A 54,232-nucleotide genomic window follows, 5' to 3' on the forward strand; every position below is an offset into this window, starting at 1 on the left:
ACCGCCCTGTCCCAGCGGGCTATAGGCCTCCACTGCGATGCCAAGGCCCCGGCACTTGGCCGCAAGGTCTGCCTGCTGGTAGCTGGGGTGCAGTTCGATCTGGTTCACGGCCGGGACGATCTCCGAGGACTCCAGCAGGTTGTCCAGGTGCTCGGCGAGGAAATTGGAAACGCCGATGGCGCGGATCTGGTTGTTCTCGTAGAGCCGTTCCATCTCCTTCCAGGCCTGGACGTACAAGTCCTGCGACGGGACGGGCCAGTGGATGAGGTAGAGGTCAACGTAGTCGAGGCCAAGGGCTTTGCGGCTGTTCTGGAATGCTTCCTGCGCGCGGTCCTGCTCGCCGTTCCGGAGCTTGGTGGTGACAAAGATGTCCTCGCGCGGAATGCCGGTGGCCGCGATGGCGGCACCCACGCCCGCCTCGTTCCGGTAGGCGGCGGCCGTGTCTATGTGGCGGTATCCGGCCTCGAAGGCGTCCTCCACGGTCCGCTGCGTGTCCTCCGGCGGTACCTGGAAGACGCCGAAACCAAGCTGGGGGACAGTGACGCCGTTGTTCAGTGTCAGCTCTGACATTGGGGCTCCTTGAAACATGCGGGGGTTGGGTGCCGTTGACTCGACGGGAGAAAGCGGTTTCCGCTGGCTCGCTTTCGAGCCTATGCACTTTTGGCCGGGAAGTCAGCAGGAGAACCTGATTCTGTTTTTCCTAGGACTCCCAGTCCTACCTTCGTTGTAGGCGGGGCCCACCATGCCGGGCACAATGGTCTGCATGGGTCAAAGCGCCGAGTTCGGAAAATTCCTCAAAGCCATGCGGTCCCGCCTGAGCCCTGAGGACGCCGGTGCGGGACCCACCTCCGGTGCGCGCAGGGTTCCCGGCCTCCGCCGCGAAGAAGTCGCCAGGCTGGCAGGGGTCAGCACCGATTACTACGTCAGGCTGGAGCAGGGCCGGAACATCCATCCTTCGCGGACCGTCCTGGAGGCAGTGTCCAGGGCCTTGAGGCTGGACAGCAGCGAGCATGCGCACATGATGGACCTCCTGGAAAACTGTGCCGGGGCCTCAAGGTCCAGCACATCGGCCGCCCAGGCGGTCCGTCCGGCGTTGCGCCAGCTCCTTGAGGCGATGGGCGATGTGCCGGCCATGGTGCTGGGCCGGCGCAGTGACATCCTCGGCGGCAACAGGATGGCCTTCCTGCTGTTCGCGGATTTCCCCGCCCTGCCGGCCGCTGAACGTAACCTGACCCGCTGGCTCATTCTTGATCCGTCTGCCCGCGAGCTCTTCCGTGACTGGAAAACCGTGGCGGCGGAAGCAGCCGGGGCGTTGAGGCTGGACGTGGGCCGCCACCCCAACGACGCCCAGGCCAACCAGTTGGTGGGCGAACTCGCCGTCCAGAGCGAGCACTTCCGCCAATGGTGGGCCGGGCACCGGGTGGCCACGAGGTCCGCGGGAAGCGTACGCCTGCACCATCCCGCCGTCGGGGACCTGGAGCTGAACTTTGAAAACCTCGTCCTCCCGGACGATCCCGACCAGACGCTTCGGATGTATTCGGCCCGGCCGGGTTCGCCGTCGGCCGACGCCCTTGCGCTGCTCGGCAGCCTGGGAGCACCCCACCCGGCGGCCGAACGTGAAACCGGCCGCATCGATGCTCCGGCCACGGCGGAACGCAGGGAATGACGGCGGCCGGAGCCGTTGTACTTTTGGCCAGTTGGGACGGGTGTTTCTGGCCACGAGCCCATTGGGGAAAGATTGCACTTTTCCTAGGCTGGAGGAACAAGGATTCCCCACCAAGGATGGTCTCAATGATGAAACGCATCGCACTGCTCAAGGAACGCCAGGCGGCCGCCGCGGGCGCCCCCTCCACTGCCACCGGCTCGCACTGCCCGGCGTCGGGCCTGTGGAGCCCGGACCACGATCCGCACACCGTCCTGTCCTTCTTCGAAGGGCACGTTTTTCCCGCGTTCGACGGCGTTCCAACCGTTTGGCGGCGTCGCTCGGCGGGTGCCGTCTCGGCCAACTAAGCCCCGCTTAAACGCCAACTGACCCGCAGCAGACGTCGTCAAAAACGCGGTTTCGCGACGTCTGCTGCGAGTCAGTTGTTGCGGGAACTAGTGCTCTTCCAGCCGGAAGCCGATCTTGATGGTGACCTGCCAGTCGGCGATCTTGCCTTCTTCGAGGTGGCCCCGGATTTCCTTGACCTCGAACCAGTCAAGGTTGCGGAGGGTCTGGGAGGCCTTGGCAACCCCGTTGCGGACGGCGTCGTCCACTCCCTGGTCCGACGTGCCGACGATTTCAGAAATGCTGTACGTGTGATTGGCCAACTTCGCTCCTCGTGATCAACGGTGCTCCCGGTTGCGGGCGGTTCTTGAAGACTAGTAGCACTCGCGGAGCGTTGACCAGCCCTCATCCGGATGTTCCGCACCGCCGTCAGGCTGAGCCGGCTGCCTACTTCGCCTCGAGCACCAGATTCCTGAGGTCGTCCAGGGTCTGCTCCATGTGTGCGTCCATGGCCTGCCGCGAACGGGTGGCATCCCGGGACTCCAGCGCCTCGGCAATGTTCTGGTGGTGATGAATCGCGTGCTCCTGGATGTCGCGGACAGCCGAGGTTTCAGTGCGCCGCTTTTCCAGCACCCGATGCAGCGGCTCGAACAGCACAGCCACGAAGACGTTCTCCGAGGCACGCAGGATCAGGTCGTGGAAGGCCAAATCCGCGTCAACGAACGCGGCCACGTCGTTGACTTCGTGGGCGGCACGCATGGCTGCCACATAGCCGTACAGGGTTTGGATATCAGCGTCGCTGATCCTTCCCGCCGCCAGTTCACATGCGCCGGCTTCCAGCATGCGCCGGAGTTCGATGAGCTGGATGGAGGCGTCCGCCTCGTTCTTGCCCTCGGAAGCGGCGCGCAACACGGCCTCCAGCGATGCCCAGCGGTTGAGGGGGTTTACGAACGTTCCCCGGCCTCGCTCGACGCTCAGGATCCGCTGCGCCTGAAGCGTTTTCATGGCCTCGCGGACCGTCATCCGGCTGACCTCATGCCGGGCGCTAAGCTCATGTTCTCCGGGAACGGTGGCGCCGGGCGGGAACTCACCGGCGATGATGCGGTCCAGGAGCTCGTCCGCCACCTGGCCCACCAGTGATTGCCTCGCCATGCTGCCCCCGATATTCCCTCATTGGATATGTCTGACAAGTCTACTTGCGCGCCGTTATGTCCTGTGCCACACTAGCAACCAAATGCAAGATGTCTGACATCTTACACCTACCTTTACATCAGGATCCATTCATCGGGTCCATACACAACGGAGTGCACTGTGACGCTTGAAGCAGACGTCCTGGCCGCGTATCCGGCCGAGGTCCGGATTCCCGCCGAACTGGTAGCCAGCACCCTGGCTGCCTCCAACGCGGAGACCCCGCGTGTCCTGGTCGTGCTCGACGACGACCCCACCGGAACGCAGTCCGTGGCAGACCTGCCCGTGCTCACCCGCTGGGAGGTGGAAGACTTCATCTGGGCTTTCAGCCAGTCGAAGCCCGCTGTCTACGTCCTCACGAACACCCGCAGCCTGGACCCTGCCGAGGCTGCCGCCCGCAATGAAGAAGTGGTCCGCAACGCCCTCGCAGCAGCTGGGTCCCCGGAAGAACTGCGCCTTGGCTTCGTCAGCCGCAGCGACTCCACCCTGCGCGGCCACTATCCCCTGGAGCCGGACGTCATCGCGGCCACCGTGTCAGGCGTCAGCGGGGAAAAGACCGACGGCGTTGTGCTGGTACCGGCCTTCCCCGACGCCGGGCGGGTCACCATTGGCGGCGTCCACTACATGCGCGGCACCGGAGAAGCGGCCGGCACCCTCATCCCGGTGTCCGACACAGAGTTCGCCAAGGACGCCACCTTCGGCTTTTCCACCTCCGTGATGGCCGACTACGTCGAGGAGAAGTCCAAGGGCCGCTTCGCCGCGGACAGGGTCATCGTCCTGGACCTGAACATCATCCGCGCCGGCGCGGCAGCCCAGGACCCTGCCATCTCTGCCAACGCCATCGCCGACGCACTCGAGCGGGCCACGGATTCCACCCCCATCGTGGCTGACATCGTGACCGAAAACGACCTCCGTGCCCTGTCCCTCGGCCTGGAAGAAGCCGAACGGCGCGGCAAGAAGCTCCTTTACCGCGTTGGGCCGCCGTTTGGCCGTGCCCGGATCGGCCAGGAAATCCGCAGCGCACTCAGCGGTGCGGAAGCCTACGCCGGAAACACCCCGTCGGAAGCGGGCGGCCTGATCGTCGTCGGCTCCCATGTTGGCGTCACCACCCGCCAGCTCAAGGCCCTGACCGAACAGCACAGCGCGGCCCGCATCGTGGAGATCGACGTCGAAAAGCTCCTCGGCCCGGAAGCCGCCAGCCACCTGGATCAGACGGTGGACGCGGTTGTCGAGGCCCTCCGCGGCGGGGACGTCATTGTCCACACCAGCCGCCTGCTCATCAAGACAGACGATCCCGCCGAAAGCCTGCGGATCGCACGCACCGTGTCCGCCGCCGTCGTCGCCGTGGTCAACCGGACCCTGAAGACCTTCCCGCCGCGGTTCGTCATCGCCAAGGGCGGCATCACCTCCTCCGACGTTGCCGCCCACGGCCTGGAAATCCGGCACGCCATTGTCCGCGGCCCCATGCTTCCCGGCATCGTCTCGCTCTGGGAACCGGTGGATGGCCCCGCCAAGGGCATCCCGTACATCGTCTTCGCCGGCAACGTGGGCGACGACCAGTCACTGGCCGACGTCACCCGCAAGCTCAGCAACACCTTTTAGGAATCCAAGGAAGAACACCATGACCAGTAACTACACCGTCACAGTCCTGGGCCTCGGCGCCATGGGCCTGCCCATGGCCACCCGCCTGGCTTCCCGGCTGTCAGTCCACGGCTTCGACATCGCCGAACCGCGCCTGAAGCTTGCCGAAGAAGCCGGCATTGCCACCTTCGCCTCGGCCCGCGAAGCCGCCAAGGGCGCCGACGCCGTGCTCCTGGCCGTCCGCAACGGCGAGCAGCTCAACGAGGTCCTCTTCGGCGAGGACGGCGTGGCCTCCGTGCTTGAGCCCGGCGCCGTCGTCATCCTCGGCAGCACGGTGGGCACTGAAGCCATCCCCGCAACCGTCGCCAAGCTTGCCGAATACGGCGTGGACCTCGTGGACGCGCCGTTGTCCGGCGGCCCCAAGCGCGCCGGCGAAGGCGACCTGCTGATCGTCGTCGGCGCTTCCCCCGAAGCCCGCGAAAAGGCAGCCCCCGCGTTGGACCTGCTGGCCTCCACCCTGACCGTGGTGGGCGACAAGCCCGGCGACGGCCAGGCCCTCAAGACCGTCAACCAGCTCCTCTGCGGCGTGCACATCGCCGCAGCGGCCGAAGCCATGGCCCTCGCGGACGCCCTCGGCCTGGACCAGGCCAAGACCCTCGCCGCCCTTGAGGCAGGCGCCGCCGGGTCCTTCATGCTCTCCAACCGCGGCCCGCGCATCCTTGAGGCCTACAACGAGGAAGGCGCCGAGGTCCTCTCCCGCCTGGACATCTTCGTCAAGGACATGGGCATCGTGGGCAAGGCCACCCGTGCCGCCGGCCTGGCAGCGCCCGTTGCCGCTGCAGCCGAGCAGCTTTACCTGCTGGGCCAGGCCCAGGGCCTCGCCGCCGCCGACGACTCCGCCGTCATCAAGGTTGTTGCCCCCGCCAAGCGCACCGCGTAGGCACCTGCCTCCAGCACTTCCCTGAAAGGCACGACGACGGCGGTCCCCTTTCGCCGTCGTCGTACCCCTGCGGTTCCCCGACTAAGAAACAACCAGCGCCTGATGGCCCGTCTTCTGGAAGACCGGCCTGTCGAAGGAGACACCCCGTAATGAACCACCTGATGTACCCGCTGATCGCGCGGGCGGCTGAAACTCCAGCCATCAAACCCGCAGTGGAGCTTGGTACTCCGCTGCTCCTGACCGGCTTTGTCCTGGCCTTCGTGGCCTGGATCCCGGTGGGAGGCCTGGGCATCTGATGCGCACACGACTCGATCACCTGGTAACCTCCGCCCTCCAGCAGGGTTCCGCCGTGCCGGCCTTCACCTGCTACGACTTTACGACGGCGCTGGCCGTGGTGGCGGCGGCGGAGGAATCCGGCCGCGGCGTCATCCTGCTGGTTGCCCCCAGGACTGCCGCCACCTCCAACGGCCTGCGCCTCATCGGTGCACTCCGTGGCCTCGCCGACGCTGCGTCCGTCCCGGTTGCGGTGCAGCTTGACCACGCAACGGACCTTCGGGTGATGGCCGACGCCGTTGCGGCAGGGGCGGATTCCGTCCTCGCCGACGGTTCCTCCCTTCCTTACGAGGACAACATTGGGCTGGTCCGGGCGACCCGTGCGTTGCTGGGGCCGGACGTGGTACTGGAAGCCGAGCTTGGCGGGCTCGCCGGCGACGAGGACCGCGCCTTCAGCGCGGACCAGGCCGGAGTCGCCGTGGCCGGCCTCACCGACTCCGCGCTGGTGGAGGACTTTGTGGCCCGGACCGGCGCCGAACTGCTGGCTGTCGCCGTCGGAAACGTCCACGGTAAATACAAGGGCGAGCCGCAGCTGCGCTGGGACGTGCTGCAGGACATTGCGGTGCGCACGCACATTCCGCTGGTCCTGCACGGGGCCTCCGGAATCCCGGCGGGGGAGCTGGTGAAGGCGGCCTCCATGAACGTTGGCAAGGTCAATTTCAACACGGAGCTCCGCACCGGCGTGCTGGCCACGCTTGAGGAGCAGCTTCCGGGACACCGCGCCGACGGCGAGAACCTGCAGGCGCTCCTGGGCCACTGGAACAGCTCCGCCCGCCACTTCGCAACCACCACGCTGGCGACGCTCACGCGCTGAGTTTTCCTCAGGGAGGCCAGGATCAACCATGATCCTGGCCTTCCTCCTTTTGTGATCCTGGTGTCCTCTTCAAGCTCACCCTTAACCTGAGCCTGCTTCCGGGCGCACAATGGAGCTGTAACGAGCAGTTTCCGTAAAGGATTGAACGTGGGCGGCGCACAGGAGCAGGGGACATCCCAGCAGCCCGGTACGGCAGCCAGCCGTGACGAGGTGCTCGACCTTGTCCGGTTCATTTGCCTGGCACTGGTGGTGGTTGGCCACTCCATGATGGGCAGCCCCGTCCTGCATCCGGACGGAACGGTCACCACCCACAACACCCTGGCCGAGCAGGACTGGTTTGAACCCGTGATCTGGGTGTTCATGGTCATGCCGCTGTTCTTTGTTGCCGGCGGCGCCACGGGCCTGCAGTCCTGGCAGCGGCTCAAGGCCCAGGGCGGCACCGCCGCTGAGTTCCTCCAGGCACGCCTGCTGCGGATGGTGCGGCCCGCCGCTGCCCTGCTGGCGGTAATGTTCCTTGGGCTCTGGACGGCCGGGCTGCTCGGCGTGCATCCGCAGGTGGTGGAGCTGATGGCAGCCGGGGCCGGGATGCCGCTCTGGTTCCTCGCGGCGTACCTGGCGGCGCAGCTTTCCATTCCGCTCCTGGCAGCCTTCCATGCGCGGAGCCCCTGGCTGGCAATGGGGGTCCTTGCTGCCCTGGTGGTGGCCGTGGACTGCCTCCGCGGAACGCTGCCCCTGCTCGCATATGCCAACCTGGTGTTCCTCTGGTGTGCGGTGCAGCAGCTGGGGTTCCTGGCCGCCGACGGCCGCTTCGCCAGGCTGTCCAAGTCCGGCCTGCTCGCGCTCATCCTCGCCGCGAACCTCCTGCTCGGCCTCGTCGCTGCCCTGGGCCTGTACTCCGGGAACATGCTGGTCAACCTCAACCCGCCGAACCTGACCCTCTTCCTCCTGGGCATTTCGCAGGCCGCACTGATCGAACTGGTCCGGCCTGCGCTGGCGCCGCTCTGCTCCCTCGGATGGATGCGGACACTGCTGCGGGTGGCCGGCGGACGCTCGCTGACCGTGTACCTGTGGCACCTTCCCCTGCTGGTGGGAATGTCAGGCCTGCTCCTCCTCACCCCCGTCCCCAAGCCCGCCGCCGGAACTGCGGAGTGGTGGTGGGCAAGGCCACTGGTCCTGCTGTCGTTGCTCCTGCTGCTGCTTCCGGCGGTGGCGGCGTTCGGCCGCCTGGAGGATCGGCCGACGGCGGCACTTCAGGGCCGCCGTCCGCCGGCCATGGCGGTGGCGGCCGCCGTCGTGGTGGTCTTCACCCCCGCCGCGGTAGGGGCCGCAATCAACGGGCTGACGCTGGGACTGCTGGGGGCCGGGGCAGCCTGCTTCCTCCTGGCACTGGTGCTGCTGCACGGGGTGCGGCGCCCGCTGCGGACCGGATCCGCTCCCACGGCAACGGAAATGTCCCGCTAGCCAAACTACTTGGCTGGCTGCCCGGTTCGGCGGTGTACGCGATCAGGTGAGCCCTTCGCCGGGAAGCTCCAATGCGTCGCCGGTAAGTTCGATCTCGCTGACGAGCGGATTGCGCATGGTCTTGCGGGCCAGGTTCATGGGCAACGTGGCCGGGAGCCTTTCGATGCTGGGGCGCACCTCGGCTGGGTAGGAGAGCGCGCGAGGAGGCATTGCCAGCGGAGTGAAGTAGTGCCAGTGTCGAACCATGACCGAGAACACGATGTCCAGCGAGGATAAGTTCGCCCCCGATGTTTCTGTGCGGCGCAACGATACGCAGCACCGTTATGAGCTACACGTGGGTGGTGTCCTCGCCGTCCAGTCCTTCTACCGGGACTTGCCGGGCCACATAGACTTCTCCCACACGGAGACCGGCGAGGAATTCGAGGGGCAGGGACTCGGACGCGTCCTGGCCCATTTCGCGCTCGACGATGTTGTGGCGTCAGGAAAGCGGATCATCCCGCATTGCCCCTTCATCGCCGGCTACCTCCGTCAGCATGAGGGGTACGAGCAGTGCGTGGATTGGCCGGACAGCTGATCCGCTTCCGAACACTTGAGCCGGACGGCTGAGGGCGACCCGCCGATCCAGGACCGTCACGGGTTCCGCACGAGGGGCGTTTCCGCGCACTCAGCTGGCGAGTGCGTGCCCGCTGAGGACCGGGACGTCGATGGTGAAGCCGCAGGCGCAGCGGTACGTCTCCACGTGCTCGGAAACCGCACCCACGCCCACCGGGGCCGCTGTGGTCCCGTCCACATACACGGGCATCCGAACGGGGAGTGCCTCCGGATCCACCAGCTCCATCGGAGTGCGGCAGTGCATCCGCGAATTGAGTGTGACCAGCAATCCCACGTCCGCGGGCCGGGTGGAGGTCAACGGAGTTTCTGCTCCTGCGTAACGTTCCCCGGGCACCGTAAGCTGGCCTTCAATAACGCTGGTCATGATGTTCATCCTTGGGCTTCTTTCACGAAGCTGCCGGCGTTGGCAGCCCCGCCGCGAACTGCTTGCGGAGGTTCATTTACCCCATAAGCAAAGCATGCTTACTAATTCCTTGCCAAATTGAGGGTCGCCCCTCAGGGCGTCTTGCCCGGTTCCGGTCAGCCGGATATTTTGCAGCAAGGCGGCGCCGCCCGCCAGTCAATGACGTCAAAAAGCGGCCGCGCGTGGCCGTTTCGGGACCTCTTCGCCAAATACATCACAAAAGTTTGATTAAAAGGGTTACCTAAGTAAGGCTTGCCTTTGTTCGATGGAATGCCGACCAAAGGAAGACCAGTGCCGCTTATGCCCCGCCTTGACGAGCTGGATATGGATGATCCGCCCCACACCAAAGAAGCGACGAGCCAGGACCGGCCAAGCCATGACCAGCCCGGGCATGACCAGCCAAACCATCAGCGCCCCGTCCAGGAACATGGCGGCCAGGACTTCGGCTCTCGCGTTGAACTCGCGCTGGCGGCCAGCAACCACCTCCTCAACGCACGCAACTCGCCGCGCTACGTGGCCCACGTGCTGCAGGGCGTAACGGCTGTTGCCACCAAACTTGAGCGGACCGCCCGGCCGTTCACCGGCGTCGGACCTTCCGAACTGGAGGCCCGCGTAGGTGCCGTGGACCTCGAAACACCGCTGCCGGACACGGCCGCCGCCCTCCAGGAACTCGAGGATGTGTACCTGCGCGATGCCGTGTACTTCCACGACGCCAAGTATGCCGCCCACCTCAACTGCCCCGTGGTCATCCCGGCGCTGGTGGGCGAGGCCGTCCTGTCCGCGGTGAACTCCTCCATGGACACGTGGGACCAGAGCGCAGGCGCCACCATGATCGAACGGCGGCTTATTGACTGGACCGCAGAAAGGCTGGACCTCGGTGATGCCGCGGACGGAATCTTCACCTCCGGCGGCAGCCAGTCCAACCTGCAGGCCCTTCTGATCGCCCGCAACCACGCCGTCGCCGGCCTGCGGCAGGACCCTGCCCGCAGCGGACTCCGGCTTCCGGCGCTGCTGGACACGCTGCGGATCTTCACGTCCGAGGACAGCCACTTCAGTATCCAGAAGTCGTCATCAATGCTGGGCCTGGGGTTCGACGCCGTCGTTACCGTCCCTTGCACGCCGGACCACCGGATGGATCCTGCCGCCCTCGCACAGGCCATGGCCGAGGCGCGGGACGCCGGTTTGACTCCGATGGCGGTGGTGGCCACCGCGGGCACCACGGACTTCGGCGCTGTCGATCCGCTCCCGGAGCTCGCCGCACTGGCCCGGGACCACGGGGCATGGTTCCACGTGGACGCTGCCTACGGCGGCGGGCTCATTGTCTCCGGCCGCTACCGGCACCTCCTCGACGGCACGGGGCTTGCCGACTCAGTCACCGTGGACTTCCACAAGACCTTCTTCCAGCCGGTCAGCTCCAGCGCCCTGCTGGTGCGCGAACGGGCCATGCTGCGCCACGTCACCTACTACGCGGACTACCTGAACCCGCAGAGCGCAGCGCTGGCGGCCATCCCCAACCAGGTGGACAAGAGCATCCAAACCACCCGCCGGTTCGACGCCCTGAAGCTGTGGCTCACCCTGCGGATCATGGGCGCGGACGCCGTTGGCGCCCTGTTTGACGAAGCCATAGACCTCGCTGCGCGCGTGGGCACGCTCCTCGCCGCCGAAGACGACTTCGAACTCGCCGCCCCGCCCCAGCTCAGCACCCTGGTCTTCCGGTATCGGCCCCGCCTGGACAGCGGCGGCCGGCTCAGCGAGGACGCGGCAGATGCCCTCAACCCGGCCATCCGGGCGGCGGTCTTCGCGTCCGGGGAAGCGGTGGTCGCCGGAACCACGGTGGGCGGCCGGCACTACCTGAAGTTCACGCTCCTCAACGCCGAGGCCACACTCGAGGATATTTCCGGCATCATCAACCTCCTGCGCCGCACGGGCGCCGGGCTGCTGCACAACGAGGCGGGCGCATGAGCACCACCGCCGCCCAAAAGGCAGGCACGCGCAGGATCTACGACTTTGCCGCGGTCGGCGTCGGGCCCTTCAACCTGGGCCTCGCCGCACTGGCTGAACCGGTGGAAGGGCTGGACGGCATCTTCCTGGAACGCAGGGAATCCTTTGACTGGCACCCGGGGATGATGCTGGAGCCGGCCCACCTGCAAGTGCCCTTCATGGCTGACCTCGTCACGCTGGCCGATCCCACCTCGCCATACTCATTCCTGAACTTCCTCAAGCAGACCGGGAGGCTCTACCGGTTCTACATCCGGGAAAACTTCTACCCGCTGCGGGCCGAGTACAACCAGTACTGCCAGTGGGTGGCCGGGCAGTTGCCCTGCGTCCGTTTTGGCACAGCCGTGCTGGATGCAACGCACGACGACGGCGTGTACCGGCTCTCCGTCTCCGGTCCGGGAGGGCCTGAGGTGCTGCTGGCGCGGCGGCTGGTGCTGGGCACCGGCACCTCCCCGTACGTGCCGGGGGCTGCGGCAGGGATAGTGGCCGATTCACTCGCGGGAGCCGGGGGAGTGGTCCTCCACAATGCCGACTACCTGGCGCGGAAGGCAGAACTGCAGCAGCAGCGCAGCATCACCATCCTGGGCAGCGGCCAGAGCGCCGCCGAGATCTACTACGAACTGCTCCAGGAGTCGGACGCCCACGGCTACCAGCTGAACTGGGTGACCCGTTCCGGCCGGTTCTTCCCGCTCGAATACACCAAGCTGACCCTGGAGATGACCTCGCCCGAGTATGTGGACTACTTCCACGCCCTCCCGCAGCACCAGCGCGATTATCTGAACAAGGCCCAGAAGAACCTCTACAAAGGCATCAACCCGGACCTGATCGACGCCATCTACGACCTGCTCTACACCAAAAGCATCTCCGGAATGGTGGACACCCGGCTGCTGACGCACTCGAGCCTGACCGCGGCCCAGTGGAACGCTGAGGCCGGGACCCACACCCTTCACCTGGAACATGCGGAGCAGGGCGCGTCCTACACACTGGACAGCGAAGCGGTGGTGCTCGCCACAGGCTACGGCTACCAGGAACCAGGTTTCCTCGCCGGCATCCGGGACCGCATCGCCCGGGACAGCGCGGGCAGGTTCGCCGTGGACCGGAACTACAGCGCCGGCGTCCATCCCGGCGAGATCTTCGTCCAGAATGCCGAGCTGCACACCCACGGGTTCGCCACCCCGGACCTGGGCATGGGCGCCTACCGCAATTCCTGCATCCTGCGCGAAATCACCGGCCGCGAGGTGTACCCCGTGGAGCGCAGTATTGCGTTCCAGCAGTTCGGGGCGCCGGCTGCGGTTGGCTCTCCGCTGGATTTTGGACCGGTGCCGGCATGACTTTCACCTTCCGCTGCCTCGACGCCGAAGCCGACGCGCCGCTCCTCCACAGTTGGGTGATCCAGCCCTATGCATCGTTCTGGGGCATGCTGTCCGCCAGCGTGGAGGACGTGGCGCTGGAATACAGGAACATCCAAACCAGCGGCCACCACCACGCGGTGCTCGGGCTCGACGGCGGCGTCCCCTCCTTCCTGATGGAGGAGTACCTTCCCGCGTCCTCGCCGCTGGCCGCTGTGTACCCCGTCCATCCCGGGGACGTGGGGATGCACCTGCTGGTGGCCCCGCCGTCGGCCGCTCCCGTGCGCGGGTACACCGCCGCCGTGATGGACGCCGTCCTGGCACGCCTCTTCAGCAAGCCGGGCGTGGACCGCATCGTGGTGGAGCCGGATATCCGGAACACCAGGATCCACGCCCTGAATCAACGCCTGGGCTTCCAGCCCGCCAGGGTGGTCGCGTTGCCGGACAAGGACGCGCTGCTGAGTTTCTGCAGCCGCGACGATTACCTGGCCGCCCGAATGTCCCTTCTGCCCGCCCTTACGCCCGTAACCCAGGGAGCACCACTATGACTATCGAACTCGATTCCGCCACCACCACCCCCGGGCAGGCCTCCGCCGGCCCTGCACCGCATCCCAGCCCCGTACCGCATCTCACCGGCGAGAGGTGGGACAACGCCAACCGGCACGTGCTCCGCAAGGCACTCGCTGAGTTCTCCCACGAACGGATCCTCACGCCGGAACCGATAGGGGATGATCCTGAAGGGGCCGGGGCGGGCAGGAGCGGCCGCTACCGCCTCCGCAGCGATGACGGCGCCTCCGAGTACCAGTTCCACGCCCGGATCCTGTACATGGACCACTGGTCCATCGATCCCGCCTCCATCCGGCACGTCCGGGGCGGCACCGAGGCGCCGCTGGACGTGCTGGAGTTCATCACGGAGTTCCACGGGATGCTGGGCATAAACCTCCAGATGCTCCCCGTCTACCTCGAGGAGGTCAGCAGCACCCTGGCGAGCCACGCCTACAAGCAGTGGGCCGGCCGGCCGCCAGCGGCTGAACTCGCTGCCGGAACCACCGGGGGCCAGGACCCGGCCGCCGACTTCCAGGCCATTGAGCGCAGCATGACCGAGGGCCACCCCTGCTTTGTTGCCAATAACGGGCGCCTTGGCTTCGGCATCAGCGACTACCACGCCTTCGCGCCGGAAACGGGTGCGCCGGTGCAGCTGGAGTGGATCGCCGTGCAGCGCAGCCACGCCGTCTTCACTGCATCGGAAGGTCTGGACTACGGGGCGCACCTGCAGGCCGAACTCGGATCCCTGCTGGGCACCTTCACCGCCGAACTGCAGCTGCAGGGACTCGACCCGGACCAGTACTTCCTCATGCCGGTACATCCCTGGCAGTGGGAGAACAAGCTCGCGGTGACGTTCGCGGCGGAGATTGCCCGGCAACGCATCGTCCACTTGGGCACCGGGACGGACACCTACCAGGCGCAGCAGTCGATCCGGACGTTCTTCAATACCAGCGACCCCGCCCGGCACTACGTCAAGACGGCCATGTCCGTGTTGAACATGGGCTTCATGCGCGGGCTGTCGCCGGAATACATGAAGGCCACCCCGGCCATCAACGACTGGCTGCGGAACCTGGTCGAGGCGGACGATGCACTTCAGCGCCGCGGATTCACCTTGATCGGCGAGGTCGCCGCCATCGGCTACCACAACGGCTATTACGAGGCAGGCGCTCCGGGCGGTTCGCCCTACCGGAAGATGCTCTCCGCCCTGTGGCGCGAAAGCCCGCTGCCGCTGCTGCAGGACGGGCAGCAGCTGGCCACCATGGCCTCGCTCCTGCACGTTGACGCGAGCGGCAGGCCGATGGTTTCGGCGCTCATCGAGCGCTCAGGACTGGCCGCGGGGGACTGGCTGCGGCGTTATTTCGAGGCCTACCTGGTTCCGCTGGTGCATTGCCTCTTCCGGTATGAGCTGGCGTTCATGCCGCACGGCGAGAACGTGATCCTGGTGCTGGACAACGGCGTGCCGGCCAGGGCCGTCATGAAGGACATCGCCGAGGAAATCGTGGTGATGGGGGACCGGCTGGACCTGCCGGATGACGTATCCCGGATCCGGGCGGAGATTCCGGACGGCCAGAAGGTGCTGGCCATCTTCACGGACATCTTCGACTGCATCTTCCGTTTCCTCGCCGCCATCCTGGACGGGGACGGAAAGCTGGGCCAGGACGACTTCTGGCGGATCGCCGCCGCTGCCATCAAGGACTACCAGGGGCAGCATCCGGAACTTGCCGGCCAGTTCTCCCGGCATGACCTCTTTGCCGCCGACTTCGAGCTGTCCTGCCTGAACCGGCTCCAACTGCGCAACAACCAGCAGATGCTGGACCTGGCAGACCCGTCCGGCGGGCTCCAAATGGCAGGGCGCCTGGCCAATCCGCTGGCGAGGTTCGCCTGAGGACCGCGCCCGGCATTCCACGGGCAGGGCGCCGGGACAGGAGACCGGCGCCTCGCTAGGCTTTCAGCATGACCACGCCGCACCCCCAGCAGGAACTGTCCGGGACAACAGCCCTCATCACCGGAGCCAGTGCGGGGCTGGGGTCCGAGTTCGCGCGCCAGCTCGCCGCCCAGGGCTGCAACCTTGTGCTGGTGGCGCGGAACCGGGCCCGCCTCGAGGAAGCAGCGGCAGGCCTGGAACGGCGCTACGGAACCACGGCTGAGGTGCTTCCCGCGGACCTGGCGGACGACGACGGCGTGGCCGCCGTCGTCGAACGCCTCTCCGATGCGCGGCGGCCGGTGGGGATCCTTGTCAACAACGCCGGGATCGGCCTGCTGCACAACTTCGAGGACAATCACATCTCGGAAGAGAAGAAACACCTCAAGCTGCACGGGGAAACCGCCATGGAGCTCACCCACGCCGCACTGAAGGGCATGCTGGAGCGGGGCGAGGGCAGGATCATCAACGTGGCAAGCATCGCCGCGTTCCTGCCGCGCGGCACCTACTCCGCGGCGAAGGCCTGGCTGGTGAGTTTCAGCCGCTGGGCCAACCTGGCCTACGGCAAACAGGGCATCAAGGTCACCGCGGTGTGCCCGGGCTTCACCCACACGGAGTTCCACGACCGGATGGGCATGGACAAGTCCGTGGCGCCGTCGTGGGCCTGGCTCGACGCCGGGCGGGTGGTGCGGGAAGGCCTGGCGGACAACGCCCGTGGCAAGGCGGTCTCCATCCCCTCCAAGCGGTACAAGGTAGTGGCGGCCGTTGCCCGGGTGGCGCCTGCGAGGCTAGTGGCGGGGCCGCCGCGGAAGCCGAAACAGGGGCTGAAGCCCGAGTAAAGCCGACGGTGAGCGCGACCCCGCCCGCCGGACAGCCACCACCACGCCGATTCCCACCAGAGCCCCCACCAGGGTCTCCACGCCGCGCTCCTGGATCAGGACCGCCGGATCGGCGGGGGCTGCGAGTTGGGTCATCAGCAAAATGACCGGCGTGAAGGAAACCATGGCCAGGCCGTAGTGGCGGGTCATGAACAGTTCGGTGGTGAACTGGAAGAGAATCACCAGGAGCGCCAGCACCACGGCCTGCCGGCCCGGGAAGAGGCCCGCCAGGGACCACGGCACCGGAAGAATGGCGGCGGCGGTGACCCCCAGTCCCACGAACGTCCCCACGATGCGGTGGATGCCCCGCCGGACGCAGCTGGGAAGATCGGCCCCGGCCAGCGGCACGGCGGCGGCGGCCATGGCCCAGTGCGGATGGCCGCTGCCCGTCAGGACGCCCACAGTGCCGGCCGCACCCACGGCCAGGACATACCGGGAAGCATGCACCAGCATCTCCCGCTTCCCGGCGGGGCCCGGGGCCGGAACGGTCCGGACGGCACCGCGCTGCCAGGACCTGCGGCGGATCCAGCCGCCGAAGCCCACCAGCATGGAGAACGCGGCGGATCCTGCGGCGATCAGCATGGCCACCTGCCACGGAACCACGGTGGGCACCGAGGCGCAGGCCCCCAGCGCGAGGATCCCAAAGAACGGACCGTTGGGCTTGAGCCGCACGCGGTCCGCAAAGATGGATCCGACGCCGGCGAGGACAGCCTCCACCCCCACCAACCACCAGGAATGAAGGTGGTTGACGGACAGGAACACGCCCACCGCCACACCGCCCAGCAGGACGACGGCGGCCCTGGACTGGTGCCGGAGCCGGAACTGGTGCGGCTCTGAGCGCCCGTACATGCCGGTCAGTGCACCAAAGACGGCGTAGATCATGAGGTCTGAACGGCCCATGGCAAGGAGCAGGAGTGAGGGGACCGCGACGCTGAGGGCTACGCGGAACGCCGCCAGATGGTCATTGTTCGCAGGTTCCAGCCGGTGGAGCGCGCGCACCTGCAGGAGGACGCGTTCCATGACTCATCACCTCTTGCTGTTTCAGTACGGCCTTTTGGAAGCTATCACCGCGGGGCAGGGCAGATCACCTTCGAAGTCCGCCGCAGGACTCGGAACGTCATTCTGGCCGGCACGCCAAAGGCCCGCCCTTCGTGCTTCCTCCAAGGAAACACGCGGGCGGGCCTTCTGAGCGCGGGCTGCTAGGCGTGCCCCGGACCGGCAGGGCCGGTTCCGCCGGAGCGCAACTAGGCGCCGGCAGGAACCTTTTCGGCCTCGCGCGGATCGGTAACGCGTGCATCGGTGATGTCCTGGGCCTCGAACGGGAGTTCGTCCAGGTTGATCAGCGGGTTCTCGTCCTGCGTGGCAACCAGTTCGCGTGCCTCGGCCTGGGTATCCACGCTGGGCATGGATCCGGGCAGCGGACGCTGGGCCGACTCCTTGAGGAAGTAGATGGCTACTGCCCCCACCAGCGAGGTGCCCATCAGGTAATACGCGGGCATCATGTCGTTGCCCGTGGCGCTGATGAGGGCCGCCACGATGAACGGCGTGGTGCCGCCGAAAATGGCCACCGAGAAGTTGTACGCAATGCCCATCGCTCCATACCGGCTGGAGGTGGGGAACTGGGCCGGAAGGGCCGAAGCCAGGTTGGCGACGTAGAACGTCACCGGGAATGCGATCAGCGCCAGGCCGGCCAGGGTGGACCAGATCTCGCCGATGCCGATCAACAGGAAAGCCGGAGCGGCCAGGACCACTGTGCTGACTGCTCCGATCCACAGGACGGGCCTGCGGCCGATTCGGTCCGACAGCTTTCCGGTCAGCGGAATGCAGAGGCTCATGACCACCAGCACGGGGATGGTCAGCAGGGTGCCGTGCACCGGATCGTAACCCTTGGACTCTGTGAGGTAGGTGGGCATGTAGGACGTGAGGGCGTAGCCCGCAGTGTTCGCGGCGGCCACCAGGATCATGGCAACGATGATGGAGCGCCAGTAGGCCTTGACGATGCCCACCGGGCCCTTCGCCGTTGCCTGGTCGGATGACGCCGCATGCTTCGCGAGATCCTCCTGGGCGTCCAGGGTGGCCTGGAACTGCGGGGATTCCTCGATCTTGCTCCGGAAGTAGACCGCGATCAGGCCCAGGGGCCCGGCCACCAGGAACGGAATACGCCAGCCCCACTCCTCCATGGCTGCCTGGCCGAGCGTCAGCTGCAGGACCGAGACCAGGGCGGCACCGATGGCGAAGCCCATATAGCTGCCCAGGTCCAGGAAGCTGGCGAAGAACCCGCGGCGCTTGTCCGGGGCGTATTCGCTGACGAAGGTGGTGGCACCGGCGTATTCACCGCCGGTGGAGAAGCCCTGGACGATCTTCAGCAGCACCAGCAGGCCTGCGGCCCACAGCCCGATCTGGGCGTAGCCGGGCAGGAGGCCGATGGCGAACGTGCTCGCTGCCATCAGCATCAGCGTGGCGGCGAGGATCTTCTGCCGGCCCATCTTGTCGCCCATCCAGCCGAAGATCACGCCGCCCAAGGGGCGGGCAATGAACGTGGCGGCGAAGGTGCCCAGCAGGAACAGCGTCTGGGTGGTGGGGTCCGACTCCGGCAGGAAGACCGGACCCATGGTGGTGATGAGGTAGCCGAACACGCCGACGTCGTACCATTCCATGGTGTTACCCACGATGGTGCCGCCAAGGGCTTTCTTCAGCATGGGCTGGTTGACGACGTTGACGTCCGACTCTTTGAGCCGGCGCGCGAGCAGCTTAGGCTTGCGCGGGCTTTTGGAAAGAGCCGGCGACGGGGCGCCGGGGGGTGTAGCCGGGTTGGTTCCTGGGGCGCTGTTAACGCCTGCGGAAGAGTCGGTCGTGCTTCGGTCTGTGGGCATTTGGGCGACTCCTATGGAGGTCATTTGCTTGCGACTTATAGCTGCCCCGCTCCGGGCAGGCCTTCAATTTTACGCGAATGCCGTAGCGCCTGCGTGGTTTATGCCGTAGGATCACCCGTTTGGCAGCCGTATCCGGCAGGTTTCCCCGAATTCTTTTCCCGGCTTTCGCCGCGCCATCACTGGCATGCGGCGGGGACGGGCGCATCGTTACCCAATCTTTTTCGTTCTATGCGCCACACCACCGTGAATCAGTCCCAATATGGCACCAAAAGTGACGGGGCCCACGCCGGGCCGGACCTGCCGGGCGTGCACCCGGCCGCGGTTCAGGGGCACTTTTGGTGGCGCAGGCGGAGGGGGTTCACAGGTGCCGTGTCCGTCCCTAAGGTTGTTCCATGGAAACACTTTCTTTCAGGTAGGGGACGCCTGCGGCCAAAGCCACCGCCGGCCGCTTCGAAAGTTTTTGCCGGGGCCCGGTCTTGGCCACTCCCGATAGCACTTCATCTGTGAAAGGAAGAACAAATGGCTGACGAAAAGCGCGAACCCCATATCGATCCGGAGGTCGCGAGCCACCTTGCCGAGGCAATGAACACTCCTGACATGCCCGGTGCCGATGCGCCTCTTTCGCCCAGTGGGGCGGGCGGCCAGCAGGCTTGGCCGGATGGATACGGAAAGCGCAGGCACCCGAAAGAGCGGGATGCGGGCCATGGCCGTATGGGGCAGGGAGCCGCAGTGACGGCGATCCACCGCACCAGCCGGCCGCAGATGCCGCACTCGTCCTAGGCGCGGACCGCCTTTAGGACGCGCATCCTCTCGGGCGACGCGCACATGGCCTGGCGACACCCAACCCGGTGTCGCCAGGCCATGTGCGTGCCCCGGATCAATCTGCCCGCCTTTGCGAGTGGCCCGTCGGCTCAGCCTTCACGCACAACCTCCGCCGGGTCCTTGTCCAGCCGCCAGCCCCGCCACACGGGGTGCCGCAGCCTCCCGGTACCCGTCCACTCGCTGTAGGTCACTTCGCCGACCAGTTCGGGGGCAATCCAGTGGGCGTCCGCCGCGTCCGGGCGCGGTACGTCCAGGAACGGAGAGGTCTTCCGGGCCAGCCGGTCCACGGTCTGGCGGAGCTCGGCAAGTTCCCGCCCGCTGAAGCCGCTGCCCACCCGCCCTGCGTACTGCAGCTTTGTCCCGTCCGGGATGCCAACCAGCAGTGAGCCTACGGTGTCCTCCCGCCCGCCTTTTCCGGGGCGCCAGCCGCCCACCACTACCTCCTGCGTCTGCTCCACCTTCAGCTTGATCCAGGTACGGGTCCGCTGCCCGCTCACGTAGCGGCTGTCGGTCCGCTTGGCCATCACCCCTTCGAGGCCCAGTTCCCGGGCACTCTCCAGGATGTGGTCCACCCGGTCCTCAAGGACCGGAGAAAGCCCCGCGGGGCAGGCTGATGCGGTGAAGAAGGCCTCCAGCCGTTGCCGGCGCTTGGCGAGCGGCAGCCTCCGGAGGTCCGTTCCGTCGTCGTGCAGCAGGTCGAAAAGCATCAGCTGCACGGGAATGGCAGTCCGGGCCCGTGCGACCTCGGCGGGCCGGGTGAGCTTCATCCTTCCCTGCAGGAGCCCGAAATCGGGCCTTCCTGCCGCGCCGATGGCGACGATCTCACCGTCGGCGACGAACGGCCGGGCCGGCCAGCAGGTCCGGTCCGCAAGTTCAGGGTAAGTGGTGGTGACATCATTGCCGTTGCGGCTGAAAATCCGTACCGAATCTTCGTCTCCCACGAGGATGGCGCGGACCCCGTCCCACTTGAGTTCGAACTGCCAGCTGCTGCCCTCCAGGTCCGCTGCATCTCCGGAGGCGGCCATCATCGGCCTGTATTCCCCGGGCCGCACCGCAACGTTTTTATCCAGTGCCTCCTGGCGCAGCTCATCATGGCGCGGCTCATCCTGGTTCGGCGCCCCGTGTGGTTCCTCGTGGGCCGACTCCGTACCAGGCGGCTCCTCCTGCCCTTCCCGGGGCGGTGCGTGCCGCCGTCGTCCGCCAGGCCGCCCGGGCTCCATGAGGTGGATAAGCCACTGGCCCTCGGAATCCTTTCCCTGCCCCCGCCCCGTGTGGATGAGCGCAAATTTCCTGGTCCCGCCCAGCCCTCCTCCTTCGGAACCGGTGAGGGTGGCAATGACTTCCCTGCCGTTGATCCACTTGTCCAGCTCATACGTTCCGTGGTCCCAGATGGTCACCTCGCCGGCGCCGTATTCCCCTTTGGGAATAGTCCCCTCGAAGCTCCCGTAGTCCAGGGGATGGTCCTCGGTCTGCACTGCCAGGTGGTTCTTGCCCCCGGACTCAGGCACGCCCTTCGGCAGCGCCCAGGACACCAGCACGCCTTCATGCTCAAGGCGGAAGTCATAGTGCAGGCGGCTGGCGTGGTGTTCCTGGATCACAAAGGTGTTTCCGCTGCCCGCCGTGCCGGTGAAAGGCTCCGGAGTCTTCCCGGGATCGCGCATGGAGCGGTACTTCTCCAGCCGGGGGTCATTGCCGGCGTTATCGACGGCGGCGAACGGGTCCGTGCCTTCCTGCACCCGCCGGATCACCGCCTTATAGTCCAGGTGGCTGAGGCCGGGGGAGCTGATCTCCTCCCAGGTCCGGGGTGCAGCCACCATGGGGGTGGGGCGGCCACGCAGCGAGTACGGCACGATCGTCGTCTTGGCCGCGTTGTTCTGGCTCCAGTCCACCAGGACCTTGCCCTTGCGCAGGGTCTTTTTCATGTCGCTGACGGCCAGGTCCGGGTGGTCGGCCTCAAGGGCCCGGGCAAGTTCGCGGGCGAAGGCGGAGATCTGGTCGGAGGTCTGGCTCCGGTCCAGGGCGGCGTACAGGTGGATGCCCTTGCTGCCGCTGGTCACCGGGACGGGGTCCAGGCCCACGTCCTGGAGGATAGTGCGCGCCAGGAGGGCTACTTCAACACACGCCTCCAGGCCGGCGCCTTCGCCGGGGTCCAAATCCAGGACCAGCCTGTCGGGGTTCAGTTGGTTGCCGTGGGAGTCCACCTGCCACTGCGGGACGTGGATTTCCAGGGAGTTGATCTGTCCGAACCAGGTAAGGGTGGCGGGGTCGTTGACCATCGGATAGTAGATGGTGCGGTCTTTGTGGGTGATGGCTGCCCGGGGGAGCCAGCCCGGAGCCGAATCCTCAAGGTTCTTTTGGAAGAACACCTCGCCGGGCTTATCGGCGGTCCCCACGCCGTTCACCCACCGTTTCCTGGTGGCCGGCCTGTTGTACGCCGCCGGGACCAGGACGTGGGCCACTGCGGCGTAGTAGGCCAGGACATCCGCCTTGGTGGTGCCCGTTTCCGGATAGATGATCTTGTCCAGGTTGGTGAGGGTCAGTTCCCGCCCTGCCACCCGGACACGCTCCTTAGCGGCGGGCATGGGGCTTCACCTCCGGCGTTGCGTGATGTTCACTTGAGGAATGAGAGCCATCTGGAAAGGTGCCATCGCGTTCGGCCTGGTCAACGTGCCCGTGAAGGTCTACAGCGCCACTGAGGATCATGACATCAGTCTGCACCAGGTCCACAACGCCGACGGCGGCCGGATCCGCTACCAGCGCCGGTGCGAGGTCTGCAGCCAGGTCATCGATTATTCGGACATTGAGAAGGCCTACGAGGAGGACGGCCGGACGGTGGTCCTGTCCAAGGACGAGCTCAAGGCCATTCCGGCGGAGAACAGCCACGAGATCGAAGTGGTGCAGTTCGTCCCGTCCGAGCAGCTTGAGCCCATGATGTTCGAGAAAAGCTACTACCTTGAGCCGGACTCTAAGTCTCCCAAGGCCTACGTGCTGCTGCGCAGCGCGTTGGAGGACACGGACAGGGTGGCCATTGTCCAGTTCGCGCTGCGGGAGAAGACCCGGCTGGGTGCTTTGCGGATCAAGGACGATGTCCTGGTGCTCCAGTCCCTCCTGTGGCCGGACGAGGTGCGCGAAGCGAAATTCCCTTCCCTTGATGCGTCCGTCAAGATCTCCTCGCAGGAGCGCGATATGTCCGCCGCCCTGGTGGAGTCCATGGCGGCCGATTTCGATCCCGCCTCCTTCACGGACGAGTACCAGGTCCAGCTCCGCCAGCTGATTGAGGCCAAGCTGGAGCAGGGTGAATCGCTGGACACCGAGGAAACCTTCGGCGTCGAGGCCGGCGAGGGCAGCAAGGGTGAAGTCATCGACCTGATGGAGGCGCTGAAGCGAAGCCTGGACCGGAAACGGGGCGGCGGGACCGATGCCGCGGCAGGAAGCCCGGGCGGGGAGGCCCGCGGGGACTCCGGCAGCGAAGCCGGCGAAGACGAAGGAGCCGCCAAACCGGCACGCAAGCGGTCCGCAGCGGGTAAGGCCAGCGCCGCAAACGGCACGGCCAGTGCCAGCGGTGGAAAGACCGGCAGCACGGCGAGGTCCGCCGCGGCAAAGTCCACGGCAACGGAGTCCAGCGCAGCCAAATCCAGTACGGCAAAGTCCAGCGCAGCCAAATCCAGTACGGCAAAGTCCACGGCGGCAAAATCGGCCGCCGCCAAGTCGACAGCGGCCGGGTCCGCCGAGAAACCTGCCGCCAAGGCGTCCACCAGCAAGGCGACGGGCACCCGGGCGCGCAAGCCTGCGTGATGGCCCGCCGCCTGCGGTGCCTGGTCCGGTGCCCGATTCCATGTACATGAAACTACTAAGCTTGCTTGCGTTCCGGTAGCGGGGTGCTCTTTACAGCCGGGTCCGGTGCGTCCACAATGAGTCGCATCGCAGCCTCCGCTGTGCCCACAGCGTGCTGACACTCCAACGGCCCTGTGAGGAGCGCTGACCATGGACGATCAAACGGATGCAGCCAAGGCGGACCGGGAACTCAAACAGAAACACCGGGCCATGTGGGCATCCGGTGATTATCCAGCCCTCGCTGACGAGATGCTCCTGGACCTGGGTGCCATCCTGGTGGAAGCCTGCGGCATCACGTCCCGCCACAGCGTGCTGGATATCGCGGCCGGATCAGGCAACGCGGCTATTCCCGCGGCCATGATGGGGGCGAAGGTGGTGGCCAGCGATCTCACCCCGGAGCTTTTCGAAGCCGGACGCCGTGAGGCCGCGAACCGGGGAGTCAGCCTGGACTGGAAGGAAGCCGACGCGGAGGCCCTGCCCTTCGGGGACGCCGAGTTCGACGTGGTCATGTCCTGCCTCGGCGTCATGTTTGCCCCGCACCACCAGGCGGCGGCTGATGAACTCCTGAGGGTATGCAAACCGGGTGGAAGCATAGGGCTGTTGAGCTGGACCCCGGAGGGGTTCATCGGCAAGATGTTCGCCACCATGAAGCCCTTCGCCCCGCCGCCTCCGCCGGGAGCGCAGCCGGCGCCGCTGTGGGGGAGCGAGGACCACGTGCGTGAATTGCTCGGGGACAAGATCACGGACGTCGCTGCACGCAAGAAAACCCTGGCTGTGCGGAGCTTCCATCAACCCGGCGACTTCGTCCGCTATTTCAAGTCCCACTACGGCCCCACCATCTCCGTCTACAAATACATCGGGGAGGACGGGGACAAGGTCAAAGCCCTGGACCAGGCGCTGACGGAACTGGCTGATTCCTTCGGTGACGCCCATGGCGACACCCCGTTCCAGATGGAATGGGAGTACCTGCTGTTCACTGCGAAGAAGGCCAAGAAGAATGCCTGACCATGCGGCTACCCACTTGGGGGCGGGGGCTTAACGCAAGCGGCCGCCGTCGGGCGTTTCCCTGGGAGGGAAGGCCCGACGACGGCCGTGCGGCGTGGCTGCCAGGGCAGCCTGTCAGCTACTAGGCGTCGTGGTCCGTTTCAAGGATCTGGACCAGGTGGTCCAGTGCGGTGTCCGCGCCGTCACCTTCGGCGCGCAGCACAACCACGTCGCCGTGCGAGGCGCCCAGGCTCATGAGGGACAGGATGCTGGCAGCGTCCATGGCCTCGTCCGCCGGCTCGCCCTCGCGGGCGATGGTGATGTCCAGGTCGTACTCTCCTGCTGCCTCGGCAAAGATGGCGGCGGGGCGGGCATGCAGGCCCACGCGGCTGGCGACGGTTGCTGTGCGTTCTGGCATTGTTGCTCCTTTGTCTTCCGGCGGCTGGTTGGAATGCCGGATAGAGGTAGTAGGTGAGGCGGGATCAGACGGTTGCTGGGACGGTTTCCACCGTAGCAGCGCTCTTGGGTGCCGCCCAGCGCTTGAGGCCGATCACGGCCAGGGCGCTGACAATGGTGCCGGCGATGATCGAGAGGACGAACATCAGCACGTTGCCGATCGCGAAGAAGACGAAGATACCGCCGTGGGGTGCCTGCGAGGTGACCCCGAAGGCCATGCTCAGCGCGCCGGTGAGCGCGCCGCCCAGCATGCTGGCCGGGATGACCCGCAGGGGGTCGGCTGCGGCGAACGGGATGGCGCCTTCGGAGATGAAGGACGCGCCCAGCAGCCAGGCTGCCTTGCCGTTTTCCCGCTCGGCCAGGCTGAAGAGCTTCCGGTCCAGGACGGTGGCCAGGGCCATGGCCAGCGGGGGCACCATGCCGGCAGCCATGACCGTTGCCATGATCTGCCACGGTGCCTGGTTGTCCGCGCTGCCGGCGCTGAGGCCCGCAACGGCGAAGGCGTAGGCCACCTTGTTCACGGGACCGCCCAGGTCGAAGCACATCATGAGGCCCAGGATGATGCCCAGGACCACGGCGGAAGCGCCGGTCATGCCGGACAGCCAGCCGTTAAGGGCGGCGGTGAGGCCGGCGATGGGACCGCCCAGCACCAGGAACATGAGCCCGGACGCCACGATGGAGGCGAGCAACGGGATGATGACCACCGGCATGAGGCCGCGCAGCCAGCGGGGGACCTGCCAGGTGCCGATCACGTGCGCAACGTAGCCGGCCAGGAGGCCGCCCACGATGCCGCCGAGGAAGCCGGCCCCCATGAAACCGGAGACTGCACCCGCCACGAAGCCGGGGGCGATGCCGGGCCTGTCGGCAATGGCGTAGGCGATGTAGCCGGCCAGCGCCGGGACCAGGAAGCCCATGGAAAGGGCGCCGATCTTGAACAGGACTGCGCCCAGGTAAGCGGCGAGTCCGCCCTCGGGAAGGTTGCCGAAGTTGTTCTCCACAACCACCTTGTCCGCGACTTCGGTGATGTCGTAGCCGCCCAGGAGGAAGCCCAGGGCGATCAGGAGGCCACCGCCGGCAACGAACGGGATCATGTAGCTCACGCCGGTGAGAAGGGCCCGCTTCAGCTTCTGGCCGATGTGCTCGCCCTTTTCGGCTGCGGCCTGCTCGGCCTGTTCCTCGGCACCGAAGTGCGGGACGCGCCGCGCGTTCGGGTCGGAGGCTGCGGCCAGCGCCTCCTGGACCATCTTGGCGGGTTCGTCGATGCCCCGCTTGACGGGGGCGTTGATGACCGGCTTGCCGGCGAAGCGCTCCTTGCCGCGGACGTCCACGTCCACCGCGAAAATGACGGCGTCGGCAGCAGCGATGACGGCGGGATCCAGCGGCTTGGCGCCGGAGGAACCCTGGGTCTCCACCTGGAGGTCGACGCCGGCCTCCTGGGCAGCGGCCACCAGGGAGTCAGCTGCCATATAGGTGTGTGCGATGCCGGTGGGGCAGGCGGTCACGGCCACGAGGCGCTTGGGACCGGCCGGGGCTGATCCAGCCGACGCCGTGCCCGGCGCAGCGGCGGCAGAGCCCGCCGAAGCGGCGCCTGCCGAAGCCCCCGCGGACGCGCCGGAAGCAACAGCGGCAGCAGGTACCGCGGCTGCATGGGCTGCGGGCTTGTCAGCCAGTGCACCGTCCACCAGTTCCACGATCTCCTCGCGGGAGGAAGCGTTGCGCAGGGCCGTGGTGAAGTCCTTTTTGATCAGGGACCTGGCCAGCTTGGAGAGCAGCTTTAGGTGTTCCTGGTCGGCTCCGTCGGGGGCTGCGATGAAGAAGACCAGGTCCGCCGGGCCGTCCTTGGCTCCGAAGTCCACCTTGGGATTGAGGCGGGCCATGGCCAGGGTTGGTTCGGTGACGGCGGCTGAGCGGCAGTGCGGGATGGCGATGCCGCCCGGAATGCCGGTGGCGGTCTTCTGCTCGCGGGCGAAGGCGTCAGCGAAGAGGCCTTCAACTTCTGTTGCGCGTCCGGCGGCAGCTACTTTGCTTGCCAGGTGCCGGATCACCGCCTCGGGCGTGTTGCCCAGGTTCTGGTCGAGCTCGACCAGTTCCGTGGTGATGAGCTGGGTCACTGTCAATCCTTTCGAAGGGCCGTGATGGTTACGGCATCCGGGGTGGTTTGGTGTACTGCCGGAACCGTTGAACCGGGCAGGGAGGCAGCTGCGGCACCGTGGGCCACAGCCTGGCGAAGGCAGTCGGCCGGGGCGGCGCCCCGGCCGTGGGCGAGCAGGTAGCCGGCAAGCGCGGAATCGCCCGCGCCCACCGTGCTGACCGCGGCGACCGGCGGATGCGTGGCCAGCCACGCGCCGTCGGCCGTTACCAGGACAGCTCCCTTGGATCCGAGAGTTGCCAGCACAGCACCCACGCCGGAACGTACGACGGCGGCCGCGGCGGCCGCGGCAGCCTCCGGATCCGCTTCCAGTTCGTCAGCGGTGGCCGCGGCGAAGCCGGCTGCAGCAGCCAGTTCCGCCAGTTCTTCGGCGTTGGGTTTGAGGAGGTCCGGTTTCCCGGAACCGTTGCCGGCCGGTTCAGCACCGGCATCGCCTCCGGACATCGCCGCCGCGAGCGGCGAACCGGAGGAATCCACAGCAATGAGCGGTGCGCTGCCGTTTCCGGCCGCGCGGATCCGGCGGGCCGCCGTCGCGTAGAAATCGGCAGGAAATCCCGGCGGGAGCGAACCTGCAAGGACCACCCAGCTGGCACCGCGGGAGCTCTCGAGGAGCAGTTTGATCAGGGCTTCCTGCTGGTCCGCATCCATGACCGGACCGGGCTCATTGATCTTGGTGGTCACGCCGCCGGGTTCCGTGAGCGCCACATTGGTCCGGAGCGGCTCGTTGATGGGCAGCGAAAGAAACGGCACCGCGCTTTCCCGCAGCCCGGCCAGCACGGGGTCGCTGTCCGCGCCGGGCAGGACGGCAACGGAGTCCAGGCCGGAGGCAACCAGTGCGCGGGAAACGTTGACGCCCTTGCCGCCCGATTCCTGGCTGACGGAAACGGCACGCTGCACTTCGCCCCGAACCAAAGGGCCGGGCAGCGCGACGGTACGGTCAAGGCTTGGGTTGGCGGTGAAGGTGACGATCATGCGATCACCACGTCAACGCCGGCTTCTTCCAGGGCGGCTGCCAGTTCCGCGCCGGGCTCGCTGTCTGTAATCAAGGTGTCCAGATCTTTCAGGGAGGCGAACTGGACCAGGGTTTCCGTGTCCAGCTTGGAGGAATCGGCCAGCACCACAATCCGGCGGGCCGAGTGGACGAAAGCTGCCTTGACGGCGGCTTCCTCGGGATCGGGCGTGCTCAGCCCAAAACTTGCGTGGATTCCGTTGGTGCCGATGAAGGCAATGTCCGGCCGCAGTTTGCCGGCGGCCTCCACGGTTGCCTGACCCACGGCAACCTGGGTGATTCCGCGCACCCGGCCGCCCAGGACCTCAAGGGCGATTCCGGGAACGCTGGAGAGTTTGCCCGCGATGGGAACGGCGTGGGTGATGGCCACCAGTTCCGCGCGTGGTCCCGTTGGGTCGGAAGGTTCGACGGCGGCCCGGCGGGAGAGCATGTCCGCCAGGACTTCCGTGGTGGTGCCGCCGTCGATCAGGACGCTGCCGGCGGAGTTGCGCGGAATGAGGGCCAGCGCGGCTTCGGCGATCCGGATTTTCTGGTCCGGCCGCTGGATGGCGCGCTCATTCACGCTTTCCTCGGTGGTGCTGAACCGGTCCGCCGCAACGGCCCCGCCGTGGACGCGGCGGACGGTGCCGGCATTCTCGAGGGCGGCAAGGTCGCGGCGGACGGTTTCGGTGGTGATGCGGAAGCGCTCGGCCAGGAGGGTCACGCTGACCCGGCCGCTGCCGGCAACAAGCTCGGCAATCTTTTGCTGGCGCTCCTCGGCGAACACGTACCCTCCGTTGCGTAGGTCTGCTGATGGTGTGGATCGTTCACGGCGGATGCCGCTCCTGCGTGACTGGCATCACATGATGTTGAGTTATTTGACTTTATCTTTGCTTGTGTTGGTTTGTCAATGGAAACCAACATGAAACAAAGTGACGTTGCCCGGGAAGCGAAAAGCCGGGCCGGACCATGGGATGGTCCGGCCCGGCTCTTCGGGTCAACTACTTGTCCTTCGCTGCGGCGCGGACGCCGGTGGTGCTACAGCCCGCTGTCGCGGCTCTCGTTCCGGGTGATGCGTTCCCCCGTGTTCGGATCGACTACAGACCGGCTCTCGCTGACACGCCGGCTGCGCCCTGGGGAAGCGAGGATGAGGGAAGCGATGAGTCCAATGACGCCGACCGCCATCAGGATGTAGCCGATGAGTACCTGGTCCACGAAGGGGATGAGGCCTGGAGCAACCGCCCAGGCGAGGATGGCACCGAGGGCGATAAGGAAAATGGAGGATCCGATTCTCATGAGTTGCTCCTTGTTAGTCACGGCGGGCGTCTTTTTGGCCCGAGGACGATTGATAAGCATGCTGTCCGTTAAGCGTCACGCTACAGCCAGCCGTTGCTGTATTCAATGGAGTGGGCCGGGGCGTAACCCATTCGTTGTGCTGTGGCATGTGAGAAGAAAGGGGCTGGTGCGCCTTGCCCGGTGTTGCCGGCAACCGGCACGGCCGGGGCGCCCGGGGTCGCTGGCTTGGCTAGGCTGATCTGATGGAAACAGTTGTGTGGTCCAAACCCGAGGGTGAGCGGGCGGGCACCCCACTGCTTGTGATGATGCACGGTTATGGCACCGACGAGTCCCGCATGGTCCGCCTTTTTGAGTACCTGCCGCCCGAGTTCACGTGCGCAGCGCTCCGAGCGCCGATGCCGATCGGCGACCATTACGGCTGGTTCCTGCTGGACTACTTCCTCGCCAACGACTTCGCGGATGTCATTAAGGCCTCAAGCGCCGTCCAGGCCTGGATCAACAGCGTCAAGGTCCAGCACAGCAGCGTAAGCCTGCTCGGCTACTCACAGGGCATGGCAATGGCGAGCACTCTGCTGCGCCTCCACCCCAAGGACTATGAGGCGGTGGTGGGACTTTCCGGTTTTGTGCTCCGGAATGAGCTGCTGTCCCTCACGGAATCCTTCGACACCAAGCCGCCCTTTTTCTGGGGCAGGGACAAGGCGGACCTGGTCATCAACGAGGACGCCATCGCCTATACCGGGGAATGGCTCCAGCAGAACACGCTCCTGACCGCCAGGACCTACCCCGGCATGGGCCATGCGATGTCGAAGACGGAGATGGTGGACGTAAGCGCCTTCCTGCGACACTATGTGCTCCGTCCGGACGGGTCCGGAAAGATCGACGCCTGACGGTCTCCCATGCTGAGACGTGCCTCACGTGAGGTCCGTTGGAAAAAACAGTTGCCAGCTAAATTTGTAAGCGCTTACACTCTTCATCGGCCGTTATCGCGGCCCTGAACTGGGCGGACAAGGAGATCAGCGCGGTGCCGAGGGTTTACTGCAGCCGGATACTGTCCCATGCCCTTTATTCGGCCAGCGCTGCTGGAGGTGCCGCCGGTTTGTCCGACGACCGGTGCCGTGTCCATGATGGTAGGGATACACCGATCAGCAATGCCGGGGCCGCCGGGCTCCCTTCACACTCCGCCGCCGCCCGTGGCCGCAGATCGTCCGGGCATCGATGCCTCCCCAACGCCAAGCATCCAGCCTTCCAGGCTGCCCGCCGTCCTGAAAGGACAACGCACCGCTGATGACTGAAAACATTGCAGCAGACAACGCAACAGCCGAGGTGTCCGCCTGGGCTGGTGCCTCTGCCATCCTTTTCGACCTGGACGGTGTGCTGACCCCCACGGCAACCGTCCATGAGCGGGCATGGCAGGAACTGTTCGAGGACTACCTGGCGGACCGGCCGCAGGTTCCCGGCTACAGCGAGAGTGATTACTTCGACCACATCGACGGCAAGCCGCGCTTCGACGGCGTCCGCGATTTCCTGGCCTCGCGCGGGATTGTGCTCCCCGAGGGCCCCACTGACGACGACCCCGCCAACACCACTGTGCAGGGCCTGGGCAACCGGAAGAACCGGATTTTCAACGACATCGTGAGCGCCGGCGTGGAGCCCTTCCCCGGCTCGGTGCGCTTCCTCGAGGCTGCGCTGGACCGCGGACTGAAGGTCGCCGTCGTCTCTTCTTCCCGAAACGCTCCAGCCGTCCTGGAGGCAGCCGGACTCAGCGCCCGGTTCCCGGTGGTGGTGGATGGCGTGGTCGCGGCAAGCGAAGGCCTGCCCGGCAAGCCCAGTCCCGCCACCTACGAGTACGCCGCCCGCCTGCTGGGCCTCCCCACCGGCGAATGCGTGGTGGTGGAGGACGCAGTGTCCGGCGTCCAGGCCGGCGAGGCCGGAACCTTCTACTCGGTCATCGGTGTGGACCGCGGCGCCGGGCGGCAGGCGCTGCTCGACGCCGGAGCCACCCTGGTGGTCAACGACCTCAAGGAACTTCTGCCTTAGAGACTGCAGCCTTCCCCGAGGCCGCCCGCTGCTACCCCCGGCAGCTCACGTCAGTACGCATTACCCCCGAACGCATTACCCCCCCCCCCGAAAAGTATCCCCAGGCCGGCAGCAAACCGGTTGCCCGGCCAAACGCCAAAGGACCCAACACCATGGCCCTGATCTCAGCGGACCGCGAAAGATTCCCCAGCACACCCTGGCAGCTCGTGGAGACACGCCACGTACCGGGCAATGAAGGGACGTTGGAAACCCTTTTTGCCCTGGGCAACGGACACCTGGGGATCCGCGGCGCCCACTGGGCCGCCGCCGACTCCGACCTGCCCGGCAGCTTCATCAACGGGCTGCACGAAATCTGGGACATCAAGCACGCGGAAAACGCCTTCGGGTTTGCCCGGACCGGCCAGCGCATCCTCTACATACCGGATGCCAACAACTTCACCGTGGTTATCGACGGCGAGTCCCTCAGCCTGGCCGAGTCCGAGGTATTGGACTACCGGCGCTCCGTGGACTTCTCCACCGGGGTGTACGAATGCCGCGTCACCTGGCAATGCCGCTCCGGCGCCGTCGTCACCACCACCGAACGCCGGGCCGTGGGTTTCGCCTCCCGCGGAGCCCTGGGGATATCCCTGGATGTGGTGACGGACCGTGAGGTTTCCGTGGACATCACCTCCTCGGTGATCAACCGCCAGGACCAGCCGGTGGAGGACCACTCTGTCCACGATCCCCGCCGGGCGGGCCGCCACGCCGGACGCGTGCTGCTGCCCCTGCGCCTTGACGGCGGCGACGGATCACTCCGGCTGGCCTGGGAGGCCGCTGAATCCAAGCAGCGCGTGGGCGTCGCGGTGGACCACTGGACCTCCGCCGGGCACCAGCCGTTCGACACGCTGGTGGACCAGGATGACAGCAGCGTCCGCTACGTCCTGGCCGTCGGCCCGGGCGAGCCGTTCCGCCTCGAAAAGAGTGTCAGCTATGCGGCCGGCCCGGCGATCCAGGACCCCGCCCTCGACCCCGCCGCGGCCGCAGAGGAAGGCCTCCGTCCGGTGCAGGACGTCTTTGCCGAGAGCGAAGCGCACTACCGCGACTACTGGGCCACTTCTGACATTGTGGTTGACAGCCAGTCCGTGCTGCAGCAGGCCATCCGCTGGAACCTGTTCCAGCTCGCCCAGGCGACGGCGCGTGCAGACGTCGCCGGCATCCCCGCCAAGGGCGTGACGGGATCCGGCTACGAAGGCCACTACTTCTGGGACCAGGAGGTCTACCTCCTGCCGTACCTGACGTACACCAACCCCGGCGGCGCCCGGCAGGTCCTCGAATTCCGCCATGGAATGCTTCCCGAGGCCAAGATCCGGGCCAAGGAGCTGAGTGTTGACGGCGCCCTGTTCCCGTGGCGCACCATCAACGGGCTGGAAGCCAGCGCATACTACGCGGCCGGTACCGCACAGTTCCACATCGCCGCTGCCATCGCCTTCGCCGCCAACCGTTATTTCTGGGCCACCGGGGACACCGCGTTCCGCGACGGGATGGGTGCCGAACTGCTGATTGAAACGGCGCGGATGTGGATCTCGCTGGGCTTCTTCGGCAAGGACGGGCTCTTCCACATCCACGGCGTCACCGGTCCCGACGAGTACACCGCCGTGGTCAACGACAACCTCTACACCAACGTAATGGCCCGCTTTAACCTGCGTGCTGCCGCGGCCCTGGAGCATGCGGGCATCACGAACGAGGAGCGGCAGCTGTGGGAAGCGGCTGCGAACCGCATGCAGCTGCCGTTCGACGAGCGCATGCAGGTGCATTCGCAGGACAACGACTTCATGCACCTCGAACCGTGGGACTGGACCACGCCCCGGTCCAAGTACCCCCTGCTCCTGCACTTCCACCCGCTGGTGATCTACCGCCACCAGGTCCTGAAGCAGGCAGACACCGTCCTGGCAATGTTCCTGCAGTGGCAGGATTTCACGCCTGAGGAAAAGCACCGCGCCTTCGACTTCTACGATCCCCTGACGACGGGCGATTCAACGCTTTCGGCCTGCGTCCAGGGCATCATGGCCGCCGAGGTGGGGTACTCGCAGGAAGCGCTGGACCACTTCACCAACGCCTTGTTCATCGACCTCGATGACACGCACGGAAACACCATCGACGGCGTGCACATCGCCTCCACGGGCGGGGTGTGGAGCTCCCTGGTCTGCGGTTTTGCCGGGTTGCGCGACCAGGGCCCGGTTCCGTACTTCGACCCGCGGCTGCCGTCGGAGTGGGACGGGCTCACCTTCCACCTGAAGATCCAGGGGCGCCTGCTGCTGGTGGAACTGCGCGCGGGGACCCTCACCCTGACGGTCCGCGAAGGGGAAGCCCTGGCCGTGGATGTCCGCGGCCAGCTGGTCACGGTGGGTGCCGAGCCCGTCCAGGTGGCGCTTGAACCGTTGCCGGAGCCGGAGCCCACGGTGTTCCCCAGCGGACATCCGACGGCGAGTATCCCCGTGGTGCGTGCCAACAGCTGAGTCCGGTGCGGCTGGGAGAGCCTAGCCTTCCGCCGCCGTCGCGCGTTCCGCCTCCGGTGAACGGTCCAGGGGGTGGGCCAATTCGTCGTCGGGCATGCGCGCAGCGGCCATGGCAACCACTGCCATGACGGGGCATACGCCGCCGGCCACCAGGAAGATCAGCCAGATGGGCAGGACCTCGGCGGCCGGACCGGCCAGTGCCATGGACACCGGCATCAGGGCGAGCGACACGAAGAAGTCCAGGCTGGACACCCGGCCCAGCAGGTGCGGCGGGACGCGCCGCTGGAGCAGGGTGCCCCAGATGACCATTCCCACGCTGCCGGTGGCGCCGAAGACGAACAGCGCCGCGGCGATGGCCCAGAAGCTGTCCATGACGCCGACGGCGGCCAGGGGCAGGCTGCCGGCGCCCCAGGAAACCATCATCACCGTGAGGTAGCGGCGCGGCAGCCGGAAGGACGCCGTGAACAGCGAGCCAAGCGCTGCGCCAACTCCCATGACGGCCAGGAGGAAGCCGAACATGCGGGAGTCGCCGGCCAGCTGGTCGCGCACCACGAAGGGCAGCAGTACCTCGATGGGCCCGATCAGGAACAGCACGGAGATGCACGCCCAGATGAGGGTCCACAGCAGCCATGGTGTCCGCAGGGTGTAGCGGACTCCCTCGCGCAGGTCGTGGAAGAAGGATGTCCCGGCAGTCTCAGCGGCTTCACCGGCAGCCGCTCCGCGTTCCTGCGTCTCCGCCCCGTTGACGGGCGCCTTCAGTGCATGCTGCCCCAGGAAGTTCAGGACGATGAAGGCCAGCAGGTGGCACGCCGCAACTGCCGTGACAGCGTGCGACGGCGACAGGGCAGCCACCACCAGGCCCGCCACGGCAGGACCCGCAGCCTGCTGGAGCACGGGCCGCATGGACCCCTCCATCCCGTTTGCAGCCAGCAGGTCCTGGGCGGGGAGGATGCGGGGCAGGATGGCAGAGTAGGCAGGGAAGAAGAAAGCGGCGCCAACGCCAAGGACAAAGGACCCCGCGGCAACGTGCCACAGCTGGAGCAGGCCGGCCATGGCCAGCCCGCTGACGGTGGCTATCACCGCAAGGTTGGCACCCTCCACGGCGATGATCAGTCGCCGCTGGGGGACCCGGTCCGCTGCGATGCCGCCCGCCAGGACGAACGCCACCAGGCCCGCGCTGCCCGCGGCGGCGACCAGGGAGAGCTCCAGGGGACCGCCGCCCAACTGGATCACCTGGTACACCATGGCCACGGCCCACATGCCGGAACCAAAAATCGAGATGGCCAACGCTGCGATGAGCACCCGGTACTCGCGGTGCGCAAAGGGCCGCAGGGCTTTAGGGGTGGGCATAGGGTAAGTCTAGGCTTTGGGCGGATGCCGGGGCGCCAGCCCACACGCCCTCCCGTCCGCGGCCGGGTGGGGAAGGGCACCGGCGGTAGCCTAATGTTAAGCAACCTTAGTATTAGCGATTCCGGCATCGGCCCGCCGGCGAGACAAACAGAGGTGACCATGGCTAAGCGCAGCAACCCCGCAGTACGAATCGCGCAGGAAACCGCCCACAACGCGGTATTCGATGCCGACGGCAAGCCCAAACCCGGTGTCCACAACATGCTCCTCAAGGCGGTGGAGATCCAGCGCCCGCTGGTGGTGGCGTACATCCGCCGGCTGCAGAAGAGGCACCCCCGGGCCACGGCCGCGCAGCTGGCTGACATCCTGGAGCGCGACTACCTCCGCGCCGTCACCGGCGGCGGTGCGCTGGTGGGCGCAACCGCCGTGGTGCCCGGTGTCGGAACAGTCGCGTCCCTCGGACTTTCCGCCGCAGCAACCGTTGGATTCCTGGAAGCAACAGCCCTCTACTCGACGTCCCTGGCAGAGCTGCATGGGATCCGGCTCACCAACCCCGAGAAGGCCAGCACCATGGTCATGGCCATCATGCTGGGCGAGGAAGGGACCGCGCTCCTGGGGACGCTCAGCGGCCAGGCAGCCGGCAGGGAAGTGAACGCCAACAAGGCCTGGGGCAACGTCCTTTCCAAGTCGATGGTGGTGCCGGGCTTCGGCAGCATCCGGAGCAGGATCCAAAAGGCCTTCCTTAAGAACCTCCTCAAGCGCCAGGGAAGTGCGCTGTTCGGCCGGGCCCTGCCGTTCGGCATAGGTGCTGTGGTGGGCGGAGCCGGTAACCTCATCATGGGGCGCGCTGTGGTGGCCAACGCCAAGGAGGCGTTCGGCCCCATGCCGGACACCATCCCCGGGGAGCTCACTGCTGCGGCCGCGGCACAGGACAACAAAACGCTGGAAGGCAACACTTTTGGATCTCAACGCTGACCTTGGCGAATCGTTCGGTTCATGGAAGATGGGGGACGACGCCTCCATGTTCCAGCTGGTCACCAGCGCCAATGTGGCCTGCGGCTTCCACGCCGGGGACCCCGTCACCATGCTGGACAGCTGCCGGGCCGCCTACGAACTCGATGTCACGGTCGGCGCGCACGTGGGGTACCGGGATTTGGCCGGCTTCGGCCGCCGCTCGCTGGACATGAGCTTCGATGAGCTGTTCGGCGACGTCCTGTACCAGTTGGGGGCGCTTGACGGCGTTGCCCACGCAGTGGGGGCGTCCGTGGACTACGTGAAGCCGCACGGAGCGCTCTACAACCGGCTGGTGCAGGACGCCGAACAGGCTTCCGCTGTTGTGGCCGCCGTGAACGCCTACGATCCCGGCCTTCCCGTCCTTGGGCTGCCCGGGTCGGAGCTGCTGACGCAGGCGAAGGAGGCCGGCCACCCGGTCTTTGTCGAGGCGTTTGTGGACCGCGCCTACCTTGCCGACGGAACGCTGGTGCCGCGCTCACAGGAAGGTGCCGTGCTGCACGACGTCGACGCGATCGTCGAGCGGGCCGTGCGCCTTGCGACCAAGGGGGAAGTCGTGGCCCTGGACGGCAGCGTTGTACAGGTCCGGCCGGATTCCCTGTGCATTCACGGTGACACTCCGGGAGCCGTTGGGATGGCTGCCGCCGTCCGGACGGGGCTGGAGGCAGCCGGCGTGGAACTGGAGCCGTTCGCCTAGGCCTGAAGAGCAACGCGGGGTCACTTTTGGCCCGTGCGGGGCCGTTTATTGGGCGCTAAGTGACCTCGCGTTGCTTGGAAAAGGGCGATTGCTCACCCAAATATCAGGTGCGCCACCGTAAAAATTGCCAACCCGGCAAGCGAGCCCACCACGGTGCCGTTGATCCGGATGAACTGCAGGTCCTTGCCCACCTGGAGTTCGATCTTTTGCGAGGTTTCCTGCGCATCCCAGCGGGCCACGGTATCGGTGATCACTCCGGCGATGTCGGAGCGGTACGTCCGCACCAGGTAGCCGGCGGCATCGCCGATCCAGGTGTTCACTTTCCCGGCGAGCTCGGGTTCGCTGACCAGCCGGGAGCCGAAGTCGCGGACGGCAGCCTTGAACTTGATGGTCAGTTCGCTCCCGGGATCATCCACCGCGCCCAGGAGGGCGTTCTTCACGGTGCCCCAGGTGCGGGAGGCGAGTTCGCGCACCTCGGGATCGCCGAGAACCTGGGCCTTGATGTCCTCGGCGCGGGCAATCATCGCCGGATCGTGCTGCAGGTCCTGCGCGAGGTCGTTCAGGTACTTGTCGATCGACTGCCGTACCTGGTGGTTCGGGTCGGCCTGCACCGCGCGAACGAACTTGAGGATCTCCACATAGACCTTGTCGCCCACCAGTCCGTCTACGAACTGCGGCACCCATGTGGGGGAGCGGTCGGACACCAGGTGGGTGACCGTATCGTGGTTGTCATCCACCCAGTCGGCGGCCCGGTCCACCAGCAGGTCCACCAGCTTGTGATGGTGCCCGTCGTGGAAAATGCGCTCGGCCATCTTTCCCACGGGAGGTCCCCACGGCGGAGCCAGCAGGTGCTTGCGCACCATTCCCTCGATGACCGCCTGGACGTCGTCGTCGTTCAAAACCTTGAAAGTACCCCGGATCAGGGCGGCGCCTTCCTTGGCTACCCTGTCTGCGCCGCCCGGCGTGGCCAGCCATTCGCCGGCCCGGCGGGCAATGTTGACGCTGGCCAGCTTCTCCTGGACCACCTGCTCGGAGAGGAAGTTGGTCTCCACGAACTCGCCCAGCGAGGCGCCGATCTGGTCCTTCCGGCGCGGGATGATGGCTGTGTGCGGGATCTTGATGCCCATGGGGTACTTGAACAATGCGGTAACGGCGAACCAGTCAGCCAGCGCGCCCACCATGCCGCCCTCGGCTGCCGCCCGCACGTACTGCAGCCACGGATACTCCTTCTGCAGCGCGAAAGCGAAGACAAAAACCACCGCCATCACCACCAGCAGGCCCAGCGCCACCAGCTTCATCCTCCGCAGCGCTGCCGCCTTTTCGGCGTCGCCCGGGCTGAGGTGATGGACGACGGCGGCACGCGCCTTGGGGCGGCCCTTCGCGTGGGGCGGGGCGGAAGGCGTGGTCCCGGTGGGTGCTTCCCGGGTAGTTGGCTCAGAGTTCACCTGCATGTGCCAAGCCTAGCCCCGCGGTCCGCGCCGGGTCGGCTACCGTGTCTCCATGACCAGTGACGCATCAGGGCCGCAGCGGCCCTTGGTCTTTGCCCACCGCGGTTCCAGCGCCGCCTTCGCCGAACACACCCGTGCCGCCTATCTGCAGGCACTGGCAGACGGCGCCGACGGCGTGGAGTGCGATGTCCACCTCACACGTGACCAGCACGTTGTCCTCCTGCACGACGCCAACCTGGACCGCACCTCGGACGGAACCGGCCCCGTGGCCGAACGCACGCTGCGGGAACTGAGGCACCTGGATTTCTCGTCGTGGAAGGGCGTGCGTATTCCCGAAATGTACGGGGCGCGGTCCGAGCAGCTCATGACCCTGCCCGAACTGCTGGTGATCCTCCGGGGCGCCGGCCGGCCGGTGAAGCTGGCGATCGAACTCAAGCACCCCAGCCCGTACCAGCTCAAGCTCGAGGACCGGGTACTTGAGGTGCTGCGGGACGAGGGCTGGGATCCCCTGACCTCGTCGCTGGACAACGTGTCCGTCACGTTCATGAGTTTCAGCCCGGACTCGGTACGGCAGTTGCTCCGCTCGGTTCAGCCAAGGTTCATCTGCCAGCTGGTGGACGATGTGGACATCCGGGTAGTCCGCGCAGGGCTGGGCTTCGGGGTGATCACCGGCGGTGCAATTGCCAACCTGATGAAGGCCGCCCAGCTCGAAGGCGAGCGGATCCTGGACACCGGCGAGGCGGGCATGGCCGGGCCCGGAATCGAGTACGTGCGCCGGCATCCGGCGTCCGTCCAACGCTGGCTCGCCGCCGGCCGGCGCTTCCGGGTATGGACGGTGGATTCGGAACAGGACGTGGCGCTGTGCGCGCGGCTGGGCATCCAGGAGATCACCACCAACGTGCCGGCCCGAGTCCTCAGCCAGCTGCAGCTGGCCTCGCCGCAGGGACGGTAGTTCCCGCCGCCGGCACAGTTTCGGTGCATCCGGCGGTGCTGTGATTGAGTTGAACCATGCCTTTTCCCCGCTCCGGCCGGGCCGTCCAACGCCTCTCCGCTGCAGCCATGAGCGCCCTGCTGCTGGCCAGCGCCGTAAAGCACTTCCGCGACCCCGGCTTCTACCGCCAGGTGGTGCCCGGATACCTGTGCCGTGACGACGGCGCTGCTGCCCCGCGGCCCTTCGCCCTCCTGTCGAGGGAGGAATGGATCGCGGTGAGCGGCCTGCTGGAGCTGGCAGCCGCCGTCGGAATCCTGGTTCCCGGAACGCGAAAGGCAACCGCCACGGGCACCACCATGATGTTCGCTGCGTTCCTCGCGGGGCATGTCGACGCACTCCGCCGGGCTTACGGCCCGCAGGGAACCCGGGCGCAGCGGAAGGTGCATACTGTGCGGCTTCCGCTGCAGGCGCCGCTCATTGCGTGGGCCTGGAGCCTGCGGAAGCCCGCCGTGGGGGCGGGCCTGTGACGCTGCTGGCATCGCCGGCAGTGCGGATGGGCATCTCCATCAGTATCGCCACCGGCCTGTACGGCGTCTCCTTCGGCGCGCTATCCGTCACATCTGGACTCAACTTCTGGCAAACCATGGCCTTGAGCCTGCTCCTGTTTAGCGGCGGCTCGCAGTTCGCCTTCATCGGTGTGGTGGCAGGCGGCGGTTCCGGCATCGCCGCCATGAGCGCTGCCACCCTCCTGGGAATGCGCAACGGGATTTACGGCATGCAGCTCAACGCCCTCCTGCACCCCACGGGCTGGCGCAAATATGTTGCTGCCCAGCTGACCATCGATGAATCCACGGCCACAAGCTCCGGCCAGGCGGACCCCGCTGAACAGCGCCGCGGGTTCTGGGCGGCCGGGATCGGCATCTACGTGCTATGGAACCTGTTCACCGCCGTCGGTGCGCTCGCCGGCAGCGGCCTGGGCGATCCAAAACAGTGGGGGCTGGACGGCGCAGCGGTGGCTGCCTTCCTTGGCCTGCTGTGGCCGCGGCTCAAAGGACGCGAGCCGGTTGCAATCGCCGTTGTCTGCGCCGTGGCCACAGTGGCAGCCGTTCCCTTTGTCCCCGCCGGCGTGCCAATCCTCGTGGCGGCCGTGGTGGCTGCCGTGATCGGCTGGTTCAGCCACGGCCGCAGCGATGAAGGCCTGGAACCGGATGTTGACCCCTACCGGGAGCACCGCCGGCATGGCGGTACAAGCAGCAGCCCCTTCGCAGGCCCGGAGGAAGGCCGGGCCCGCGCGAAGGACACCGGACAAGGGACAGCAGAATGAGTCTCTGGATCTGGCTTCTGATAGCCTGCGCCCTGGCCTACGCGTGGAAGCTGGTGGGCTACTTTGTCCCGGCCCGGCTGCTCGAGGATCCGAGGATGTCCCGCGTGGCCGGGACCATGACGATCGGATTGCTGGCGTCCCTCACGGTGGTGAACACTTTCGCAACGGGCCAGTTGCTGGTTGCTGACGCCAGGCTGGGAGCGCTCGCGGCTGCCGCCATAGCCCTGGCGCTTCGGGCGCCGTTCCTGGTGGTGGTGCTGGCCGGAGCGGGCACGGCTGCGCTCTTGAGGATCCTCGGCTGGAATTGAGCGGGCGTCCAATGGGTGCTTATGTTTCGATGTGGTGAAGATCACTCACGATGTCGATTCCCGGTTGTACTATGAGAGCGGCTATGCAGTTGGCCATGGGATCTTCATATGAATGGCGGCCATGGAAAATCAGCTGCACGCGGCCGGGGAAAGAGCCGGGCGTCCTCACCATAAAAACGTTCGACGACGGGCTGGACTGCCTGCCAAACGCTTCTTCACGCGCTATGCCGGCTTGGCGGACGTTCCGGCCGAGGACCTGGAGTCCCTCTCCCGGAGCCTGTGGAAGTCCTTTGACCTGGATCCCGCATCCCAGATTCCGGCCCTGCAGGCACTGGTGCGCCAGGAGCTTCGGGGCAGGGGAGATCCCGCTGACTAGCAGGCCGTGACCCTTGGAGCCCGTCTATGGTGGGCTGGAACGGGGCCGCACTCCACTGCGGCGGCCAGAAAGAGGAACCGACATGAATGACGACATGAACGATCAGGCACGTCCGGAGCAGCCGGAACATGGCCGAGGTGCTGAAAGCGGCGCAGCCCGGGATGCCGCTTCCCGGGACACTGATTCCCGGGACACTGTTTCCCGGGACCCCGCTGCCCAGGAGGCCGCGAAGAAGACCGCCGCTAAGACAGGTTCCGAAGCGCCCGCACCGGAACGGCACGGGAAGCCGCGGCAGGGCTACCTTGACCCAAGCGGCTCCGAAGGTTCCAGGGAGCTGCGCGATACGGCCCGCCGCCGCCGGGACGCGGAGGAAAAGCTGCAGCAGCACCTGATCGAAGCCAAGGGGCACGTTCCCAACGAACACCGCGGGCATCACTGAGGCGTCAGGCTAGGCCACTCCGTGGGCTTCGCCGTCGGGCGAACCGGCCCGGCGGCTGCATTCTTCGACAGCCATTTCATACCAGGTTTCCACCCCAAATTCGGGCTCGGGCGTGTCCAGGTTCTGGTAGAGGGCATCCAGCAAGTGTGCCAGTTCTTCCGCGGTCATCGTGGGGAGGATTTCCTCCGGCCCGCGGGGATCATTGAGGTAAAGGTTCAGCTTTGAGCTGTTCATCTTAGTGCGGCCGTTGCCCGGGGGAGGTACTCGGATTGCTGCATGGGTCACTCCATATCAAGACACAGAGGGCTGGCTGCGTAACCCTTCCTGAAGTCTAGTGGCACCCTCGGGACGCCCACAATGGGGCTTGCCGTTCAGGGGAGTGCTAGCCCAGCTGGGGCTCCGCCAGGGGAGAAGGCGGGACTGGTACATGCGCCGGAAGCGGCCGGGCCGGCCGGGACGTGCGGATGGCGTCCTCAATGAGGGCAAGCGGGCGGCGCCAGGCATCGGACCCGGGCTCCATGGTGTCCACCACGCCAATGAGCATAGCGAGCAGCCGGAACATGTCAGTCATGGAGATGTCCCTCCGCAGGCTTCCCTGGCCCTGCCCGCGCACCAGCAACACGCTGATTGATTCCATGAGGGAGCCCGTAATGCCGGTCAGGAGCTCACGGCGGCCCGCGACGGCGCCCAGCAGGTTGGCATCGGCGCTGGCAGCAGCCATCAGGGCCTCGAGGACCCGCAGCAGTCCGGCGGTCGCGTCGATATCCGCCAGGGCGTCGTCGATCACGGGGTCCACTGTCAGGCGCAGCTGCCGGTTGAGCGCGGCGAGGACCAGCTCTTCCTTGTCAGCGAAGTTCCGGAAGAGGGTAGCGGGGCCTACTCCCGCCGTTGCCGCGATGGTCTGCAGCGGTACTTCCGGGCCAAACTCGCGGAAGCACTGGCGCGCCGCTGTGATGATCTTGTCCACGTTCCGCGCTGCGTCGGCGCGGAGCGGCTTGCGGACGACTGCGAGGCTCATGCGAAAAGGTTAGCAATGGAGCTTTCGGCGTTCACTGTTACTGGAGGGTAGTGGGTTATGTGACGCTCCAGGCCGCTCGTTCCCCCTGCAGGCCCCGAAGGCCGCATGGCACACTGGCACCATGTTGCTTGCGTTTTCAGTTGCCCCCTCCGGCACGCCCAGCGAAGGTTCCCGTCCCTCCGATGCTTCAGTGCACGACGCCGTTGCGGCCGCCGTCAGGATCGTCCGGGAATCGGGGCTTCCCAACAAAACGGATTCGATGTTCACGACCATCGAAGGCGAATGGGACGAAGTTTTCGATGTAGTGAAGCGGGCCACCGAGGCGGTGGGGCGGTACGGAAGCAGGGTGTCCCTGGTCATCAAGGCCGATATCCGGCCCGGCTACACCGGTGAGCTGACGGCAAAAGTGGACCGCCTGGAAGAAGCGCTCGCTGACGGTTCCTGACCCGCGGCGGCCGCATCCGCCGTCGGCCTTTTGCTCTGGACCCCGACGCTGGCCCGTGCCAGACTGTGGCAATGTTCGAGCACAAGCCCCGGCCAGAGTGGATTGCGGCTGAAGAATACCTGTCCGACGTCGTCGTCCGTCCGGATTCCGCCCTGCAGCAGGCCATTCGCTCCGCCGAAGAGGCCGGCATGCCCGCCATCGAAGTGGCTCCCAACGCCGGAAAGCTGCTCAAGCTCCTGGTCCAGATCTCCGGGGCCCGCCGCGTGCTCGAAATCGGCACCCTTGCCGGCTTCAGTACCATTTGGATGGGCCGGGGCCTTCCCGACGGCGGTACCCTGGTCACCTGCGAGTTCCTGCCCAAGCATGCAGAGGTTGCGTGGGCCAACATCGACGCCGCCGGCCTGGGGGAAAAAGTGGAGATCCGGCTGGGACCTGCGCTGGAAACACTGGCCGCACTTGAGGAAGAAGCCCGGGAACCATTCGACTTCATCTTCATCGATGCGGACAAGGAGAACAACAGCCGCTACCTGGACTGGGCCGTCCGGCTGGGCCGGTCCGGGGCCACGGTGGTGCTGGACAATACCGTGTGGGAGGGGGCCATCCTTGACCCCGGAATGGACCCGGTCAATGCGCCTGGAATCATCGAGGCGCTGAAACTCCTTGGCGAGCATCCCCGGCTCGATGCCACTGTTATCCAGACCGTGGGCTCGAAAGGCTGGGACGGATTCGCGCTGGCCCGCATCCGGTAGGGTGTACTCCTTTTGCCGCGCTCGCCGCCGGAACTGCTAAGTATGCTTAGAATGAATTTTCGGCTGGAGTTCGGCCGGACAGAGAGCAGCAGCGGAGGAAACTGATGAAAGCGTCACCCACCCTGGCCGGCAATCTGCAGACGGTGCTTACCGACCTCATCGAGCTGCACCTGCAGGGAAAGCAAGCCCACTGGAACGTTGTGGGCACGAATTTCCGAGACCTGCACCTGCAGCTTGACGAGATTATTGCCGCTGCCCGGCTCTTCGCCGACCAGGCCGCTGAACGCATGCGCGCCCTGCACGCCCTTCCGGATGGCCGCAGCAGCACTGTCTCAGCCGGCAGCCGGCTGGACGAATTTCCTGAAGGGCTGACCTCCACGAAGGAGACCGTCAAGCTCATCACGGCCAGGCTGGAGCGTACGGTCCAGACCATGCGGGATGTCCATGATGAAGTGGACGAGGAGGATCCCACCAGCGCGGACCTGCTCCACGCGGCCATCGAGCGGCTGGAGCAGCTTGCGTGGATGGTCAACGCCGAGACCATGGCGGCTACTGCATCCGTCACCGAGCCGGCAGGCAAATAGGCGCCGCCGCCCCGATGCCGGAACTCTCCGAAAAACACAGCCCACCACCTGCCGGCAACGCGCCTGTCAGCCCACACGCAGTGGTCCGGCTGTCCGCGGAGGGGGTACGGCCTGGCGGCGTGGATGCCTTGTTCCAGGCCGTCTCCGCTGCCGTCGGCGACGCCCCCGCGTTGCTTGCCTTGGCCCGCCAGGCCGGGAAGGAATGGCCGCGGCCCGGCGAAGGCACTACCGGGCTTCTCTGGGAGCTCCTGGCAACGGTGGCCGCCATTGACGTGGCTGCTGCCCGGGTCTTTGAGCCGCACCTGGATGCCCTGGCCATCCTTGCACAGGCGGGCCATGATCCTGCCCATGCCTCCGGGACGTGGGGTGTGTTCGCCGCGGAAGGTCAAGGCTCCCGGCTCGAGGCGGAAGCCAGGGGTTCCTCGGTTTTCCTCACTGGATCCAAGCCCTGGTGCTCCCTGGCCCCGTTGCTTGACCACGCGGTGGTCACGGCCCACACGGACGACGGCGGCCGTGCGGCTTTTGCGGTGGACCTGCGCCACGCTGGCGTGACCTGCGGGGACCCGGCGTGGGTGGCACGGGGTTTGCGCGAAATTCCCAGCGGGCCGGTGCGGTTCGACAGGGTCCCCGCCGAGCCGTTGCAGGGAACCAACTGGTATTTCAGCAGGCCCGGGTTTGCCTGGGGCGGCATGGGAGTGGCCGCCTGCTGGCTTGGCGGGGCTGTGGGCATTGCCCGGGATTACCGGGACGCCCTGCGTGCCGGGACTCTATCAGGCCGGGAGCCCGACCAGATTGCGCTGGCCTCACTCGGCGAACTGGACCGCGTCCTTTCCGCCGCCCTGCAGCATTTGGCGGGAACGGCGGAACGCATTGACCGCCGGGAACAGGGCTCCACCGGGCACGGAACTGCCGGGCAGGCATCGGCGTGGAGCGATGCGCTGCGGGTGCGCGGAACCTGCGCAGCCGCCGTCGAACGCGTCTTGTCGGTGGTCGGCAGCAACCGGGGGCCGGCACCGCTGGCCTTCGACGAGAAGTATGCCAAGCGCACGGCTGACCTGGCACTGTACGTCCGCCAGCACCATGGCATGCGCGACGACGCCCAGTTGGGCGCCCTGGCCCTGAAGGGTGACGCGTCGTGGTGACCTTCCTGCACACGGATGAGGGGACTGACGAGTCAGCCTGGGCGGGCGGAGGACTCGCGGTGCTTCCGGAACTCCCGCTGGGTCCGCAGGAGCTGGCCGCCATGAAGTTCCTGGTCCTGGCCGCCCACCCGGACGACGAGACGCTCGGAGCGGGAGGCCTGCTGGCACGGCTGCAAACTGTCGGCGCAGAGGTGGACGTGCTGTTGTTCACGGCAGGGGAGGCCTCACATCCCGGCTCCACAACCGTCTCGCGGGAGGTTCTGGCCGCCATCCGCCTGGCAGAGTTCGAAGCTGCCCTCGAATGCCTGGGGCTCAAAGACCGCTGGCGCTACCATGGCCTGCCGGACAGCGGCCTGGCGGAGCACGCAGGAGACATCACCCGCTGTATCGCTGAGGCCGCTGCGGGGCTCGCCGGCCCCGCAGGCCGGCTCGCCATTGTTGCGCCCTACCGGGCCGACGGGCATGGAGACCATGATGCCCTCGGCGCTGCCGCCGCTGCTGTTGCCGCAGACGGCGGCTATGCCCTGCTTGAGTACCCCATTTGGTACTGGCATTGGGCCGTGCCCGAGCACCCCGACTGGCAGTCCTGGGTACGGCTGCCGCTGGAACCAGGCGAACAGTCCGTCAAGGCGCGGACCTTGCAGGAGCACACCAGCCAGACTCGGCCCCTTTCGCCGCATCCCGGCGACGAAGTCCTCTTGGATGAGTCCTTCCTGCGCCATTTCTCCCGGCCCTTTGAAACTTTCGCCTGGACTGCCCCGCAGGAGTTTCCTGCCGGGCAGCAGGATGCCACCGCCACCGGAAAGGCGCCCCGTACGAGCAAGGAGGCGCAGCGCATCTTTGACCATGTCCACTCCCGGGAGGCGGACCCCTGGCACTACACCACCAGCTGGTACGAGCGGCGGAAGCGCGCGCTGACGGTGGCGGCGCTGCCCGAAGAACACTATGCCTCCGGGCTGGAGATCGGCTGCTCCATCGGCACGCTGACAGCAGATCTCGCGGCACGGTGCACGAACCTGCTGGCCGTCGATGCCAGCGGTGCCGCCTTGGAACGGGCAGTTGAACGCCTGGCCCCTTTCCCGGGAGTAGCCGCCAGGCAACTGACGCTTCCCGGAGAGTGGCCCGACGGAAGCTACGACCTCGTGGTGATGTCCGAGGTTGGCTATTACTTCGCCGCCTATGAGCTCGATGTGCTGCTCGAGAGGATCAGGGAGTCCGTTGTGCCGGGAGGCACCTTGCTGCTGTGCCACTGGCGGCATCCCATCTCGGGATGGGAGCTCGACGGCGAAAGGGTCCATGCGCTGGCCCGTGACCGGTTGGCGTGGCCTGCTGCCGGCGTATACCGGGAGCGCGACTTTCTGCTGGAAACCCTGACAGCGCCCAAGGCATCGGTTCCTGCCCATTGATGCCGGTCGAGAGGGTGGCCGTGGTGATCCCGGTTCACAATGAGGAGGAGCACCTGGACGGCGCCCTCAGCGGCGTGGAGGCCGCCGTATCGAGGCTGCGGCTGGCCCAGCCTCGAATTGGCGTGCGGGTCCTTGTGGTCCTTGACTCCTGCACTGATGGTTCTGCGGCCATAGCATCCGCTTTCACTGCGCGGAACAGCTGTTTTTCTGTCCTGCCGGTCGCCTTCCGCAGCGTTGGGCGGAGCAGGCGTGCCGGGAGCTGGCAGGTGCTCGGCGCCCTAAGCGATGGCAGGTCTGAGGCCGCCGCCGGGCTATGGCTGGCCAATACTGATGCCGATTCGGTTGTTCCGGACAACTGGCTCGTGGGCCACCTGGAGTTAGCTGCGGCAGGGGCCGATGCGGTCCTCGGGTCCGTGGAAGTGGATCCTGCGGGCGTCGCACCGGACTTGCTTAGCCGCTGGGAGTCGATGCACCCGTTCTCGGAAGACCATCCGCATGTGTTCGGAGCAAATTTCGGCATCCGCGGCTCGGCCTACCTTCAGGCCGGCGGGTTCCCTCGGCACCTCGCGCATGAGGACCGTGTGCTGGCGGCGCGGTTGCGGGAGAAAGGGTTTGACGTAAGGGCCACTGACACCGTCCGGGTGCTGACCTCGGGCCGGACGCAGGCGCGGGCCCCGCAGGGGTTCGGTGCCTATCTGCGCACGCTTGGCATGGACATCGCGCTGGCACCGGAGAATTAGGTCAGCGCGGGACTGAACGGCTTAACGGCAAGGGGGCCGCTGCGTTTCCGCAGCGGCCCCCTTGCCTGGCAGGGCTAGTCCTTTCGGAATGCGTCCTTGACCTTTTCGCCGGCCTGCTTCAGGTCGGCTTTCGCCTGGTCCATCTGGCCTTCGGTCCGGAGGCTTTCGTCATCAGTTGCCTTGCCGGCTGCTTCCTTGGCTTTGCCGCCCATCTTCTCGGCGGCATTGTCAATCTTGTCGTCCAAACCCATGGCATTCTCCCTTCGGCTTGTGGCCTGCGGCAATGCGCATGCCATGCTCCCATGCTAGCCAGCCGGCGGGTTGTTCAACAGGTCGCTGGCTGGAACCGACAGGCAGTTGCTGCCGGCAAAGCCGGGGGATGCCTAGACCAGGTCGGGTGCGCTGGCCACGATGTAATCCGCGGCCGCGGGGCCGGTCATGGACAGGTTGTTGCTGTCCGGGTTGATTCCGTGTGTCTGCAATGCCGCCCACAGTGCTTCCGGCGGCTGGAGGGGACCTTTGTGGAGCAGGCACCAACTGGTGTAGAGACCGTACAGCTCATCGCGTCCGAGGCCAAGGCCCGGTTCCCTGTCCGCGACAACTGCTTCGGCAATAAACTCTTCAAAATGTGTAGCAGGCATGTTCGCTCATTCGGGCTCGACCGTGGTGCCGCCGTTTCTGCTTCAGCGGCTCTGCCGGGCCCAGAAGGGCCTTGCAGAATAATCATGAAGGTATGGCAGCCGGCTCACTTTGTCCAGTTAGGCCGTCCCGCGGGCCAGGGAGTTCGTACATGATCGAGGGGGCCGACGGCGACTGGGGGGACTGGCCTCGGTCTCAGAAGAGGCCATCTCGCCGCCGGCCCCGCCTGCCCCCGGGCTACCTTGCCAAACCCGGGAAGATAACAGGACCTTCGCTACCAATTTTCCCCTATCTTGGAGGTCCTGCCTAGCCCCCGGCGCGGCCCTCCGGCGGCGCTCCTGCCGGGCCCGGCTGGCGCTGGTTCTCCTTGGTGCTGTCTCCGCCGTCGGCGCGGTCCCGGACTTTGTCCCGGACCCTTTCCCGGTGCGGCTCCGTGGGCTGGGCATCGTTCCTGCCGCCGCCTTCATTCCCGCCGGAGCCTTCGTCCTGGCCGTTGTCGGCGCTGTACTTCTCGCGGAGCTCGCGGCCGTGCCTAACGTCTTCCTCTTCCTGTTTCTGCAGCTTTTCGCTCTTCTTGGTGTCCCGCGGCGGCAGCTGAATGGTTTCCTCCGCTTCAATGCCGGCCTGCAGCTGCCGTCCGCGCTCCATTTCGGCATCGAACTCCGCACCGAACAGCAGGGACATATTCAGGATCCACAGCCACAGGAGCATGACAATGACGCCCCCAAGGGCGCCGTAGGTCTTGTTGTAGTTTCCAAAGTTGCCTACATAGAACCCGAAACCGACCGAGGCCAGCAGGAAGACGAACAATGCGATGCCGGAGCCCATGCTCATCCACTTGAATTTGGGCTGCTTGACGTTGGGAGTTGCGTAGTACAGTACGGCGATGATGGCGATGATAAGCGCGATCATCACCGGCCACTTGGCGATGTTCCACACGGTCAGGAAGACGCCGCTGAGGCCGATCAAGCCCCCGACGGCCTCTGCCACCGGGCCGCTGAGCACCAGCATGCCGGCCAGGACAGCAACAATAACCACAGCCAGGAGCGTGACCACCAGCATTGTGCCGCGCAACTTGATGAAGGGCCTGCCTTCATCCACCTCGTAGACCCGGTTCATTGCCCGGCCGAAAGCGCCCACGTACCCGGAAGCCGACCACAGCGCGGTGGCAAGGCCGATGACCAGGGTGAATCCTGCCGCTGGGGCGTTTGCCAGGTCTTGCACCACTCCGCCTACCGTGTCAACAGTCTCGGCCGGGACAAAGCTGCTGACGATTTGCAGGAGCGCATTGGTGGTCTTCTGCGGGTCGCCAAAGAGCCCTATCAGGGACACAAGCGCCAGGATGGCCGGAAACAGCGACAAGACCGCGTAATAGGTCAGGGCTGCGGCGAGGTCAGGGCACTGGTCCTTGGTGAACTCGCGCAGCGTCTTCCTGGCGATGTATTTCCAGTTTGGCTTGTCTAGTTCCTTGGGGCTTTCCGGCTTCCTGGAGTCGTTTGGATCCGGTGCCTGGCCCGCCTTGGCGGTGCTGGTTTCGGAAGAGTCGTGAGTGGCCATGGGGTGTCCTCTCGATTGGGCCTGAACCTGAGAGGCCGGCTCCGCGACGGGCGGGGCCGGCCTCTCAGTGGTGCTTATTGCCTTGTGGGGCGCCTAATGCCGTTGCGGGTGCCGCAGCGGGCCCGTTAGGTGTTGTGGAATCTAGGTGTTTTTGACGTGGTCTGCGGCGTCGGTGGCGCGGTCTTTGACGTCGGTGGCGGCGTGTTGGCCTTCGGCTTTGACGTTTTGGGCGGCGTCGGTGGCGGTGGCTTTGACGTTTTCCATGGCTTCCTGGGCGGGTTCCTTGAGGTCCTGGGCCATGTCCTTGGCGGCGTCGGTGACCTGGGTGGCCAGGGGCTCGGCGGCGGTCTTGAGCTGCTGGGCTGCCTCGCGTTCCGTCTGGCTGGCCGGGATCAGGGAGGAGATGAGCATTCCGGCGCCGAACGCGATCAGGCCGGCGGCCAGGGGGTTGCCCTGGGTTTTGGCTTTGATCTGGTCCGGGGTGTGGGAGATCGCGGTGCCGGCGTCGGAAAGCGTGGAGGCCACGTTGTCCTTGGCTCCGTGCAGGGTGTCTCCGGTGGAGTGCAGGGCGTCGGTGGTGTGCCCGGCGCCGGAGTGCATCCGGTCCTGGACCCGGGTGGTGGTGTTGTCTGCTGCTCCCATGATTTTCTCCTTCACGCCGGTGACCGCGTCTTTTACTTTGTCGGTTTGGCGGTGGACGATGTTGGACGGGGTGACTTTGTCGGCCACGGCGTCAACGTTGGTGCCCAGGCGTGCGCGGGTGGCTTCTATGTCTGAACGGATTGCGTCCGGGTTATCGCTCATCGGTTTACCTCACCTGGTTTTAGGGTTGGGGGAATTTCGGACAGGGTCTCGCCTGTCTGGGGCAGGCCCTTGATCTGTTTGAGTTCCTTGCGCCCGATCGAGGCCAGGACGGCTGCGATGATGCCCCAGATCACGGCGACGATCAGGGCGGCCCAGCCCAGGGGCATCAGGGCGCCCAGGGCGAACATCAGGGCCAGGGACAGGAAGACGAGCACGAAGTGCCCTGCCATGCCTGCCCCGCCGAGCATCCCGGCGCCCTTGCCTGCTTTCGTGGCTGACTGCTTGGCTTCTGCCTTGGCGAGTTCGAGTTCCTGGCGCATCAGGGTGGACAGGTCGCGGGTCACGTCCCCGAGCAGCTCGCCCAGCGAAGCGTTGTCAGCCTTCTGATGCGCCGCACTCGGCGCAGGATCCGGAAGAGAACTACTCATCACAGCCCGCCAGACTGACCATCCCTGGAACGGTCCCGCGTGAGGGGATCGCCTGCCATAGGATCGTCGGCGAGGTTTTGGTTGCCAAGCGGATCGTCGGCAATCCGGTTTCCGGACCACGGTTCTTCAACCAGCTGCGGGCTGTCCAGTGCGCTGGCCGGACGCGTTGGTTCCCCGTAGCTGCTGCCGGGCGCGCCGCCGTCGTACCCTGCGGTGGTGGTGGCCGGTCCCGGAAGCTGGACCGGCGGAGGCGGCACTGTGCCGCCTGCCGGAGCATAGGACCCGGTGTATTGGTCCCCGTAAGGGGTACCGGAGTTCCCTGCGCCCGGGTACTGGCCGCCGGCAAGGCCGGCTGTGGTGGTGCCTGTCCCGTAAGAGCTTTCGGCGGTCCCTGCGGTCAGGCCGCGGGTGAGGCGTCCTGCCAGGACACCAGCGCCGGCGGCGATCAGCAGGAACGTGCCGGGACGGTTCCGGGCGAACCTCTCTACTTCGCCGAGCAGGTCTCCCGACTGCCTGTTCTCCAGCCAGGACGCCATGGAAGAGGTGCGTTCGGCTGCCTGCCGGACCAGGTCACTGGCGACGCCCTGCTGGTCGGGTGCGTCGGCCATGCTCCGCAGCTGGCTTGAGATGGTGCGGATGCCCTCCGCAGCCTTCTGCTGCTGGGTCCCGGCCTGGCTTGTCAGGCCCGACTTTGCCTGGTGCAAAAGATCCTGCGCACTGGACTTCGCCTCGGAGGCCACATGCGCGGCTTCCTCCTTCGCCGTCTGGGCAACGCCCTGGGCAGAATCCTTGGCCGTGCGTGCTACATCTGCTGCTTCTTCCTTAGCCGCTTCCTTGGTGGACGCCGCGGAGGTGTCGCCGGCCCGGGTCTGGCCATATGCGGGAGTGGCGGCGGATGGGAAGGTGGCGGCGGACCGCTCACCCGGAATTCCTGTGGAGGCCGACGGAGCCGTGTAGTCGGGGTCCGCGGGCCATTGGTTCTCTGTCATCTTCGCTCTCTCTTTCCAAGAAGGCCGGTTGTTGATCAAGAACCAGCAACACTGGCCGTAAAATAATAAGCATGATTACTAATAAAAGGTAAGTACCCTTGCTAAGTGAGTTGCATTAGGTTCCAAAAGAATCAGCCGGAAAGGCGATGGCCTGCCGGGTACATCGATGTGGAAAGTGGTGGGTAGCTTGGAAACAGCTCCATGGATTTGGGTGCTGGTTGCCATCGTTGTGGTGGTGCTGATCGTGCTGCTGTTGCTGGCAAGCGGGCGGCGCCGCAAGGCGATGCAGCAGAAGCGCGACGACGCGCACCGGGAAAAGGCGGCTGAAATACGCCGCGAGGCCGAGGCGAAGGAGCTCGATGCCCGCGAGCGGGAAGCGAAGGCGATCCGGGCCAGGGCGGATGCGGAGCAGGCGCAGGTGGATGCAGCGCGGTTGCGCCAGCAGGCGGACCAGCAGGCCACGGAGGCCAAGGCGCTCCGCGACGACGTGAACGAACGGACACGCAAAGCCGACGAACTCGACCCCGACGTCACCTTGGACCCCAACGGCGGTGGCGAGCGGCGCGGCCATGACAACCGCGACGGTGCCGGTCATGCAAACCGTGAGTACACCGACCGTGGAGCTGCCCGCCACGCCGGCCGCGAGGGGGCCAGTAGTGAGGGTGCCGCAGGCGGCCGGGCCGGCACTGCCGGGGGACCGGCTGCACGAGAAGAAGCCGGCACCGACGCTGAGCGCACCGACGCGGACCGCACCGACGTTGACCGGAACGGCCGGCGCAACGAGGGCCCCGCTCCTGCGGGGGGTGCCCACGGGGACAGGGACAATCCACGCCCCGGCATCTAGTCAGCGGGCGAAGGAACATTCCTTGGTTTCAGGACGGGGGAGGGGGCGACTCCTTCCCCCGTTCCCATGCCCGCCAGCACTTCGACGACTGCCTCGGCGGCCGAGAACCTGGGCTCCCAGCCAAGTATTCGGCGTGCCCGGCCGGTGTCCATGACCGGGGCTCCGGCTGCCATCTCAATCCACCCGGAGTCCGTGGGCTGAAGCCGCAGCCTCCATGCCGCACCAACGATGGCGTGGAGCAGTCCCATGGGGATGGGCAGGATCCGTCGGGCCCGCAGGATGCGGGCAAGTTCCTGGGGTGTCAGGACGGGTTCGGCTGCAACGTTGAATGCCCCGGAGGCGCGCTGGTCGATGACGCGCCAGTAGGCATCAGCCACATCGTCGGCGTGGACCGCCTGGAAGATGAGGTCCTCCGGGACTGGCAGGAGAGGTACCCGCAGCCTCCCCGGCAGGAGCCTCGGGATGAGCGGCCCCAGGAAATATCTTCCGATCTCGCTTCCGGCGTCGCGCTGGAAGATCAGGGCCGGGCGGAGCCTGGCTACGGAGATGCCCGGCTCCGCCGACATGAAAGCGTCCAGGGCTTCTTCCTGCTCCGCCTTGTGCCGGCTGTAGTGTGAACCCGGCATGCCGCGGGCAGGCCACGACTCATCCGTCCGGCGATCCTTGGGAGCCTTGCTGTAGGCGCCCACGGACGACGCGCAGACCACCTGTTTCACGCCGGCCTTCCCGGCTGCCGCAAGGACGTTCCTGGTGCCGGTGACGTTGGTCCGGTACAGCTGCTCAAGGTCCCGGTTGGGCTGGATCTGCCATGCCAGGTGAACTACGGCGTCCACTCCTGCCAGTGCCGCGTCCAGCAGGGGCCGGTCGCTCGCCAGGCCCACGTCAAGGGTGTGCCACTCCACCCCTGAATAGGGTGCCCGGCTGGTGTCCGGGCGGCGCCTGCTGATCCCCGTCAACTGCAGGCTTCCCGGTTTTTGGGACAACTCCGCCTGCAGCTTGCGCAGCAGGGCCGTTCCCGCGTTTCCGCTGGCTCCGGTGATGGCGATGTGCATTGGCAGGGA

At 66.4% G+C, this 54,232-nt stretch carries 58 protein-coding genes (1 of these 58 running past the window's edge); 34 read left to right on the forward strand and 24 right to left on the reverse strand.

What is annotated here, in order from left to right; genetic code table 11:
• On the reverse strand, nucleotides 1-570 hold the 5' portion of the coding sequence (locus tag C3B78_RS01840) for an aldo/keto reductase (RefSeq protein WP_104996558.1). The gene continues 252 nt to the left of window position 1, outside the view; only the first 570 of its 822 coding nucleotides appear in the window; its start codon is at nucleotides 568-570; its stop codon lies off the left edge, out of view.
• 193 nt (nucleotides 571-763) lie between these two features.
• Between C3B78_RS01840 and C3B78_RS01845 the strand changes: the two genes are divergently transcribed.
• Together C3B78_RS01845 and C3B78_RS01850 are read left to right on the forward strand one after the other, a co-directional pair.
• Complete coding sequence (locus C3B78_RS01845; RefSeq protein ID WP_104999584.1) at nucleotides 764-1,666, forward strand: helix-turn-helix domain-containing protein; 903 nt, start codon at nucleotides 764-766, stop codon at nucleotides 1,664-1,666.
• 128 nt (nucleotides 1,667-1,794) lie between these two features.
• Nucleotides 1,795-2,010: a hypothetical protein gene (locus tag C3B78_RS01850; protein ID WP_013599563.1), complete on the forward strand. Its 216-nt coding sequence runs from the start codon at nucleotides 1,795-1,797 to the stop codon at nucleotides 2,008-2,010.
• Nucleotides 2,011-2,097: 87 nt separating this feature from the next.
• On the opposite strand, the gene C3B78_RS01855 is transcribed toward C3B78_RS01850, so the two are convergent.
• A complete protein-coding gene (locus C3B78_RS01855) occupies nucleotides 2,098-2,310 on the reverse strand; it encodes a dodecin (RefSeq protein ID WP_104996559.1) in 213 nt (70 codons plus the stop codon).
• Nucleotides 2,311-2,434: 124 nt separating this feature from the next.
• Nucleotides 2,435-3,139: a FadR/GntR family transcriptional regulator gene (locus C3B78_RS01860; protein WP_104996560.1), complete on the reverse strand. Its 705-nt coding sequence runs from the start codon at nucleotides 3,137-3,139 to the stop codon at nucleotides 2,435-2,437.
• Nucleotides 3,140-3,298: 159 nt separating this feature from the next.
• On the opposite strand from C3B78_RS01860, the gene C3B78_RS01865 reads away from it, so the two are divergent.
• The 5 genes from C3B78_RS01865 to C3B78_RS01880 all read left to right on the forward strand — a co-directional run bounded on the left by C3B78_RS01865 (nucleotide 3,299) and on the right by C3B78_RS01880 (nucleotide 8,304).
• Nucleotides 3,299-4,777 carry a four-carbon acid sugar kinase family protein gene (locus tag C3B78_RS01865; protein WP_104996561.1) on the forward strand — a complete coding sequence of 493 codons (1,479 nt, stop codon included), beginning with the start codon at nucleotides 3,299-3,301 and terminating at the stop codon, nucleotides 4,775-4,777.
• A gap of 19 nt (nucleotides 4,778-4,796) precedes the next feature.
• Nucleotides 4,797-5,696 carry an NAD(P)-dependent oxidoreductase gene (locus tag C3B78_RS01870; protein ID WP_104996562.1) on the forward strand — a complete coding sequence of 300 codons (900 nt, stop codon included), beginning with the start codon at nucleotides 4,797-4,799 and terminating at the stop codon, nucleotides 5,694-5,696.
• Nucleotides 5,697-5,845: 149 nt separating this feature from the next.
• On the forward strand, nucleotides 5,846-5,992 hold the full coding sequence (locus C3B78_RS19595) for a hypothetical protein (protein ID WP_158677169.1): 147 nt from the start codon (nucleotides 5,846-5,848) through the stop codon (nucleotides 5,990-5,992).
• Nucleotides 5,992-6,843, forward strand: coding sequence for a class II fructose-bisphosphate aldolase (locus C3B78_RS01875; protein WP_104996563.1), 852 nt, complete (start codon nucleotides 5,992-5,994; stop codon nucleotides 6,841-6,843). The genes C3B78_RS19595 and C3B78_RS01875 overlap by 1 nt, the downstream gene beginning before the upstream one ends.
• A 147-nt stretch (nucleotides 6,844-6,990) precedes the next feature.
• Entirely contained in the window at nucleotides 6,991-8,304 is a 1,314-nt protein-coding gene (locus C3B78_RS01880) for an acyltransferase family protein (RefSeq protein WP_104996564.1), read from the forward strand.
• Nucleotides 8,305-8,346: 42 nt separating this feature from the next.
• Here C3B78_RS01880 and C3B78_RS20200 read toward each other — a convergent pair whose 3' ends face one another.
• On the reverse strand, nucleotides 8,347-8,481 hold the full coding sequence (locus C3B78_RS20200) for a hypothetical protein (protein ID WP_267895219.1): 135 nt from the start codon (nucleotides 8,479-8,481) through the stop codon (nucleotides 8,347-8,349).
• 67 nt (nucleotides 8,482-8,548) lie between these two features.
• Here C3B78_RS20200 and C3B78_RS01890 point away from each other — a divergent pair, with 67 nt between their 5' ends.
• Nucleotides 8,549-8,878 carry a GNAT family N-acetyltransferase gene (locus C3B78_RS01890; RefSeq protein WP_104996565.1) on the forward strand — a complete coding sequence of 110 codons (330 nt, stop codon included), beginning with the start codon at nucleotides 8,549-8,551 and terminating at the stop codon, nucleotides 8,876-8,878.
• Between the two features lie 90 nt (nucleotides 8,879-8,968).
• Here the strand turns inward: C3B78_RS01890 and C3B78_RS01895 are convergent, their stop codons facing one another.
• The gene (locus tag C3B78_RS01895) at nucleotides 8,969-9,280 is read right to left on the reverse strand and encodes a hypothetical protein (RefSeq protein ID WP_104999585.1); all 312 of its coding nucleotides are present in this window, start codon (nucleotides 9,278-9,280) and stop codon (nucleotides 8,969-8,971) included.
• 339 nt (nucleotides 9,281-9,619) lie between these two features.
• Here C3B78_RS01895 and C3B78_RS01900 point away from each other — a divergent pair, with 339 nt between their 5' ends.
• From C3B78_RS01900 to C3B78_RS01920, 5 genes are all read left to right on the forward strand, one after another.
• Nucleotides 9,620-11,281: a pyridoxal phosphate-dependent decarboxylase family protein gene (locus C3B78_RS01900; RefSeq protein WP_234005631.1), complete on the forward strand. Its 1,662-nt coding sequence runs from the start codon at nucleotides 9,620-9,622 to the stop codon at nucleotides 11,279-11,281.
• Nucleotides 11,278-12,648, forward strand: coding sequence for a lysine N(6)-hydroxylase/L-ornithine N(5)-oxygenase family protein (locus C3B78_RS01905; protein WP_104996566.1), 1,371 nt, complete (start codon nucleotides 11,278-11,280; stop codon nucleotides 12,646-12,648). The genes C3B78_RS01900 and C3B78_RS01905 overlap by 4 nt, the downstream gene beginning before the upstream one ends.
• Nucleotides 12,645-13,214 carry a GNAT family N-acetyltransferase gene (locus C3B78_RS01910; protein WP_104996567.1) on the forward strand — a complete coding sequence of 190 codons (570 nt, stop codon included), beginning with the start codon at nucleotides 12,645-12,647 and terminating at the stop codon, nucleotides 13,212-13,214. Before C3B78_RS01905 ends, C3B78_RS01910 begins: the two co-directional genes overlap by 4 nt.
• Nucleotides 13,211-15,097, forward strand: a complete 1,887-nt coding sequence (locus tag C3B78_RS01915; RefSeq protein ID WP_104996568.1) for an IucA/IucC family protein — start codon at nucleotides 13,211-13,213, stop codon at nucleotides 15,095-15,097. Before C3B78_RS01910 ends, C3B78_RS01915 begins: the two co-directional genes overlap by 4 nt.
• 68 nt (nucleotides 15,098-15,165) lie before the next feature.
• Nucleotides 15,166-15,972 carry an SDR family NAD(P)-dependent oxidoreductase gene (locus C3B78_RS01920; protein WP_104996569.1) on the forward strand — a complete coding sequence of 269 codons (807 nt, stop codon included), beginning with the start codon at nucleotides 15,166-15,168 and terminating at the stop codon, nucleotides 15,970-15,972.
• On the opposite strand, the gene C3B78_RS01925 is transcribed toward C3B78_RS01920, so the two are convergent.
• Both C3B78_RS01925 and C3B78_RS01930 read right to left on the reverse strand, forming a co-directional pair.
• Entirely contained in the window at nucleotides 15,922-17,031 is a 1,110-nt protein-coding gene (locus C3B78_RS01925; RefSeq protein WP_104996570.1) for an FUSC family protein, read from the reverse strand. The two genes, C3B78_RS01920 and C3B78_RS01925, sit on opposite strands and share 51 nt — an antisense overlap.
• 224 nt (nucleotides 17,032-17,255) lie before the next feature.
• Complete coding sequence (locus C3B78_RS01930; RefSeq protein WP_104996571.1) at nucleotides 17,256-18,884, reverse strand: MFS transporter; 1,629 nt, start codon at nucleotides 18,882-18,884, stop codon at nucleotides 17,256-17,258.
• A gap of 519 nt (nucleotides 18,885-19,403) precedes the next feature.
• Between C3B78_RS01930 and C3B78_RS01935 the strand changes: the two genes are divergently transcribed.
• Entirely contained in the window at nucleotides 19,404-19,664 is a 261-nt protein-coding gene (locus C3B78_RS01935) for a hypothetical protein (RefSeq protein ID WP_104996572.1), read from the forward strand.
• 131 nt (nucleotides 19,665-19,795) lie between these two features.
• Here the strand turns inward: C3B78_RS01935 and C3B78_RS01940 are convergent, their stop codons facing one another.
• Nucleotides 19,796-22,288: an ATP-dependent DNA ligase gene (locus C3B78_RS01940; RefSeq protein ID WP_104996573.1), complete on the reverse strand. Its 2,493-nt coding sequence runs from the start codon at nucleotides 22,286-22,288 to the stop codon at nucleotides 19,796-19,798.
• Between the two features lie 40 nt (nucleotides 22,289-22,328).
• On the opposite strand from C3B78_RS01940, the gene ku reads away from it, so the two are divergent.
• Nucleotides 22,329-23,501: a non-homologous end joining protein Ku gene (gene ku / locus C3B78_RS01945; RefSeq protein WP_104996574.1), complete on the forward strand. Its 1,173-nt coding sequence runs from the start codon at nucleotides 22,329-22,331 to the stop codon at nucleotides 23,499-23,501.
• 189 nt (nucleotides 23,502-23,690) lie between these two features.
• A complete protein-coding gene (locus C3B78_RS01950; protein ID WP_104996575.1) occupies nucleotides 23,691-24,545 on the forward strand; it encodes a class I SAM-dependent methyltransferase in 855 nt (284 codons plus the stop codon).
• A gap of 121 nt (nucleotides 24,546-24,666) precedes the next feature.
• Here C3B78_RS01950 and C3B78_RS01955 read toward each other — a convergent pair whose 3' ends face one another.
• From C3B78_RS01955 to C3B78_RS01975, 5 genes are all read right to left on the reverse strand, one after another.
• Nucleotides 24,667-24,942, reverse strand: a complete 276-nt coding sequence (locus C3B78_RS01955) for an HPr family phosphocarrier protein (RefSeq protein WP_104996576.1) — start codon at nucleotides 24,940-24,942, stop codon at nucleotides 24,667-24,669.
• 64 nt (nucleotides 24,943-25,006) lie between these two features.
• A complete protein-coding gene (locus C3B78_RS01960) occupies nucleotides 25,007-27,091 on the reverse strand; it encodes a PTS fructose transporter subunit IIABC (protein WP_104996577.1) in 2,085 nt (694 codons plus the stop codon).
• 2 nt (nucleotides 27,092-27,093) lie between these two features.
• Nucleotides 27,094-28,101, reverse strand: coding sequence for a 1-phosphofructokinase family hexose kinase (locus C3B78_RS01965; protein ID WP_104996578.1), 1,008 nt, complete (start codon nucleotides 28,099-28,101; stop codon nucleotides 27,094-27,096).
• On the reverse strand, nucleotides 28,098-28,904 hold the full coding sequence (locus C3B78_RS01970) for a DeoR/GlpR family DNA-binding transcription regulator (RefSeq protein WP_104996579.1): 807 nt from the start codon (nucleotides 28,902-28,904) through the stop codon (nucleotides 28,098-28,100). The genes C3B78_RS01965 and C3B78_RS01970 overlap by 4 nt, the downstream gene beginning before the upstream one ends.
• Nucleotides 28,905-29,155: 251 nt before the next feature.
• A complete protein-coding gene (locus tag C3B78_RS01975) occupies nucleotides 29,156-29,413 on the reverse strand; it encodes a DUF6458 family protein (RefSeq protein WP_104996580.1) in 258 nt (85 codons plus the stop codon).
• 242 nt (nucleotides 29,414-29,655) lie between these two features.
• On the opposite strand from C3B78_RS01975, the gene C3B78_RS01980 reads away from it, so the two are divergent.
• From C3B78_RS01980 to C3B78_RS01990, 3 genes are all read left to right on the forward strand, one after another.
• Nucleotides 29,656-30,300, forward strand: a complete 645-nt coding sequence (locus C3B78_RS01980; protein WP_104996581.1) for an alpha/beta hydrolase — start codon at nucleotides 29,656-29,658, stop codon at nucleotides 30,298-30,300.
• 397 nt (nucleotides 30,301-30,697) lie between these two features.
• Nucleotides 30,698-31,450, forward strand: coding sequence for an HAD family hydrolase (locus tag C3B78_RS01985; RefSeq protein ID WP_104996582.1), 753 nt, complete (start codon nucleotides 30,698-30,700; stop codon nucleotides 31,448-31,450).
• 152 nt (nucleotides 31,451-31,602) lie between these two features.
• A complete protein-coding gene (locus tag C3B78_RS01990) occupies nucleotides 31,603-33,945 on the forward strand; it encodes a glycoside hydrolase family 65 protein (RefSeq protein ID WP_104996583.1) in 2,343 nt (780 codons plus the stop codon).
• Between the two features lie 21 nt (nucleotides 33,946-33,966).
• On the opposite strand, the gene C3B78_RS01995 is transcribed toward C3B78_RS01990, so the two are convergent.
• On the reverse strand, nucleotides 33,967-35,295 hold the full coding sequence (locus C3B78_RS01995; RefSeq protein ID WP_104996584.1) for an MFS transporter: 1,329 nt from the start codon (nucleotides 35,293-35,295) through the stop codon (nucleotides 33,967-33,969).
• Nucleotides 35,296-35,454: 159 nt separating this feature from the next.
• Between C3B78_RS01995 and C3B78_RS02000 the strand changes: the two genes are divergently transcribed.
• Together C3B78_RS02000 and C3B78_RS02005 are read left to right on the forward strand one after the other, a co-directional pair.
• Nucleotides 35,455-36,267, forward strand: a complete 813-nt coding sequence (locus C3B78_RS02000; protein ID WP_104999587.1) for a hypothetical protein — start codon at nucleotides 35,455-35,457, stop codon at nucleotides 36,265-36,267.
• A complete protein-coding gene (locus tag C3B78_RS02005) occupies nucleotides 36,251-37,000 on the forward strand; it encodes a LamB/YcsF family protein (RefSeq protein WP_104996585.1) in 750 nt (249 codons plus the stop codon). The genes C3B78_RS02000 and C3B78_RS02005 overlap by 17 nt, the downstream gene beginning before the upstream one ends.
• A gap of 92 nt (nucleotides 37,001-37,092) precedes the next feature.
• On the opposite strand, the gene C3B78_RS02010 is transcribed toward C3B78_RS02005, so the two are convergent.
• A complete protein-coding gene (locus C3B78_RS02010; protein ID WP_104996586.1) occupies nucleotides 37,093-38,451 on the reverse strand; it encodes a DUF445 domain-containing protein in 1,359 nt (452 codons plus the stop codon).
• A gap of 49 nt (nucleotides 38,452-38,500) precedes the next feature.
• Here C3B78_RS02010 and C3B78_RS02015 point away from each other — a divergent pair, with 49 nt between their 5' ends.
• The 6 genes from C3B78_RS02015 (at nucleotide 38,501) to C3B78_RS02040 (ending at nucleotide 41,826) form a co-directional block, all read left to right on the forward strand.
• Nucleotides 38,501-39,400 carry a glycerophosphodiester phosphodiesterase gene (locus C3B78_RS02015; protein ID WP_104996587.1) on the forward strand — a complete coding sequence of 300 codons (900 nt, stop codon included), beginning with the start codon at nucleotides 38,501-38,503 and terminating at the stop codon, nucleotides 39,398-39,400.
• A gap of 56 nt (nucleotides 39,401-39,456) precedes the next feature.
• Nucleotides 39,457-39,906 (forward strand): DoxX family protein, encoded by a 450-nt coding sequence (locus C3B78_RS02020; RefSeq protein WP_104996588.1) that lies wholly within the window; start codon nucleotides 39,457-39,459, stop codon nucleotides 39,904-39,906.
• Complete coding sequence (locus C3B78_RS02025; protein ID WP_234005492.1) at nucleotides 39,903-40,703, forward strand: AzlC family ABC transporter permease; 801 nt, start codon at nucleotides 39,903-39,905, stop codon at nucleotides 40,701-40,703. The genes C3B78_RS02020 and C3B78_RS02025 overlap by 4 nt, the downstream gene beginning before the upstream one ends.
• Complete coding sequence (locus C3B78_RS02030) at nucleotides 40,700-41,011, forward strand: AzlD domain-containing protein (protein ID WP_104996589.1); 312 nt, start codon at nucleotides 40,700-40,702, stop codon at nucleotides 41,009-41,011. Before C3B78_RS02025 ends, C3B78_RS02030 begins: the two co-directional genes overlap by 4 nt.
• A gap of 232 nt (nucleotides 41,012-41,243) precedes the next feature.
• Complete coding sequence (locus C3B78_RS19940; protein WP_234005493.1) at nucleotides 41,244-41,387, forward strand: hypothetical protein; 144 nt, start codon at nucleotides 41,244-41,246, stop codon at nucleotides 41,385-41,387.
• 82 nt (nucleotides 41,388-41,469) lie between these two features.
• Nucleotides 41,470-41,826: a hypothetical protein gene (locus tag C3B78_RS02040; protein WP_104996591.1), complete on the forward strand. Its 357-nt coding sequence runs from the start codon at nucleotides 41,470-41,472 to the stop codon at nucleotides 41,824-41,826.
• A 9-nt stretch (nucleotides 41,827-41,835) separates the two neighbouring features.
• Here C3B78_RS02040 and C3B78_RS02045 read toward each other — a convergent pair whose 3' ends face one another.
• Both C3B78_RS02045 and C3B78_RS02050 read right to left on the reverse strand, forming a co-directional pair.
• Nucleotides 41,836-42,060 carry a hypothetical protein gene (locus C3B78_RS02045; RefSeq protein ID WP_104996592.1) on the reverse strand — a complete coding sequence of 75 codons (225 nt, stop codon included), beginning with the start codon at nucleotides 42,058-42,060 and terminating at the stop codon, nucleotides 41,836-41,838.
• A gap of 148 nt (nucleotides 42,061-42,208) precedes the next feature.
• Nucleotides 42,209-42,844 (reverse strand): TetR/AcrR family transcriptional regulator, encoded by a 636-nt coding sequence (locus C3B78_RS02050; protein ID WP_104996593.1) that lies wholly within the window; start codon nucleotides 42,842-42,844, stop codon nucleotides 42,209-42,211.
• Between the two features lie 121 nt (nucleotides 42,845-42,965).
• Here C3B78_RS02050 and C3B78_RS02055 point away from each other — a divergent pair, with 121 nt between their 5' ends.
• The 6 genes from C3B78_RS02055 to C3B78_RS02080 all read left to right on the forward strand — a co-directional run bounded on the left by C3B78_RS02055 (nucleotide 42,966) and on the right by C3B78_RS02080 (nucleotide 47,910).
• The gene (locus C3B78_RS02055; protein ID WP_104996594.1) at nucleotides 42,966-43,289 is read left to right on the forward strand and encodes a thiamine-binding protein; all 324 of its coding nucleotides are present in this window, start codon (nucleotides 42,966-42,968) and stop codon (nucleotides 43,287-43,289) included.
• A 71-nt stretch (nucleotides 43,290-43,360) separates the two neighbouring features.
• Complete coding sequence (locus C3B78_RS02060) at nucleotides 43,361-44,038, forward strand: O-methyltransferase (protein ID WP_104996595.1); 678 nt, start codon at nucleotides 43,361-43,363, stop codon at nucleotides 44,036-44,038.
• 104 nt (nucleotides 44,039-44,142) lie between these two features.
• Entirely contained in the window at nucleotides 44,143-44,622 is a 480-nt protein-coding gene (locus C3B78_RS02065) for a Dps family protein (RefSeq protein ID WP_104996596.1), read from the forward strand.
• 119 nt (nucleotides 44,623-44,741) lie between these two features.
• The gene (locus tag C3B78_RS02070; RefSeq protein WP_199775310.1) at nucleotides 44,742-45,764 is read left to right on the forward strand and encodes an acyl-CoA dehydrogenase family protein; all 1,023 of its coding nucleotides are present in this window, start codon (nucleotides 44,742-44,744) and stop codon (nucleotides 45,762-45,764) included.
• Entirely contained in the window at nucleotides 45,758-47,170 is a 1,413-nt protein-coding gene (locus C3B78_RS02075) for a bifunctional PIG-L family deacetylase/class I SAM-dependent methyltransferase (protein WP_104996597.1), read from the forward strand. The genes C3B78_RS02070 and C3B78_RS02075 overlap by 7 nt, the downstream gene beginning before the upstream one ends.
• Nucleotides 47,171-47,190: 20 nt before the next feature.
• Nucleotides 47,191-47,910: a glycosyltransferase gene (locus C3B78_RS02080; RefSeq protein ID WP_324778406.1), complete on the forward strand. Its 720-nt coding sequence runs from the start codon at nucleotides 47,191-47,193 to the stop codon at nucleotides 47,908-47,910.
• A gap of 74 nt (nucleotides 47,911-47,984) precedes the next feature.
• Here C3B78_RS02080 and C3B78_RS02085 read toward each other — a convergent pair whose 3' ends face one another.
• From C3B78_RS02085 to C3B78_RS02110, 6 genes are all read right to left on the reverse strand, one after another.
• Nucleotides 47,985-48,161 (reverse strand): CsbD family protein, encoded by a 177-nt coding sequence (locus tag C3B78_RS02085; RefSeq protein ID WP_104996599.1) that lies wholly within the window; start codon nucleotides 48,159-48,161, stop codon nucleotides 47,985-47,987.
• A gap of 132 nt (nucleotides 48,162-48,293) precedes the next feature.
• Nucleotides 48,294-48,551 (reverse strand): hypothetical protein, encoded by a 258-nt coding sequence (locus C3B78_RS02090; RefSeq protein WP_104996600.1) that lies wholly within the window; start codon nucleotides 48,549-48,551, stop codon nucleotides 48,294-48,296.
• 304 nt (nucleotides 48,552-48,855) lie between these two features.
• Nucleotides 48,856-50,106 (reverse strand): YihY/virulence factor BrkB family protein, encoded by a 1,251-nt coding sequence (locus C3B78_RS02095; protein WP_199775311.1) that lies wholly within the window; start codon nucleotides 50,104-50,106, stop codon nucleotides 48,856-48,858.
• 141 nt (nucleotides 50,107-50,247) lie between these two features.
• Complete coding sequence (locus C3B78_RS02100; protein WP_104996305.1) at nucleotides 50,248-50,910, reverse strand: DUF3618 domain-containing protein; 663 nt, start codon at nucleotides 50,908-50,910, stop codon at nucleotides 50,248-50,250.
• Nucleotides 50,907-51,338 carry a phage holin family protein gene (locus C3B78_RS02105; RefSeq protein ID WP_104996601.1) on the reverse strand — a complete coding sequence of 144 codons (432 nt, stop codon included), beginning with the start codon at nucleotides 51,336-51,338 and terminating at the stop codon, nucleotides 50,907-50,909. The genes C3B78_RS02100 and C3B78_RS02105 overlap by 4 nt, the downstream gene beginning before the upstream one ends.
• Nucleotides 51,338-52,327 carry a hypothetical protein gene (locus C3B78_RS02110; protein WP_104996602.1) on the reverse strand — a complete coding sequence of 330 codons (990 nt, stop codon included), beginning with the start codon at nucleotides 52,325-52,327 and terminating at the stop codon, nucleotides 51,338-51,340. The genes C3B78_RS02105 and C3B78_RS02110 overlap by 1 nt, the downstream gene beginning before the upstream one ends.
• Before the next feature lie 187 nt (nucleotides 52,328-52,514).
• Here C3B78_RS02110 and C3B78_RS19600 point away from each other — a divergent pair, with 187 nt between their 5' ends.
• On the forward strand, nucleotides 52,515-53,171 hold the full coding sequence (locus C3B78_RS19600; protein WP_158677170.1) for a hypothetical protein: 657 nt from the start codon (nucleotides 52,515-52,517) through the stop codon (nucleotides 53,169-53,171).
• Here C3B78_RS19600 and C3B78_RS02120 read toward each other — a convergent pair.
• Nucleotides 53,168-54,223: an NAD-dependent epimerase/dehydratase family protein gene (locus C3B78_RS02120; protein WP_104996603.1), complete on the reverse strand. Its 1,056-nt coding sequence runs from the start codon at nucleotides 54,221-54,223 to the stop codon at nucleotides 53,168-53,170. The two genes, C3B78_RS19600 and C3B78_RS02120, sit on opposite strands and share 4 nt — an antisense overlap.
• Nucleotides 54,224-54,232 lie beyond the last annotated feature (9 nt).

The organism is Arthrobacter sp. PGP41 (genome assembly GCF_002953935.1).
Classification (GTDB): Bacteria; Actinomycetota; Actinomycetes; order Actinomycetales; family Micrococcaceae; genus Arthrobacter.

What these genes read in the sequence shown, in the direction of transcription:
- ku (WP_104996574.1), top strand. Translation starts at nt 22,329, where the DNA reads ATGAGAGCCATCTGGAAAGGTGCCATCGCGTTCGGCCTGGTCAACGTG.
- C3B78_RS19595 (WP_158677169.1), top strand. Translation starts at nt 5,846, where the DNA reads ATGAACCACCTGATGTACCCGCTGATCGCGCGGGCGGCTGAAACTCCA.
- C3B78_RS01895 (WP_104999585.1), bottom strand. Translation starts at nt 9,280, where the DNA reads ATGACCAGCGTTATTGAAGGCCAGCTTACGGTGCCCGGGGAACGTTAC.
- C3B78_RS02095 (WP_199775311.1), bottom strand. Translation starts at nt 50,106, where the DNA reads ATGGCCACTCACGACTCTTCCGAAACCAGCACCGCCAAGGCGGGCCAG.
- C3B78_RS02120 (WP_104996603.1), bottom strand. Translation starts at nt 54,223, where the DNA reads ATGCACATCGCCATCACCGGAGCCAGCGGAAACGCGGGAACGGCCCTG.
- C3B78_RS01930 (WP_104996571.1), bottom strand. Translation starts at nt 18,884, where the DNA reads ATGCCCACAGACCGAAGCACGACCGACTCTTCCGCAGGCGTTAACAGC.
- C3B78_RS01965 (WP_104996578.1), bottom strand. Translation starts at nt 28,101, where the DNA reads ATGATCGTCACCTTCACCGCCAACCCAAGCCTTGACCGTACCGTCGCG.
- C3B78_RS01985 (WP_104996582.1), top strand. Translation starts at nt 30,698, where the DNA reads ATGACTGAAAACATTGCAGCAGACAACGCAACAGCCGAGGTGTCCGCC.
- C3B78_RS01955 (WP_104996576.1), bottom strand. Translation starts at nt 24,942, where the DNA reads ATGCCAGAACGCACAGCAACCGTCGCCAGCCGCGTGGGCCTGCATGCC.
- C3B78_RS01920 (WP_104996569.1), top strand. Translation starts at nt 15,166, where the DNA reads ATGACCACGCCGCACCCCCAGCAGGAACTGTCCGGGACAACAGCCCTC.
- C3B78_RS01875 (WP_104996563.1), top strand. Translation starts at nt 5,992, where the DNA reads ATGCGCACACGACTCGATCACCTGGTAACCTCCGCCCTCCAGCAGGGT.
- C3B78_RS02065 (WP_104996596.1), top strand. Translation starts at nt 44,143, where the DNA reads ATGAAAGCGTCACCCACCCTGGCCGGCAATCTGCAGACGGTGCTTACC.
- C3B78_RS01940 (WP_104996573.1), bottom strand. Translation starts at nt 22,288, where the DNA reads ATGCCCGCCGCTAAGGAGCGTGTCCGGGTGGCAGGGCGGGAACTGACC.
- C3B78_RS02040 (WP_104996591.1), top strand. Translation starts at nt 41,470, where the DNA reads ATGAATGACGACATGAACGATCAGGCACGTCCGGAGCAGCCGGAACAT.
- C3B78_RS01900 (WP_234005631.1), top strand. Translation starts at nt 9,620, where the DNA reads ATGCCCCGCCTTGACGAGCTGGATATGGATGATCCGCCCCACACCAAA.
- C3B78_RS02085 (WP_104996599.1), bottom strand. Translation starts at nt 48,161, where the DNA reads ATGGGTTTGGACGACAAGATTGACAATGCCGCCGAGAAGATGGGCGGC.
- C3B78_RS01975 (WP_104996580.1), bottom strand. Translation starts at nt 29,413, where the DNA reads ATGAGAATCGGATCCTCCATTTTCCTTATCGCCCTCGGTGCCATCCTC.
- C3B78_RS02020 (WP_104996588.1), top strand. Translation starts at nt 39,457, where the DNA reads ATGCCTTTTCCCCGCTCCGGCCGGGCCGTCCAACGCCTCTCCGCTGCA.
- C3B78_RS01890 (WP_104996565.1), top strand. Translation starts at nt 8,549, where the DNA reads ATGACCGAGAACACGATGTCCAGCGAGGATAAGTTCGCCCCCGATGTT.
- C3B78_RS01845 (WP_104999584.1), top strand. Translation starts at nt 764, where the DNA reads ATGGGTCAAAGCGCCGAGTTCGGAAAATTCCTCAAAGCCATGCGGTCC.
- C3B78_RS02045 (WP_104996592.1), bottom strand. Translation starts at nt 42,060, where the DNA reads ATGAACAGCTCAAAGCTGAACCTTTACCTCAATGATCCCCGCGGGCCG.
- C3B78_RS01905 (WP_104996566.1), top strand. Translation starts at nt 11,278, where the DNA reads ATGAGCACCACCGCCGCCCAAAAGGCAGGCACGCGCAGGATCTACGAC.
- C3B78_RS01935 (WP_104996572.1), top strand. Translation starts at nt 19,404, where the DNA reads ATGGCTGACGAAAAGCGCGAACCCCATATCGATCCGGAGGTCGCGAGC.
- C3B78_RS02030 (WP_104996589.1), top strand. Translation starts at nt 40,700, where the DNA reads ATGAGTCTCTGGATCTGGCTTCTGATAGCCTGCGCCCTGGCCTACGCG.
- C3B78_RS01925 (WP_104996570.1), bottom strand. Translation starts at nt 17,031, where the DNA reads ATGGAACGCGTCCTCCTGCAGGTGCGCGCGCTCCACCGGCTGGAACCT.
- C3B78_RS02100 (WP_104996305.1), bottom strand. Translation starts at nt 50,910, where the DNA reads ATGAGCGATAACCCGGACGCAATCCGTTCAGACATAGAAGCCACCCGC.
- C3B78_RS02105 (WP_104996601.1), bottom strand. Translation starts at nt 51,338, where the DNA reads ATGAGTAGTTCTCTTCCGGATCCTGCGCCGAGTGCGGCGCATCAGAAG.
- C3B78_RS02060 (WP_104996595.1), top strand. Translation starts at nt 43,361, where the DNA reads ATGTTCGAGCACAAGCCCCGGCCAGAGTGGATTGCGGCTGAAGAATAC.
- C3B78_RS01990 (WP_104996583.1), top strand. Translation starts at nt 31,603, where the DNA reads ATGGCCCTGATCTCAGCGGACCGCGAAAGATTCCCCAGCACACCCTGG.
- C3B78_RS02055 (WP_104996594.1), top strand. Translation starts at nt 42,966, where the DNA reads ATGTTGCTTGCGTTTTCAGTTGCCCCCTCCGGCACGCCCAGCGAAGGT.
- C3B78_RS01870 (WP_104996562.1), top strand. Translation starts at nt 4,797, where the DNA reads ATGACCAGTAACTACACCGTCACAGTCCTGGGCCTCGGCGCCATGGGC.
- C3B78_RS02110 (WP_104996602.1), bottom strand. Translation starts at nt 52,327, where the DNA reads ATGACAGAGAACCAATGGCCCGCGGACCCCGACTACACGGCTCCGTCG.
- C3B78_RS01860 (WP_104996560.1), bottom strand. Translation starts at nt 3,139, where the DNA reads ATGGCGAGGCAATCACTGGTGGGCCAGGTGGCGGACGAGCTCCTGGAC.
- C3B78_RS02015 (WP_104996587.1), top strand. Translation starts at nt 38,501, where the DNA reads ATGACCAGTGACGCATCAGGGCCGCAGCGGCCCTTGGTCTTTGCCCAC.
- C3B78_RS02050 (WP_104996593.1), bottom strand. Translation starts at nt 42,844, where the DNA reads ATGAGCCTCGCAGTCGTCCGCAAGCCGCTCCGCGCCGACGCAGCGCGG.
- C3B78_RS02010 (WP_104996586.1), bottom strand. Translation starts at nt 38,451, where the DNA reads ATGCAGGTGAACTCTGAGCCAACTACCCGGGAAGCACCCACCGGGACC.
- C3B78_RS01980 (WP_104996581.1), top strand. Translation starts at nt 29,656, where the DNA reads ATGGAAACAGTTGTGTGGTCCAAACCCGAGGGTGAGCGGGCGGGCACC.
- C3B78_RS01910 (WP_104996567.1), top strand. Translation starts at nt 12,645, where the DNA reads ATGACTTTCACCTTCCGCTGCCTCGACGCCGAAGCCGACGCGCCGCTC.
- C3B78_RS02000 (WP_104999587.1), top strand. Translation starts at nt 35,455, where the DNA reads ATGGCTAAGCGCAGCAACCCCGCAGTACGAATCGCGCAGGAAACCGCC.
- C3B78_RS01950 (WP_104996575.1), top strand. Translation starts at nt 23,691, where the DNA reads ATGGACGATCAAACGGATGCAGCCAAGGCGGACCGGGAACTCAAACAG.
- C3B78_RS01915 (WP_104996568.1), top strand. Translation starts at nt 13,211, where the DNA reads ATGACTATCGAACTCGATTCCGCCACCACCACCCCCGGGCAGGCCTCC.
- C3B78_RS01850 (WP_013599563.1), top strand. Translation starts at nt 1,795, where the DNA reads ATGAAACGCATCGCACTGCTCAAGGAACGCCAGGCGGCCGCCGCGGGC.
- C3B78_RS02090 (WP_104996600.1), bottom strand. Translation starts at nt 48,551, where the DNA reads ATGCCTGCTACACATTTTGAAGAGTTTATTGCCGAAGCAGTTGTCGCG.
- C3B78_RS01995 (WP_104996584.1), bottom strand. Translation starts at nt 35,295, where the DNA reads ATGCCCACCCCTAAAGCCCTGCGGCCCTTTGCGCACCGCGAGTACCGG.